Annotated in this window: 41 protein-coding genes and 1 pseudogene; 26 read left to right on the top strand and 16 right to left on the bottom strand. The window is 40.5% G+C overall.

Annotated features, from left to right (window positions below; translation table 11 throughout):
* Positions 1 to 203: 203 nt before the first annotated feature.
* From AC1DRQ_RS16385 to ubiE, 9 genes are all read right to left on the bottom strand, one after another.
* On the bottom strand, positions 204 to 725 hold the full coding sequence (locus AC1DRQ_RS16385; protein WP_477425723.1) for an ExbD/TolR family protein: 522 nt from the start codon (positions 723 to 725) through the stop codon (positions 204 to 206).
* A 123-nt stretch (positions 726 to 848) separates the two neighbouring features.
* Positions 849 to 1,634 carry a type IX secretion system protein PorG gene (gene porG / locus AC1DRQ_RS16380; protein WP_477425722.1) on the bottom strand — a complete coding sequence of 262 codons (786 nt, stop codon included), beginning with the start codon at positions 1,632 to 1,634 and terminating at the stop codon, positions 849 to 851.
* 9 nt (positions 1,635 to 1,643) lie between these two features.
* Positions 1,644 to 2,525 carry an NAD kinase gene (locus tag AC1DRQ_RS16375; RefSeq protein WP_429394567.1) on the bottom strand — a complete coding sequence of 294 codons (882 nt, stop codon included), beginning with the start codon at positions 2,523 to 2,525 and terminating at the stop codon, positions 1,644 to 1,646.
* A 115-nt stretch (positions 2,526 to 2,640) separates the two neighbouring features.
* Positions 2,641 to 3,303 (bottom strand): CBS domain-containing protein, encoded by a 663-nt coding sequence (locus tag AC1DRQ_RS16370; RefSeq protein ID WP_429394564.1) that lies wholly within the window; start codon positions 3,301 to 3,303, stop codon positions 2,641 to 2,643.
* Positions 3,304 to 3,307: 4 nt separating this feature from the next.
* Positions 3,308 to 4,081 (bottom strand): alpha/beta fold hydrolase, encoded by a 774-nt coding sequence (locus tag AC1DRQ_RS16365; RefSeq protein WP_477425721.1) that lies wholly within the window; start codon positions 4,079 to 4,081, stop codon positions 3,308 to 3,310.
* A gap of 245 nt (positions 4,082 to 4,326) precedes the next feature.
* Complete coding sequence (locus AC1DRQ_RS16360) at positions 4,327 to 4,776, bottom strand: GatB/YqeY domain-containing protein (protein ID WP_477425720.1); 450 nt, start codon at positions 4,774 to 4,776, stop codon at positions 4,327 to 4,329.
* Positions 4,777 to 4,928: 152 nt separating this feature from the next.
* Entirely contained in the window at positions 4,929 to 5,687 is a 759-nt protein-coding gene (locus tag AC1DRQ_RS16355; RefSeq protein WP_477425719.1) for an SDR family oxidoreductase, read from the bottom strand.
* 200 nt (positions 5,688 to 5,887) lie between these two features.
* On the bottom strand, positions 5,888 to 6,628 hold the full coding sequence (gene porT / locus AC1DRQ_RS16350; RefSeq protein WP_429394556.1) for a type IX secretion/gliding motility protein PorT/SprT: 741 nt from the start codon (positions 6,626 to 6,628) through the stop codon (positions 5,888 to 5,890).
* The gene (ubiE, locus tag AC1DRQ_RS16345) at positions 6,629 to 7,360 is read right to left on the bottom strand and encodes a bifunctional demethylmenaquinone methyltransferase/2-methoxy-6-polyprenyl-1,4-benzoquinol methylase UbiE (protein ID WP_429394554.1); all 732 of its coding nucleotides are present in this window, start codon (positions 7,358 to 7,360) and stop codon (positions 6,629 to 6,631) included.
* A gap of 212 nt (positions 7,361 to 7,572) precedes the next feature.
* On the opposite strand from ubiE, the gene AC1DRQ_RS16340 reads away from it, so the two are divergent.
* Genes AC1DRQ_RS16340 through AC1DRQ_RS16330 form a run of 3 tightly spaced genes read left to right on the top strand, consistent with a single transcriptional unit; the run spans position 7,573 to position 10,560 of the window.
* Positions 7,573 to 8,958 carry a Gfo/Idh/MocA family protein gene (locus tag AC1DRQ_RS16340; protein WP_429394551.1) on the top strand — a complete coding sequence of 462 codons (1,386 nt, stop codon included), beginning with the start codon at positions 7,573 to 7,575 and terminating at the stop codon, positions 8,956 to 8,958.
* A gap of 18 nt (positions 8,959 to 8,976) precedes the next feature.
* On the top strand, positions 8,977 to 9,711 hold the full coding sequence (locus AC1DRQ_RS16335; protein WP_477425718.1) for a 3-keto-disaccharide hydrolase: 735 nt from the start codon (positions 8,977 to 8,979) through the stop codon (positions 9,709 to 9,711).
* A gap of 12 nt (positions 9,712 to 9,723) precedes the next feature.
* Positions 9,724 to 10,560 carry a TlpA family protein disulfide reductase gene (locus AC1DRQ_RS16330; protein WP_477425717.1) on the top strand — a complete coding sequence of 279 codons (837 nt, stop codon included), beginning with the start codon at positions 9,724 to 9,726 and terminating at the stop codon, positions 10,558 to 10,560.
* A gap of 95 nt (positions 10,561 to 10,655) precedes the next feature.
* On the opposite strand, the gene AC1DRQ_RS16325 is transcribed toward AC1DRQ_RS16330, so the two are convergent.
* Entirely contained in the window at positions 10,656 to 11,144 is a 489-nt protein-coding gene (locus AC1DRQ_RS16325; RefSeq protein ID WP_477425716.1) for a VOC family protein, read from the bottom strand.
* A 147-nt stretch (positions 11,145 to 11,291) separates the two neighbouring features.
* Between AC1DRQ_RS16325 and yihA the strand changes: the two genes are divergently transcribed.
* The 7 genes from yihA to AC1DRQ_RS16290 all read left to right on the top strand — a co-directional run bounded on the left by yihA (position 11,292) and on the right by AC1DRQ_RS16290 (position 17,816).
* The gene (gene yihA / locus AC1DRQ_RS16320) at positions 11,292 to 11,915 is read left to right on the top strand and encodes a ribosome biogenesis GTP-binding protein YihA/YsxC (RefSeq protein WP_477425715.1); all 624 of its coding nucleotides are present in this window, start codon (positions 11,292 to 11,294) and stop codon (positions 11,913 to 11,915) included.
* 5 nt (positions 11,916 to 11,920) lie between these two features.
* Positions 11,921 to 12,781 (top strand): UbiA-like polyprenyltransferase, encoded by an 861-nt coding sequence (locus AC1DRQ_RS16315; protein WP_477425714.1) that lies wholly within the window; start codon positions 11,921 to 11,923, stop codon positions 12,779 to 12,781.
* A complete protein-coding gene (locus tag AC1DRQ_RS16310; protein ID WP_429394536.1) occupies positions 12,769 to 13,374 on the top strand; it encodes a Crp/Fnr family transcriptional regulator in 606 nt (201 codons plus the stop codon). The genes AC1DRQ_RS16315 and AC1DRQ_RS16310 overlap by 13 nt, the downstream gene beginning before the upstream one ends.
* A 200-nt stretch (positions 13,375 to 13,574) precedes the next feature.
* Entirely contained in the window at positions 13,575 to 14,504 is a 930-nt protein-coding gene (locus AC1DRQ_RS16305; RefSeq protein ID WP_477425713.1) for an NAD-dependent epimerase/dehydratase family protein, read from the top strand.
* Between the two features lie 138 nt (positions 14,505 to 14,642).
* The gene (locus AC1DRQ_RS16300) at positions 14,643 to 16,346 is read left to right on the top strand and encodes a M3 family oligoendopeptidase (RefSeq protein ID WP_477425712.1); all 1,704 of its coding nucleotides are present in this window, start codon (positions 14,643 to 14,645) and stop codon (positions 16,344 to 16,346) included.
* Positions 16,347 to 16,469: 123 nt separating this feature from the next.
* Positions 16,470 to 16,958, top strand: a complete 489-nt coding sequence (locus tag AC1DRQ_RS16295) for a glycosyl-4,4'-diaponeurosporenoate acyltransferase CrtO family protein (RefSeq protein ID WP_477425711.1) — start codon at positions 16,470 to 16,472, stop codon at positions 16,956 to 16,958.
* 195 nt (positions 16,959 to 17,153) lie between these two features.
* A complete protein-coding gene (locus AC1DRQ_RS16290; protein WP_477425710.1) occupies positions 17,154 to 17,816 on the top strand; it encodes a hypothetical protein in 663 nt (220 codons plus the stop codon).
* Positions 17,817 to 17,942: 126 nt separating this feature from the next.
* Here the strand turns inward: AC1DRQ_RS16290 and AC1DRQ_RS16285 are convergent, their stop codons facing one another.
* Positions 17,943 to 18,608, bottom strand: coding sequence for a phosphatase PAP2 family protein (locus AC1DRQ_RS16285; RefSeq protein ID WP_477425709.1), 666 nt, complete (start codon positions 18,606 to 18,608; stop codon positions 17,943 to 17,945).
* A 79-nt stretch (positions 18,609 to 18,687) separates the two neighbouring features.
* On the opposite strand from AC1DRQ_RS16285, the gene AC1DRQ_RS16280 reads away from it, so the two are divergent.
* Positions 18,688 to 20,622, top strand: a complete 1,935-nt coding sequence (locus tag AC1DRQ_RS16280) for an amino acid permease (RefSeq protein ID WP_477425708.1) — start codon at positions 18,688 to 18,690, stop codon at positions 20,620 to 20,622.
* A 9-nt stretch (positions 20,623 to 20,631) separates the two neighbouring features.
* The gene (locus AC1DRQ_RS16275; protein WP_477425707.1) at positions 20,632 to 21,045 is read left to right on the top strand and encodes a DUF5655 domain-containing protein; all 414 of its coding nucleotides are present in this window, start codon (positions 20,632 to 20,634) and stop codon (positions 21,043 to 21,045) included.
* Between the two features lie 134 nt (positions 21,046 to 21,179).
* Here AC1DRQ_RS16275 and AC1DRQ_RS16270 read toward each other — a convergent pair whose 3' ends face one another.
* Both AC1DRQ_RS16270 and AC1DRQ_RS16265 read right to left on the bottom strand, forming a co-directional pair.
* Entirely contained in the window at positions 21,180 to 21,800 is a 621-nt protein-coding gene (locus AC1DRQ_RS16270; protein ID WP_477425706.1) for a phosphatase PAP2 family protein, read from the bottom strand.
* A 218-nt stretch (positions 21,801 to 22,018) separates the two neighbouring features.
* Entirely contained in the window at positions 22,019 to 23,968 is a 1,950-nt protein-coding gene (locus AC1DRQ_RS16265) for a KUP/HAK/KT family potassium transporter (protein ID WP_477425705.1), read from the bottom strand.
* Between the two features lie 266 nt (positions 23,969 to 24,234).
* Between AC1DRQ_RS16265 and AC1DRQ_RS16260 the strand changes: the two genes are divergently transcribed.
* From AC1DRQ_RS16260 to AC1DRQ_RS16205, 12 genes are all read left to right on the top strand, one after another.
* On the top strand, positions 24,235 to 24,684 hold the full coding sequence (locus AC1DRQ_RS16260; RefSeq protein WP_477425704.1) for a T9SS type A sorting domain-containing protein: 450 nt from the start codon (positions 24,235 to 24,237) through the stop codon (positions 24,682 to 24,684).
* 93 nt (positions 24,685 to 24,777) lie between these two features.
* Positions 24,778 to 25,389 (top strand): fumarylacetoacetate hydrolase family protein, encoded by a 612-nt coding sequence (locus AC1DRQ_RS16255; protein WP_477425703.1) that lies wholly within the window; start codon positions 24,778 to 24,780, stop codon positions 25,387 to 25,389.
* A gap of 3 nt (positions 25,390 to 25,392) precedes the next feature.
* The gene (locus AC1DRQ_RS16250; protein WP_477425702.1) at positions 25,393 to 27,111 is read left to right on the top strand and encodes a M23 family metallopeptidase; all 1,719 of its coding nucleotides are present in this window, start codon (positions 25,393 to 25,395) and stop codon (positions 27,109 to 27,111) included.
* A 128-nt stretch (positions 27,112 to 27,239) separates the two neighbouring features.
* A complete protein-coding gene (bcp, locus tag AC1DRQ_RS16245) occupies positions 27,240 to 27,701 on the top strand; it encodes a thioredoxin-dependent thiol peroxidase (protein WP_429394506.1) in 462 nt (153 codons plus the stop codon).
* 53 nt (positions 27,702 to 27,754) lie between these two features.
* On the top strand, positions 27,755 to 28,600 hold the full coding sequence (locus tag AC1DRQ_RS16240; protein WP_477425701.1) for a transketolase: 846 nt from the start codon (positions 27,755 to 27,757) through the stop codon (positions 28,598 to 28,600).
* A 112-nt stretch (positions 28,601 to 28,712) separates the two neighbouring features.
* Positions 28,713 to 29,687: a transketolase family protein gene (locus AC1DRQ_RS16235; protein ID WP_429394501.1), complete on the top strand. Its 975-nt coding sequence runs from the start codon at positions 28,713 to 28,715 to the stop codon at positions 29,685 to 29,687.
* A 16-nt stretch (positions 29,688 to 29,703) separates the two neighbouring features.
* Positions 29,704 to 30,258, top strand: a complete 555-nt coding sequence (locus tag AC1DRQ_RS16230) for an RNA polymerase sigma factor (protein ID WP_429394500.1) — start codon at positions 29,704 to 29,706, stop codon at positions 30,256 to 30,258.
* A gap of 49 nt (positions 30,259 to 30,307) precedes the next feature.
* Positions 30,308 to 31,243, top strand: a complete 936-nt coding sequence (locus AC1DRQ_RS16225; protein WP_477425700.1) for a hypothetical protein — start codon at positions 30,308 to 30,310, stop codon at positions 31,241 to 31,243.
* 12 nt (positions 31,244 to 31,255) lie between these two features.
* Positions 31,256 to 31,747 carry a hypothetical protein gene (locus tag AC1DRQ_RS16220; protein ID WP_477425699.1) on the top strand — a complete coding sequence of 164 codons (492 nt, stop codon included), beginning with the start codon at positions 31,256 to 31,258 and terminating at the stop codon, positions 31,745 to 31,747.
* 159 nt (positions 31,748 to 31,906) lie between these two features.
* The gene (locus tag AC1DRQ_RS16215) at positions 31,907 to 33,097 is read left to right on the top strand and encodes an aspartate aminotransferase family protein (RefSeq protein ID WP_477425698.1); all 1,191 of its coding nucleotides are present in this window, start codon (positions 31,907 to 31,909) and stop codon (positions 33,095 to 33,097) included.
* A 252-nt stretch (positions 33,098 to 33,349) separates the two neighbouring features.
* Positions 33,350 to 35,629, top strand: coding sequence for a glycosyltransferase family 4 protein (locus tag AC1DRQ_RS16210; protein WP_477425697.1), 2,280 nt, complete (start codon positions 33,350 to 33,352; stop codon positions 35,627 to 35,629).
* Positions 35,630 to 36,643 carry a glycosyltransferase family 4 protein gene (locus AC1DRQ_RS16205; RefSeq protein WP_477425696.1) on the top strand — a complete coding sequence of 338 codons (1,014 nt, stop codon included), beginning with the start codon at positions 35,630 to 35,632 and terminating at the stop codon, positions 36,641 to 36,643.
* A gap of 93 nt (positions 36,644 to 36,736) precedes the next feature.
* Here the strand turns inward: AC1DRQ_RS16205 and AC1DRQ_RS16200 are convergent, their stop codons facing one another.
* Both AC1DRQ_RS16200 and AC1DRQ_RS16195 read right to left on the bottom strand, forming a co-directional pair.
* Positions 36,737 to 37,141 carry a hypothetical protein gene (locus tag AC1DRQ_RS16200; RefSeq protein ID WP_429394489.1) on the bottom strand — a complete coding sequence of 135 codons (405 nt, stop codon included), beginning with the start codon at positions 37,139 to 37,141 and terminating at the stop codon, positions 36,737 to 36,739.
* Positions 37,142 to 37,479: 338 nt separating this feature from the next.
* A complete protein-coding gene (locus tag AC1DRQ_RS16195; RefSeq protein ID WP_429394486.1) occupies positions 37,480 to 38,991 on the bottom strand; it encodes a glycoside hydrolase family 130 protein in 1,512 nt (503 codons plus the stop codon).
* 160 nt (positions 38,992 to 39,151) lie between these two features.
* On the opposite strand from AC1DRQ_RS16195, the gene AC1DRQ_RS16190 reads away from it, so the two are divergent.
* Together AC1DRQ_RS16190 and AC1DRQ_RS16185 are read left to right on the top strand one after the other, a co-directional pair.
* A complete protein-coding gene (locus AC1DRQ_RS16190) occupies positions 39,152 to 39,829 on the top strand; it encodes a response regulator transcription factor (RefSeq protein WP_429394484.1) in 678 nt (225 codons plus the stop codon).
* Positions 39,830 to 39,845: 16 nt separating this feature from the next.
* Positions 39,846 to 41,162: a sensor histidine kinase gene (locus AC1DRQ_RS16185; protein WP_477425695.1), complete on the top strand. Its 1,317-nt coding sequence runs from the start codon at positions 39,846 to 39,848 to the stop codon at positions 41,160 to 41,162.
* A 106-nt stretch (positions 41,163 to 41,268) separates the two neighbouring features.
* Here the strand turns inward: AC1DRQ_RS16185 and AC1DRQ_RS16180 are convergent.
* A pseudogene (locus AC1DRQ_RS16180) lies at positions 41,269 to 41,695 on the bottom strand (DUF58 domain-containing protein); the annotation flags it as partial.

The following is a 41,695-nucleotide window of genomic DNA, read 5'->3' as shown; positions in this document are numbered from 1 at the left end:
TTTTTAGTATGCTTCACGAAAAGAAAATGTTATTATAAATAATGCAGCAAAATGCTGTAAAAAGCACTTAAATGTCATTTTATTTATGATTTATTCCATTTATTTAAATCTGAAAATAAAAAGCCGGATATCAAAAATCATCTGATGATCATGATATCCGGCTTTTAAACCTGCGTATTTTAAGCTATAAAAAGCGCGGTAATTTAATAAGCTCCTTTTTGTTTCAAAGCATCAGTATCATGCCCATCAATATCAACAATGGCATAGGTTTGCATGTTGGTTATGTTAAGCTCATCTAAAACATTAACCAGATCCTTATACACAGCATGAGCAGATGGTTTTACCACCACTATCATACTTTTACCGGTTTTATCATGCACCATTTTACTGGTTTCGAACAATGCCTTCCTGATCCCATCTTTATTAAGCCCTGTGATGGTGGGTGCAATAATTGGATTTTTCAGCTCGCCCAGGTACCACATTACCTGGCTGTTTTTACCCAGGCATATTGTAAAGCTACGGCTTGCAGGTACCGGGCCACCTTCGGGGCCAACCGGCATGGCCACATCCATAGCCTTTGATTTTGATAATGTGGTGGTGAGCATAAAAAAGGTGATCAGCAGGAAAGCCAGATCAACCATTGCGGTAAGGTCAACACGCACGTTCATTTTTTTTCGTCCGCGAGTACCGCCTGCCTTYTGGGGAGAAGAATTTAATTCGGCCATGATCTTAAAGTTTAAGGTTAAAAAACACTAACAATATTAAATACTGTTAAATATGAATTAAACGAAAATTTAATTTCATTATTATCAATAAAACAAAATATAATTTTGTTTTATTGATGGACACTAATAATAACAGCTCTGTGTAACAAACGTATAAGAAAGTGTAAATCCTATAAAAAAATAGGTATCGCGTGGTTTAAAATCCCCGCGTTGTGAACCTGGTTGGCCAATATATGTGCCGGTTACTTCGCCCGAACGATCTGCGAGGGCTCTGGAAAGATTGTTTGGAAGGTTGTTTGGATTAGCATATACACCACTTACGTCATCAAGATAATCTGTAAAAGTGTATCTGTAGCCAATATCGGCTGCAGCCGTCCACTTACTATTAAAATTATACTTTATGCCCACACCATAAGGAATCACCACTGTACTTTTGCCGTATGCCTTTTGCTGCCCCTCGGTTCCTAAGGCTCTTAAGCTATATGATTGTCCCTGGTAATTGGTGCGCGGCGTATAGGCCGTTAAACCAACACCGGTATATATGTAAGGTGTATATTTGTTAGGACCTGCATCAGGTATATATTTCATAAAATTGAACTCGCCAATAAGGCTCACTTCTTTCAGGGGATCATTAAAGCTTAAATTGCGATCACGAAATTGCTGACTGCTTGACTTACTATCATCGGCACTGATCTTGCCATAAGTAAAATTTAATTTTGCTGATAAATAGCCGTCGAAATTACGCTTCACAAATAAGCCGCCCGATACACCGCTTATCTTAACCGGATTGTTAGGGTTAAGGTCGCCTATATAACCCGCACCACCTACAGCACCGCCAACCTCCCAGGTTTGGGCCTGCAAATGATAGGAAACAAATAATAAAAGTATTAGTGCTGTAAATTTGGGCATTAAGCAAAATTAGTAATTACGGGCATCCAAGCCCCATAATAATTTGTTTCTCAACGTGGTTAAATAACTTTCATTATTTAAACGTATCAAATTGAGCTGAAAATCGGCTTTTTGAACGTGAAATTTCACGGTCTCGTCCAAAACGGCTACCCTCGAATCGCATGATACCAGGTAGTTTGCACTGCGGCTCTCCACCTCAAAACAAAGTTTGCTGCTATCGGGCAATATTATTGGCCGTACATTTAAGTTATGCGGCGACACTGGTGTAACTACTATGCTGTTTGACTGTGGGAAAATAATAGGTCCGCCGCAACTTAAGGAATAAGCTGTTGACCCGGTTGACGTAGATATAATGATACCATCGCCCCAGTAAGAGTTTAAAAATTCATCATTTAAAAACACGTGGGTTATGATCATGGCGGCATCATCGCGCTTATGGATAGTTACATCATTAAGGGCAAAGTTATCATCGCCAAAAATTTTCATTGATGAATCAATAGTAAGCAACTCACGGCAATCAAGGGTAAACTCCTTGTTAACTACTGCATGTATGGCAGCAGTAATATCGCTCTTATTTATGCTGGCTAAAAAACCAAGACGGCCAAAATTAATACCAATTACAGGTATACCCGAGTCGCGAATAACGGTTACCATATCAAGCAGCGTACCATCGCCACCCAGTGTTAAAAAAAGATCAATAAAACCCTTTAATGAATCGGTGCTTTGAAGTACGCTATATTTTATGGTGCTTATTTTATCCTGCAGATATTCATTGAGTTGATGATGAACATATATTTCGGCACCATGATGCGCCAGATTATCAAATACCTGCTGGATGTATGGAATTACAGATGGATCATTAAACGGCCTGCCGTAAACTGCTATCTTCATGGGTTAGTTCGTTGGTTCACTTGTTCATCAGTTCATTGGGCCATTATCATAATAAGTCCTGTAATATATTATAACATTACCAATGAACTAATGAGCCACTGAACTCATGAACCATTTATAAATTAAGATAGTTCATGAGCGAATCGTAACGATCTTTTGCATTATCATTATGATCTGTATTATTAAAAGTAGCTTTTATATCGTATTCGTAACGCAAAAAAGTAGCAATTATAGCCGAAATATCCTGCTTGTTTACTTTAAGGGTTACTTCCATCCTGGTAGAATCAGGAAAAGTTTGAACATATGAACTAAGGATCTGGGCATTATCTGACTCAACAATTTGTGCCATATGCGCCAGCGAATTATTTTTATTATTGATCTCCAGTACAATGATACCGCCGGGTTGTGCCACTGAGGTGATCTTTGCAAAATATTCAGTTATGGCATTAATGGAGATGATGCCAAGATAATTCTTTTTTACATTGAGCACCGGAACTATGGTAAGCTGGCGCTCATAAAACATACGTATAACATCATATATATGCTGATCTTCGAGCACATAAGGGTTTACCAATGACAAGGCCAGGGCTCCAACAGCTGTCTGGTAATCACTTTCACCAATCAGGTCGTCTTCGGCCACCAAACCTAAAAACTGCTCCTCATTTACGATAGGCAAATGCCTGAGGCGAAACTCAATCATGCGGTCTAACACCTTCTGTATAGTATCAGAAGTATGTACCGGCGGAATTGCATCAGCTATCAGTTCAATCGCAACCATAATGTTAAACTCCTATTTTATTTCCTATTTTTTCCAAAAATTCTGTTAACAGCTTGTTAAACTCTACGGGGCGTTCCATCATTGGCGCATGCCCGCATTGATCTATCCAGTGCAATTCAGAATCGGGCAAAAGTTCATTAAACTCCAAAGCCACTTCGGGCGGTGTTATTTTATCATTCCGGCCCCATATTAAAGATACAGGAATCTGTATTTTATGCAGATCCTTTTTCATATTATGCCGTATAGCCGATTTTGCCATAGCCAATAACCTGATTACACTGTGCCTGTCATTTATTAACTTATATACGTCATTAACCAGCTCATCGGTTGCCACTACGGGATCATAAAAAGTATATTGTACCTTTTCCCTTACAAAATCAATGCTTTCGCGCCTCGGGAACGATCCCCCGAACGCATTTTCATATAAACCAGAGCTACCGGTTAATACCATGGCCCTAATATTTTCGGGATGCGCCAAAACATAAATCAATGCCACATGCCCACCCAGTGAGTTACCCAGTACTGTTATATTGCTTAGCTGTTTAAACTTTATAAATTTATGTACAAATTTTGAAAGACTCTTTACTCCCGTAGTTAAAAGAGGCATATCATAAATTGGCAGTATAGGTATTATTACACGATACTTTGATTTAAACTCGTCAACAACAGCATCCCAATTGCTTAATGAGCCCATTAAACCATGTAACAGTAACAGCACCTCACCTTCGCCCTCATCGATGTAACTAAAACCGTTTTCCTCTTTAAGCACGAAATCCATATAAAATCTTAATATTAATTTTTCAACTTTGTTATACCGAAATTAAATTCAGTATAAATTCTACTATTCCGCCATAAAATTAGTTTATTACGGACGAGTTACAACAATTATAGCAATAAATTTAACAATGTTTTATTTAAATACAGAGTATATATTATTAACGATCACGGTTTCATAAGTTTGTTTTTTATAAAACCAGAAAGCTGTTATCCAATTATTTAATAAACCACCTGGTTAAATTAAGCTTAGCCCAATAATTGCCTTACAACTTCTGATATAGTTCTTCCGTCGGCCTTACCTGCAAGCTCTTTATTGGCTGTACCCATTACTTTCCCCATGTCCTGCACAGAAGTAGCCCCCACCCTGCTAATGAGTTCCTGAAGGTACCCTTCAATTTCAAAGCGGGTCATTTGCTGCGGTAAATAAGGTTCGATCACCTGCATTTCTTCCATCTCAATTTCGTAAAGATCTTCGCGGTTTTGTGTTCTGTAGATATCTGCCGATTCTTTACGTTGTTTAATCAGTTTTTGAAGCACTTTAGTTTCGGCCTCAACAGTAAGCTCATCTGCAGCTCCTTTTTCGGTTTTAGCTAAAAGCAAGGCCGATTTTATAGCGCGAAGCCCTCTTAATCTGTCGGCTTGCTTGGCCAGCATAGCCAGTTTTATATCCTGGTCTATTTGAGTGATTAGTGACATTTATTTAATTTGTGAATTAGTGAGTTATTGAATTAGTGAATTTTTAAATATGCAAATTTCAGACGTGCAAATGTGCGGATTATAATTATTGAATTACTGATTTAGTAATTGAAGCCCATTTTCAAATCCTCAAATTATCAAACCTCTGCACATTATTTTCTGAATATCGTACCTGCATTGGCCTGTGCGGTTGGCATTATCACCAGGTCGTTAATATTTACATGGGCCGGCCGCGATGCAACAAACCATATTGTTTCGGCAATATCAAGAGCAGCAAGAGGTTCAAAACCTTCATACACTTTCTTAGCTCTTTCTTTATCCCCCTTAAAACGCACTTCCGAAAACTCTGTTTCAACTGCACCGGGATGCACAGCGGTAACCTTTATGCCATGCGGTAGCAAATCAATACGCATACCTTTATTTAATGCATCAACCGCGTGCTTGGTTGCGCAGTACACATTACCATTGGCATAAACTTCCTTACCGGCTATTGAGCCCAGGTTTACAATATGCCCATGACCATTATCTATCATCCAGTTTGATACTACCCGGCTTACATAAAGTAACCCTTTAACATTGGTATCAATCATGGTGTCCCAATCATCATAACTACCTTTTTGTATGGGGTCAAGTCCCTGGCTTAAACCGGCATTGTTAATCAGCACATTTACCTTTTTCCATTTGGCAGGCAAACCTTCCAGGTTTTCCATTACCTGCTCGCCGTTGCGCACATCAAATGATGATACCGCTACCTCAACATTATATTTATCATTTAAGTGAGCAGCCAGTTTTTCCAAACGGTCCAGCCTGCGGCCGGTTAATATTAAATTATATCCTTCACGGGCAAATACATTGGCGCAAGCCTCGCCGATGCCGGCTGTTGCACCTGTAATTAAAGCAATTTTAGTCATGGTATGTAGATAACTATTGCAGCGAAATTATGTTTTTTAGTTTAAATTAATGTCGTTTAACGGTAATGATACCTTTGGGAGGTAGATAGTGTTCTATAAATTTGTCATGCTGAACGTAGTGAAGCATCTATTCGCCAACATGCAAAGCCGGGACCAGATCCTTCGTTCCTCAGGATGACAAAATGAATAAAAAGATACTACTACTCAAAAAACAAACTAAACATAATAGTATGCAACGAAAGCTTGCTGATAGGGGCCGAGAAGGGATGGTTTTCAGGAACCAGCACATTACCAAATGAGTTGGATATTTTAATCTCGGGCGAAAGTTTAAAAAACTCAAAATAAATATCACAACCCAGGCCGGCTTCGTAAGAACCATATCCGCTTACATTTTTAACCAATTTATCCAGCATATCCGAATTGAGGTCATTTTTCTTTGAGCCAATAACATGCGAATATTTAACCCCTCCTAAAATATAGGCCCTGAAATCGCCTATCCTGTCTGACTTTATTTTAAGGGATAAAGGCACATCAACCGTTGTTGTTTGCACCTGTTTTGTTACGTTTGGATCCTGATCAGGGTTTACGTAGGTGTAAGTTAAGTTACGATCTGCAAAAACAAGTGAGGGGGTAAAACGCGCCTCCAGGTGTTCTGTTAAGCGATAACGGGTTATAAAACCAACAGAAAAACCAGGCGAGCCTTTTGAGCTGATGCTGTTTAGCTGACCGGTAAGCGGTAAACCGGTTTGTGGATCGGAAAATGGGGTACGCCAGTCGGGCTTTTTTACAATTTTAAAATCATTGCTTACATAACCAAAGCTAAACCCAAAGCTCAAGTCTTGCAGATCAGCACCACCGCCCCATGCCGGTACCCGTTGAGCAAACAATAAATTGCTGCAAAACATCGGTATAAATACTATAAGGTACCGTTTTAAACTCATTTATTTAATGCCTGTATATATAGAACAAATGCCAAACGCCAATGGCCGGTGCTTGGTATTTTTAAAGCCTACCTTATCCATCAGGGCCACAAAGCTTTCCCCATCAGGAAAAGCAGCTACCGACTCAGGCAGATAGGTATATGCCCTTGCATCTTTACTGAACAGCTTACCTATGCCTGGTGTTATGTAATTGAAATAAAAATTATATAACTGCTTAATCGGGAATACCCGCGGCTTAGAAAACTCCAGTATCACCGCTTTGCCACCAGGCTTTAATACTCTCTGTATATCGGCCAGGCCCGTTTCCAGGTGTTCAAAATTACGCACGCCATAAGCAACGGTAACAGCATCAAATTCATCAGCTTCAAAGGGTAATTTTTCTGAATCACCTAATTTTACCTCAAATTTATCGCTAAGGTTACGTTTTTGGATCTTCTGCTCGGCAATGTCCAGCATCCCGCGTGAAATATCTACGCCTATTATTTTTTCGGGCTTAAGTGCTTTTAAAGCTTCAAACGCAAAATCGCCGGTACCGGTAGCCACATCAAGTATCAGTTTGGGCTTATCCTTTTTTAATTCGTTGATAGCTTTTTTACGCCAGATGATATCGATCCCCAATGATAAAAAGTGGTTCAGGAAATCATAGGTTTTTGATATATTGTTGAACATATCGGCCACCTGCTCTTTTTTGGTAGCCTGCTGATCGTGGTAGGGAGTTATTGTTTTGCTCATTTTTATAGTGATGGCAAAGATAGTGATTGTATGTTGATTGAGTTTATTTGCTTGTATTAAGTTGCAGGGGTTGTGTAAATGTTAAGTCAATTCACTAATTTTAAAAACCAATTAGTTTAAAAACCAGTGCAGCGGGCTCATCCCAAAAGATGACCGGGGTTATCAGTTCTCTTTATTATTAATTATTGTTACCAAATTCATTATCTCAATCTATGAAAGAAAAAGAAGAGTCGTCACGCCGCAGTTTTATCAAAAAATTAGCCACTACCACCGCGGCGGTAGCCGCAGGCAGCAGTTTATTAGCAGCCGAAAACCATGTTAAACCATTTTCTATACTAAAAAGGCCGCCAGGCTACGGTTTAAACGACCAGATCAACATTGCCCTTATTGGCGCTGGAGGCATGGGTAATAATGATACTGATGTTGCCCTCAAAATTCCAGGAGTAAAACTGGTTGCAGTGTGTGATCTGTACGATGGCAGGTTGAAAGATGCTAAAACCAAATTTGGCGCCGATATTTTTACCACCCGTGTTTATAAAGAGATCCTGAACCGCAAAGATATTGACGCCGTTATTATTGGCACACCCGATCACTGGCACCAGCAAATTTCTGTTGACGCCATGCATGCGGGCAAGCACGTGTATTGCGAAAAACCAATGGTTCACGCTATAGGCGAGGGTCCTGCTGTAATAAAGGCACAAAAAGAAACAGGTAAAATTTTCCAGGTAGGCAGCCAGGGTGTATCATCATTGGGTAATGAGAAAGCACAGGAGTTATTAAAAAGCGGGGCTATTGGCGAACTTAATTATGCCGAAGGCTTTTGGGCCCGCCGCGAACCATTGGAAGTTTGGCAATACCCTATTCCCGAGGATGCATCACCACAAACAGTCGACTGGGAAACCTATATCAGCAATACCAAAAAACGCGATTTTGATGCAAAACGCTTTTTCCGCTGGCGCAACTATACCGATTATGGCACAGGCATGGCCGGCGACCTTTTTGTGCACCTGTTCTCGAGCCTGCACTTTATTACCGGCTCTATGGGGCCCAACAAAATTTACGCAGCAGGCGGCCTGCGTTTTTGGAACGATGGCCGAGAAGTGCCTGATGTACTGTTAGGTACTTTTGATTATGGTAAAACACAGGTTCACCCTGCCTTTAACCTATCATTAAGGTGCAATTTTGTTGATGGCACCAGCGGCACTACTTACCTGAAATTGGTGGGCAGCGAAGGATCAATGGACATTACATGGGACAAGGTGACGCTGAAAAGGAATAAAACCTTTGCGTCCGACGATCCTTTTTACCTGGATAAGCTAAAAAAAGCAGGCAGTGGTTATGCCGAACGTAAAAAAATGGTACCGCCTGAAGAGATTACCTATGATGCAGAAAAAGGTTACTTAGGCGGCCCTTATGACCACATGAATAACTTTTTTAACGCCATAAGGAATAATGGTAAGGTAACCGAGGATGCTATTTTCGGCTATCGGGCTGCCGCCCCTGCCCTGCTGTGTAATGACAGTTATTATAATAACAGCCCTATGTTTTGGGATCCTGAAAAAATGCAGGTAGCAAAAAATAAATTAAGCTCTAAATAAATACATCTGCTAAATAATATGAAACAACAACTAAAAAAGATCGGTTTGGTATTGGCTGCAGCTGGCCTGGTTTGTGTACAAACTTCGGGTATCCCGGCAAATGATCCTGTACCTGTAAAAAAAGCTGCTGCAAAAGGCAGTTGGGTAAGTTTGTTTGATGGTAAAAGCCTGAAAGGCTGGCATGGCTTCAACAAAAAAGGACCGGTAAAAAACTGGACCATTGTTAATGGCGCGCTGGTTTGCTTAGGTGCAGCCCAGGGCGATACCGGCGGTGATATTGTTACCGATAAATCATACGCCAACTTTGAGCTTACCTGGCAATGGAAAATTGATAAAGGCAGTAATAGCGGTGTGTTATATCATATAGTTGAAGACGCTAAATACCCTGCAACTTATGAAACAGGCCCCGAATATCAGATCATAGATGACAATGGCTGGCCCGAAAAATTGGAAGAATGGCAAAAAACCGGTTGTGATTATGCCATGTACCTGCCCAACAATAAAAAGAAAATAATGCCTGTGGGCCAATGGAATACCAGCAAAATTATTTTTAACAACGGGCATGTGGAGCACTGGTTAAACGGCGCTAAAATTGTTGAATTTACAGCCTGGAACGCGGATTGGAAAAAGAAAAAGGCCGAAGGCAAATGGAAAGACCACCCGGATTATGGCAACGCAAAAACAGGTCTGATAGCCTTGCAGGATCATGGTCATAAGGCCTATTTTAAGGATATCAAGATAAGGGAGCTATAGTTCTTGAGCATAATGATAAAGTCAAAAAACTTTTGGTTGGGTGTTATACTGCTTGCATGTATTCCTATCCTAATATTGGATATCAGCCTGCATTACATGTCATGGCAAAAAGAAGTCAGGGAGCAATTGATATACGCTGTTCAGAATGTTTATAATTTCAGCAAAGAACAGAAAGCTGAAATACTGGACAAAGCTTTTGAAAATAACAAAGTTTTAACATGGCTGATAGCCATAAAATCAGTGCTTTGCCTTGTTTTTTTATTTGTGGGTATTTACCTGTTAAGACTTTATGTTAAAAAGGAAAAGCCACCTGTTTTTAAACCAGTAATGACAGGTATAAGTCTTGGAATAGCTTTTTTGGCAATAAAATTTTTGTGGACCTTAGAAATGAACAATGCACCCGGTGCCAGATTTTTAACTATCAATGCTAATGAAACTTCATTTCAAAGCATTGTCAGTAATAATTTTAAAGGTAAGGTAGTGTATGCTGATTTTTGGGGAACAACCTGTGGGCCCTGTCTTGCTGAATTTGCCAATTTCACCCATCCCCTAAAAGCTAAGTATAAATCAAATAATAACATTGCTTATCTATACATATCGCGCGGGAACAGGTACATATGGAAACAGCAGATCGAAAAGTACCAGGTGGATGGTTATCATCTTTTCTTAGAAGATAAAGAATATGATAATCTGTATCATAACGCGCTGAATAATGATACTGCTACTGTGCTGATGCCCCATTATTTAATAGTTGATAAGGGCGGAAAGGTAGCCGTTAAAGACGCCAGAAGTCCATCGGATAAAGATTTACTGTTTGCTCAACTAAATAAATATTTGGATGAACGTTAAATAAATATTGTCGAAGCAAAATAAAAATAGGCGCAATAGCGCCTATTTTTATTTTGTTTTAGCTGAGTTTATAGAAGTAAACTTGGTTCAAACAATTAGTCCAGTAATCCTAACAACCCCTCAATATCCAACCGCCTTGTGTACATAGTCAGTTCGCCGGCTTCATCTTTTGGCCAAAGTTCTTTAGGCCTGTCCCAGTACAGTTCAACACCATTTTGGTCAGGGTCATTCAGATATATCGCTTCTGATACACCATGATCTGAGGCCCCCGTGATCTGGTATTTTGCATCTATCAACCGTTGCAGGGCTACTGCCAGGTCTTTGCGTTCTGGATATAAAATAGCGGTATGGAATAAACCGGGTGCATATTCAGGTGCGGGTGGCGCGCCTTTACTTTGCCAGGTATTTAATCCTATATGATGGTGATAACCACCCGCTGATATAAATGCAGCCTGATCGCCATACATCACCATTTTTTCAAAACCCAGTAAACCACAGTAAAAATCAAGCGAACGCTGCAGATCGCTCACCTTTAAATGTACGTGGCCTATACGCGTTTGGGCAGGTATTTTATATTCATTCATTATATTATATGTTTAAACATCAAATTTACTTATAATTGCATTTACAATTGTTTAAGCATTGTAAAACAAGTTCGCGTAAATATGTAACACAAACCTAATCAACTTTAACAGCCATAAACCCATAACTAAAAATATTACCTTTGCAGCATGATTGTTAAATCGGCCGAATTTATTTGCAGCAATACCCAGATCTCAAAACTACCGCCACCAATAAAAGCGGAGTATGCTTTTATTGGGCGTTCAAACGTGGGCAAATCATCTCTTATTAATATGCTTACGGCAAAAAAGGGATTGGCTAAAACATCGCAAACACCGGGTAAAACACAGCTTATTAATCATTTTTACATTAATGATAGCTGGTATATTGTTGATTTACCGGGTTATGGCTATGCAAGGGCATCAAAAACAAATAAAGCCAACTGGAGCAAATTTATCCACAGTTATCTGGATAAACGCGAAAGCCTGCAATGTGTAATGGTATTGATTGATAGCCGCCTTGAACCGCAAAAGATAGATCTGGAGTTTTGCAACTGGCTTGGAGAAAAAGGATTATCATTCGTGCTGATATTTACCAAGGCTGATAAGCAATCCTCAGTAAAAACCGATCAAAATATAGCTAAATTTAAGAAAGCCCTGCTGGCCACTTTTGAGGAAGCGCCACACTATTTTGTAACCTCATCAGAAACACAACTGGGCCGCGAAGAGATACTGGCTTTTATTGACAATATAAATAAGGATTTTGTAGTGCCCTTTTATCAACCAAGAGATTAATATCAATGAAAAAATATCTTTCATTAGTAACGTTTACCCATACCATCTTTGCCATGCCATTTGCCTTTATCGGCTTTTTTCTGGCAGTTACCACCACGCAGCACCGGTTCGACTGGCAAAAACTGGTTTTAATGATATTATGCATGGTATTTGCCCGTAACTCGGCCATGGCATTTAATCGCTATCTGGACAGGGATATTGACGCGCAAAACCCGCGCACCAAACAGCGCGACATCCCATCGGGCCGTATCAGCGCCCCGGCGGCTTTAACCTTTACATTAATTAACTGCGCGCTGTTTATTGTAGCTACCTGGTTCATAAATCCATTATGCTTTTATCTGTCGCCGGTTGCATTGTTTGTTGTGTTGGGCTACAGCGCGACCAAACGTTTTACGGCGCTTTGCCATTTGGTTTTGGGCCTGGGCCTGTCATTGGCTCCTATTGGTGCTTATTTGGTAGTAACCGGCGCTTTCGCCTTAACACCTTTATTTTTCTCGCTTTCGGTTTTATGCTGGGTAAGCGGCTTTGATATTATTTACGCCCTGCAGGATGAGGATTTTGACCGCGATAAAAACCTGCATTCCATTCCTGCTTATATGGGTAAAGTAAATGCTTTAAGATTATCTACCTTTTTACATGTGTTATCGGCACTATTCATCATGATGCCTGTGTTTTTTACGCATTCTCAATTCGGCATTTTATATTATGCGGGTATATTATTCTTCTGTGCCATGCTTATTTACCAGCACCTGCTGGTAAAGCCAAACGACCTGAGCCGGGTAAATTTTGCTTTTATGACCACCAACGGTATTGCCAGCGTGGTATTTGCCGTATTGTTTTTGTTGGACAGGGTATGGATACACTAACCGCACTCAATAAATTCAGAGAACACGCGGAATCATTTGTTCCGCTTAATGAAGCGGAATGGCAGGCTTTGGTACCCCTGCTGGAAATAAGTACCCTCAAAAAAAAGAAGAACTTTGCCGAGCCGGGTAAAGTATGTAATCATATAGCGCTTATTGTACAAGGATCTGTCAGGTTTTTTCATATAAAAGATGGTGAAGAAATTACAGGTTACTTCTGTTTCGAAAATGAATTTACAAGCTCGTATAAAAGTTTCTTAACCCGCCAGCCATCTATTAATTACATACAAGCCCTTGAAGATGCTCAATTTGTTAGCCTGAGCTATAACAGTATGCAAAAGGCTTATGCCGATAAACTAATAGGTTATAAAATGGAGCGTTTAGGCAGGCTGATAGCCGAACATTACCTGATCTGTTACGAAGACCGTGTAACCTCATTTGTAACCCAAACTCCCGAAGAACGTTACAATAAACTACTGGAAACCGGCGGCGAAATTTTACAGCGCATCCCGCAACATTACATTGCCAATTTTTTAGGGATAACCCCCGTTTCGCTATCACGCATCCGTCGCAGGATCATGAAGATAAGCGCATAGGATAGAAATTCTAAAAAGTTTGTCACTCTGAGAAACGAAGAGTCTATTATGGAATATGCTCTGCTCAGAATGACAGGTTATTACTTGTTCTAAATCCCAAATCGAACATCCGAATTCCGAAATCCGTTTTTCTTATCTTTTGTTAACGTTTTGACTTACAAAGCCCTCCTACCTTTGTTATACACAAAACAAGAAAACATATGCATACTATATTTGGAGCCGGCGGCCCGGTGGCCAGCGCCCTCACACAGGAATTAATAAACGCTAATCAAACCGTTCGTTTAGTTAGCCGCAAGCCTGTACAAACAACGGCAGCCAATGTAACCTGGCAAAAAGCCGATCTGTTAAATTACGACGAAGTTTTATCCGCAGCCAAGGGGTCAACAGTAATTTATCTTGTTGCCGGGCTGGTTTATGATGCTGCCATATGGAAGCAGCAGTGGCCTGTAATTATGAAAAATGTAATAAACGTAACCAAAGCAACCGGTGCAAGGCTGATATTTTTTGATAATGTTTACATGTACGGCCTGGTTAACGGCGCCATGACCGAAAATACGCCTTATAAACCCAGCAGCGTTAAAGGCGAGATCCGCGCGGGTATTGCCAGCATGCTGATGGATGAAGTAAAAGCTGGAAACATTCGTGCTACTATTGCCCGGGCCCCTGATTTTTATGGCACCGACTCCACCAACAGCTTTATAGATATGATGGTGCTAAGCAACTACGCTAAAAAGAAACCGGCCCAATGGATTGGGGATCCTGATAAAAAACATAATTATATATACATTCCTGATGCCGGTAAGGCCGTGTTCCTGCTTGGTCAAAATCTCGATAGTGATAATCAGATATGGCACCTGCCCACAGCTCCGGCCATAACTGGCAGGCAGTTTCTTGATATCGCTGCAAACGCATATCAGATCAAACCAAAATACATGCGTGTTCGTAAATTCATGCTCTGGATTTTTGGCCTGTTCAAGAAAGTGATCATGGGCACTGTAGAAATGTATTACCAGTTTGATCATGATTATATTTTTGACAGCAGCAAATTTGAAAAGGCCTTCAACTTTAAACCAACCAGTTATGTGGATGGACTAAAGCACATGTCGCAAACTTTTTATAAACCGATTTAGTTGGTTTAGTCCATAAATGGGAAAAGTCCGGGAGATGTAATTTTACAATTTTCGGGCTTTTTCACTTTTATTTATTTGCACATCTGCATCCATAATCTGCACATTTGCATATATGCACATCTGCACATTAAACAAATTATGATCCACAAAAAAACAAGAACATATATCCCGGCTACGCTTGATATTAAATGGGAAAACCTGGAACCAATTTACAAAGAACTGCTTAACCGCTCCATTAACTCAGTTGAAGAGCTGGAAAAATGGCTGCATGACAAAAGCGAACTGGAAGCCGCTTTAGAAGAAGACTTTGCCTGGCGTTACATCCGCATGACCTGCGACACCACCAGCGAAGAGCTATTGCAAAACTTCCAATATTTTGCTACCGAAATTGAGCCTAAAATTGCTCCTTATGGCAACGAGCTTAATAAAAAGCTGGTAGCCAGTAAATGGGTTGATAAGCTGGATGGTAAAAAATACTTCATCTTTTTGCGTGCCGTTAAAAAAGCCCTCGAACTATTCAGGGAAGAGAACATCCCGGTACAAACTGAGATACAGGTTGAACAACAAAAATACCAGTCAATCACCGGCGCTATGTCGGTTCATATTGATGATAAGGAGTTTACGTTAGAACAAGCTTCTGTATTTTTAAAAGGCACCGATCGCGCCAAACGTCAGGAAGTTTGGGAAAAGATAACAGCCCGCCGCCTACAGGATAAAGATCAGCTTGATGAGCTTTTTGATCATTTACGCAAATTAAGGCATACCGTTGCCCTGAATGCCAAGTTTGAAAACTTCAGGGATTATATGTTCCAGGCATTAGGTCGTTTTGATTATACCCCGCAGGACTGTTACGCCTTTCACGAGGCTATTGAAAAAGAAATAGTACCCATACTACATGAACAGGCCGAAGAACGTAAAAAGGCACTTAGCCTGCCTGTGTTAAAACCATGGGATATGGATGTTGATATATCAGGTAAACCGGCCTTAAAGCCTTTTAACAATGGTAACGAACTGATAGAAAAATCCATCCAGTGTTTCAGCAATATAAACCGCTATTTAGGTGAGCGTTTGGAGATCATGAAGGATAACAACCTTTTTGATGTGGAGAGCCGCAAAGGTAAAGCGCCTGGCGGATATAACTATCCCTTGTCAGAAACCGGTGCTCCCTTTATTTTCATGAACTCGGCCAATACCTTCCGCGACCTTACCACTATGGTACACGAAGGCGGCCACGCGGTGCATACTTTTTTAACTGCCGACCTGGAGCTGAACGATTTTAAACATTGCCCATCAGAAGTCGCGGAGCTGGCCTCTATGTCGATGGAGTTGATATCGATGGATAACTGGGATGTATTTTTTGATAATGAAGAAGACCTGAAACGTGCCAAACGCGACCAGCTATTTGATGTATTAAAAACCCTGCCCTGGGTAGCTGTGGTCGATCAGTTTCAGCATTGGATATATACCAACCCCAACCATACTGACGAAGATCGTAAAACAGCCTGGATGGAAATTTACGAACCATTTGGGGCCGGCTTTGTTGATTGGAGCGAACATCCTGACGCCGAAGCCAACCTGTGGCAAAAACAATTGCATATTTTTGAGGTTCCGTTTTATTACATAGAGTATGGTATGGCCCAGTTAGGCGCCATAGCCGTATGGAAAAACTACAAAGAAAACCCGGAGAAAGGTCTGCGGCAGTACCTTGATGCATTAAAGCTTGGCTACACCAAAACCATTAAAGAAATTTACGAAACAGCGGGTATCAAGTTTGATTTCAGCGCCGCTTATGTGAAAGAACTGGCCGAGTTTGTAAAAGCCGAAATGGATAAAATAGGATAACGATTTTCTTATATACGTAAGATTATAAATTGACAGGGCGTCATGCAAAACAAGTTCGGCATGATGTCCTTTTAATCCCCCGCTTTCTGTATTCTCGCAGACAGTCATTAAAAAGCAAAGGTTATGAACCAGGCAGTAAACTTCTTTTGGACCATACTCTGCTTTATCCCGGTTATTGCTTACTGGTTTGCTGCCAACTCTTTATTATGGTGCTTTATTTTTATTGGCATTAGTGTAGTAAGCCAATTTCTTCCTGTCAGTCAAATGCAATTAAGCCGCAACCCCAGATTTTATGAAAACTTTGGTGTTAAGTTCGTACGTAAATTTGTGCAAAATGGCGAATTCATAAACCGCCTGATCAGGAAGGCTAAACCCAATTACCGGATAATTAAAAGCAAAGCTAACGCGGTGCAATACATGAAAACTATTATGATGTATGAACGATATCACTTCATATGCTTTGTTTTCTTCTCGTTAACCGCTATATATGCGTTAATAACCAGTCATTATACGCTTTCGGTGCTCATACTTATCGCTAATATCATCTATAATATTTACCCTATTTTGCTGCAGCAATACAACAGGGCAAGGGTATCAAAACTGATGAAATAAAAACGCTCTTGATATTATTTATTGCTGGGTAGCATTAACTTAAGAGATATCACTCCTTACCTCGCGATAACAGATTTTTTTAACGCTCATTTTTAAAGCTCCAATATATCTGATTATCAATACCATACTCCGGAATTAAAATTCACTATAAACTAATTTTTAAAACTAATTGCTCTTTCACAGGTTTAAATATCTATGAAAAAGATCATTTTAAGTTTAACTTTTATATTATTTACCGTTACAGCCTTTAGTCAAAAACTTAAGCCGGTAAAGATTGATAGTCTTGTTACTGTTTCGCTACCGCCAAATTTCCAGAAGAAAGATACTTTAGGTCAGCAAATATATTCCGGGAATGGCGCTTTTGGGTTTATGATAGTCCTACGCGCTCAAAATCCGGCCAACAATACACCCCTAAACAAAGAAAAAGACCTCAACAAAGTACTGCAAACCTATATTGATGGCATTCAGAAACAATCAGGTGAGGGTAGCGTAATGAACCCGCGCGATACCATCATTGGTAAACTGGAAGCTAAAGTATTTACTTTAAGAGTTGATAAAACCGGCTCAACGGGTGAACCTGTACAACTAAGACAATTTATATTGCTTTACACGCAGGAAGCTACTTACACCTTTCAATATTATTATGAAGAACAACGTAAAGATTTGGTTAAAGATGAGTTAAAGATGTTTACAAGCTCTATTAAACTGGCGCCTGATTTGAAACGGAATGACCAGTATGTTTCTAACGCCAAGGGTTTATCAACACCRGTCAAAATTGGCATTTATGGCGGCGGACCACTCATCATACTCATTATAATATTTGCAATGATCCGTAGAAAAAAGAAACAAGCGGCTTAATTCCTATTTTAATCGTCATGCCGAACTCGTTTCGGCATCCCACTTGCAAGGTTGTACAACATGGCGGTCAACTTGTCCTGAGAGATCCTGAAACAAGTTCAGGATGACTTGACAACTTAATTATAATTATTTTTTGAGGGTACTTATTAACCCCGTGTTCCATTTGCCGGTATGTATAAATTGTTTACTATCAAGCCAGCTTAACCAGAACACGGTGGTTATAACCCCTATCACTGATCCAGCCATTACATCCTCAAAAAAATGCTGGCTCAAATACATTCTTGAATAACCTACTAAAATGGCGATTAATAAGGCTGGTATCCCCCAGCCTTTATTTTTGCATAAATAAGTAATTACCACAGCCGCCGAAAATGCGGTAACAGAGTGCCCGGATGGGAAACTATGCACACTCCATACCTGAACATCTTTAACAAAGTGTATTTCACTAAGCCGGTGACTAAAATATAACCTGGGGCGCGGTGCGTCAAAAATTCGTTTTAATATTTGAGCCGTTATACTGGTTACAGCAAAACCTGAAACCAGCAGTAAAGCCTTGCGGTAACTGAATAAAGCTATTATAGCCGATAAAATAACTACGGTTAGCCCTTCGCCAACATCGGTAATATAAGGCATAATGGCGTCGGCCCATGAACTGTTTAGTCTATTTACAGCAAAGTATATGGTTTCGCGGCTGTAAAGCAATTTAACAATTAAACATGCGCACAACACGATCAGATAAAGGATAAAGAACGGCCTGATCCTGTACAAAACATCTTTTATCCCTATCTTCATGGTGCAAAATAAGCATATACTTATTCAATGCAAAAAAATGATTATGTTTGAATTGAGTTAGATTAATTAATTAAATTGAATGTCGAAAAGTATATTTCGTAAGAAATCTGTAGCAAAAATATTACATGATGTTGAATGTGGATTTAGTGATAGTGAACACCCGGGCACAGCATCATCGCAACTCAAAAAAGAACTAAATGTTAAAGACCTGACACTGATGGGCATTGCTGCCGTTGTAGGTGCAGGCATATTTTCAACCATCGGCGAAGCTTCATTTCACGGCGGACCAGCAGTTTCCCTTTTATTTGTAGTTACAGCAATAACCTGCGGGTTTTCGGCCCTTTGCTATGCCGAGTTTGCCTCGCGCATACCTGTTGCGGGCAGTGCCTACACCTATGCTTATGCCTCATTTGGTGAGTTAATTGCCTGGATAATAGGTTGGGATCTTTTAATGGAATACGCTATAGGTAACATTGCTGTGGCCATTTCATGGAGCGAATATTTTGTTAACCTGCTCGAGGGCTTCAATATCCATCTGCCCAAATACCTGAGCATGGACTATGTTTCGGCCTTAAGGGGCCATGAGCAGGTACAAGCCGCTGGCGGCCAGTTAGCCGAAATCAGCGACAGGGTAAAGGCAGCAGCACTGGCCTGGAATACCGCGCCGGGTATTGGCAATTTTAAACTGATAGCCAACCTGCCTGCTTTGGGTATCGTATTTATCATCACCTATCTTGTTTATATAGGCATCCGCGAAACAAAAAAGGCAACTAACGCCATGGTTATTTTAAAGGTAGTAATTGTTATAGCGGTTATTATTATTGGCTTTTTTTACGTAACACCTGCCAACTGGCACCCCTTTATGCCTAATGGCTTTAGCGGGGTAATGAAGGGAGTATCAGGTGTATTTTTTGCTTATATAGGTTTTGATGCCATATCAACCACTGCCGAAGAATGCGAAAAACCACAAAGGGACCTGCCACGCGGTATGATTTATTCATTGATCATTTGTACTGTGCTTTATATACTGATAGCCCTGGTGCTTACCGGTATGGTAAGCTATAAAGACCTTCAGGTTGGCGATCCGCTTGCGTTTGTATTTGCCAAAGTAGGGCTGCATAATATAAGCTATATCATTTCTATCAGCGCGGTTATTGCCACGGCAAGTGTTTTATTGATATTTCAGTTAGGGCAGCCKCGTATCTGGATGAGTATGAGCCGCGATGGCTTGCTGCCAAAAGCATTTTCACGTATTCACCCTAAATTTCACACACCGGCATTTGCTACCGTTGTTACCGGCTTTGTGGTGGCCATACCTGCATTATTCATGAACCTTACCGAGGTTACCGACCTAACCAGCATAGGCACCTTGTTTGCATTTGTACTGGTATGCGGTGGTGTACTTTTACTCCCGCGTGAGGCTGCACAAGCTGGTCGTTTCCATTTACCATACGTTAACGGGAAAATAATTGTGCCCCTGATAACGCTCATCATTTTAGGTTCATGCGTTTACTTTAAGCCGGCTCCGCAGGTTGAAATGATGCAGTTTAAAAAGATAAAAGACAAATCGGTAATAATTGACGGATTGGATGCCGCGGATAATGTGGCTTTGTTAAGTACTTGCAACGCGCTGTACGGCAAGCAAACCACAATCAAACCTGATGCTATAACCCAATATTTCAAGGATCTGGAGGAAGATAAATTTAACACGGCACTAAGAGCTACCCCCACCATCAACGATGCTAAAAAGTACACTTTAGGCATTTATGGCTTTCTTTACAACTTCCCCAATTATCTTTTCTTTATCCTGATCATCGTTATTAGTATTTATAGTTTTATCAAAAACTTTTCGCTGATCCCGGTACTGGGTTTAATGAGCTGTTTTTACCTGATGACCGAGCTTGGGTATACCAATTGGTTAAGGTTTTTAATATGGCTGGTTATAGGCCTGGTTATTTACTTTAGCTACAGCTATAAAAATAGTGTACTGGGCCGGGAGGCAAAAACTGCTTAATAGTGTATCATGTGGATATGCCCGATATGTGACCGCGAATTTGCAATTACCAATCAGGTTCACTCCTGCCGTGAGCGTAACCTGGGCGATTTTTTGCAAGGAAAATCAGCACATACGGTTGAATTATTTGATCATTTTATCACTGAATATCTGGAGATAGCGCCCATAAAAGTATATCCAACAAAAAGCATGATAGCGCTGGGAGCAAGGGTAAATTTTGCCTATGTTACCCAATTAGGTAAAAATTTTATTGATGTGGTATTTCCCTTTAATGAAATTTATGACGATAACCTTTGCTTCACCAAAATAAAGACCGTACCCGGCACCAACGATCATAACCATTACTTCAGGATGTATCTTAAAGAAGATCTTAATGACGAAGTTAAAAAGTATATGAAAATGGCTTACGAAAAAGGGAAATAATCACCTAAGAACTGTCATGCTGAACGCAGTGAAGCATCTAATTGCCAACATGCAAATATTAGGAGTCGCATGTGATGCGCCTCTACGTTCTAATTGTAGAGACACATCACATGTGTCTCCCTGCTTTAAATGATCTATTCCGGATAAGTTTTATGCTTTTTTTTACCCGTAAGCCACTGTTGCGCCTTCCAGGTTAAATAGGCCGAACCTGCGCCTACAACAGCTCCACCCAAAACATCACTGGGGTAATGCACCCCAAGGTACATGCGTGAATATCCTACCGCGCCAGCATATAAAAACGAAGGAGCAATTACATACCATTTAGGCACAGCCAAACTTAATGAAGTGGCGGCCGCAAAGGCAAATGATGTATGTCCTGACGGGAATGACGGATCGGTTGGGCCTGGGGATTCTTTAAGGGTTATATCACCGGGATGGGCAATATATGGACGCGTACGGTTAAATACTTTTTTTAAAATATAAGTTGAACCACCAGCAACGATCAGCGAGGCCCCTGCCTGTAAACCGTTTATTTTAAGATCATCATCATGATTTATGAAGCCGGCTATGAGTAAACCCGCGGGTACCGCGGCATCAATATAAATGGCTTTTTTGGTAATAAATCTCCAGGTTTTATCAGCACCCGGACTAACAGGCCCGTTGATACCTTTCAGAATATCGAGGTCGGGTCCCTGGGCAAACAGACTTGTAGTAAAAAGTAATGCCCAAAAAGTTAATTGAATTTTTTTCTTCACAGCGCTTATTTCCAAACGCGGTAAAGATCAAAAAACATTCTGTAGTAATACTGTATTAATATTGGCTTAACAAAAGAAAATTATCACGAAGGGCATAAAGTAAAAGCCTTACAAAGTTTAAAACTTCGTAAGGCTCTATAGTAACGCTCTAAATCATATGCAGGGCTATGAATAGATCCTTCGCTACAGCTCAGGATGACAATATTAATGATGAGCTTTTAATTTACCCGGTGTATCTCTATGGCTTCAGGAATAGATAGCATCAGCGGAACCTTTTCAACAGTAACAAAGCTCAGATCGAGGCCAAAACCACGCTCTTCTGATAAACTTACTTTTTTAAGCTGTACATAAAAATCCATAATGAACCGCTCGTAGAACGACAGGCTATGTGAGCGCGATAATACTTTTTCAATCACCACAAACCTAAAATCGCCAACTATCTTGTGCTTGTTTAATGATTTATAATGACTGGTAATATCAACCTCGCCCCTTTTCACCAGGTCCTCAACTACTTTTCTAAACAACAGATTTATTTGCTGCTCAACCCTAAACCCTAATTTAAAATCGATCCTGATCACCTTGTTTGGCACCAACGATTCAACTTCATATTCACGTTTGTAAGGCTCATCAACCACATCAACGTGTACCAGCCAATATACATCAGCACGTTTAGGTTGTTTTTGCAGTATGGAATAAACTATTTTCGATTCAATTTCGGAATTAAAATTAGCGCTTGTTAAATAAACCAGCTGCGAGGCGTATTTAGGTACAGTTTCATCAGCACTTAGCTCTTTTAAAATATCAAAGTAATCATCAATGGCAACAAACTTCACATAGCGGTTTCTGATCTTACGGGCGGTATGCCATGTCCACATTACGGTGAACAACAAAAAGCCTATTGATAAAGTAAACCAGCCGCCATGCACAAATTTAACCAGGTTACCTGCAAGGAAAGTGCCCTCAATGATGAGGTAAATAATTAAAAATGCAGTGATGATATAGGTGGGTACTTTTTTACGCTTCAAAAATTTGGAGACCAGTATGGTGGTCATGAGCATGGCCACCGTTATACTTAACCCATAGGCCGCCTCCATCTTCTCTGAATGGCGGAATATGAGCACCACGCCTAAACAGCCCGCCCAAAGTATCCAGTTAACGCTGGGTACATACAACTGTCCTTTTTGCTCTGATGGATAATTGATACGTACTTTTGGCCATAGGTTTAACCTAACCGCTTCGGCAATAAGTGTAAATGACCCTGATATAAGCGCCTGGCTTGCTATTACAGCAGCTACCGTGGCAATACCTATACCAAATATCAGGAACCACCCCGGCATGATCTTATAAAAAGGGTTATTAATGTTCAGATTGATAATACTGCCATTGCGCTGCAATAACCAAACTGCCTGCCCCAGGTAATTTAATATCAAACAGCTTTTAACGTATATCCAGCTGATGCGGATGTTATCCTTACCGCAATGGCCCAGGTCAGAGTATAAAGCTTCGGCTCCGGTGGTACATAAAAATACCGCGCCCAGTATAATAAATGCACTGCCGCTTGAACTGGAACTCAGCAATTCATAAGCGTAATAAGGATTTAAAGCCCTTACAATACCCGGTGAAAGTATAATATAACTTATACCCAGTACCCCCATCATGGTAAACCATATAAACATAATAGGTCCAAAAGCCTTACCTACCAGCGAAGTTCCAAACTGCTGAATAATAAAGAGAACGGTTATAATAGCCATTACAATCTTCACAGTGGGCAAATGTGGATAATAGGTTTGCAAACCCTCAATGGCTGATGATATGGTGATAGGCGGGGTAATTATACCATCGGCAAGCAAGGCGCATCCTCCTACAACAGCAGGCACAATAAGCCATTTTGCCTTACGGCGCACTAACGAGAATAGCGAAAAAATACCACCTTCACCTTTGTTATCAGCTCGTAAGGTAATTACTACATATTTTAAAGTGGTTTGTAGTGTAAGTGTCCAGAAGATTAAGGATACTCCTCCTAATATTAATGTTTCAGAAATCCTTTGCTGGCCAACTATAGCCTTAAATACGTATAGTGGGGAGGTACCAATATCACCGTAAATTATTCCTAAACTGATAAGCAGGCCGGCAGCCGACAGTTTTTGCAGATCTTTATGGTTTGACACTTTTATATTTTAAAAGCTGCAAAAATATTAAATTTTTTGGTTAAACTTAAATAATCATTAAACGTATAACTGAAAAAGGAGTCTAAACTGTAAAACAGACAGATTTTGTTAAAATTTGTTAAAAAGTTTTAGAAAGACATCATTTTTTTAATAGATGAGGGCTTTATTTATACTTTTGTAAGCGAGACTAAAAAATGAGGCGAAACATTACTTATTCTTTTATTTACACTTATACGTGGTTCATACTAATTGCGATGGTAATTTTTATGAACTTTGCCTTTGCGTCTGAAATTAAAACTCATCACTCAAAAAACGATACTACCTATCTGCGTGTTTCAAAGGGTAAATCTACAAAACCGTCTTATTTAAAAAATGGCTTGCATTTGGTACTGCCACCATTAAAGCCTGCGGTAACATCAAGCGTAAAGGTAAGTGTGTCTCACCCCGAAGACAAATTACTTAATGACGTGCAACTGTACCCTAACCCGGTTACCGATCAAATCAATTTAAAATACTCTATATCACGCAATACCAATGTCACCATTAAAATAATGGATGTATTGGGTAATGATATTACCACTTTGTTTTCGCAAAGGGTTGACTCCGGCGATCATAACATCAACTACCCCATCAACAACAAATTGAGCCGCGGCTTTTATTTTGTACGGGTGGTAGCTGGTACCGAATCGGTTATAAAACGCATCTCGGTACTATAACTCCATTTACTTTAGTAAAAATGCTTTGACAGTTTACATCTGTTTAAACAAACCAAGCTATTTTTTTAGCTTTGGCGTTTATAGCTGTAACTTATGAAGATAATTGCCATTGGCCGCAACTATGCCGAGCACGCCAAAGAATTAAATAACCCGGTACCAGCCATTCCGGTTATTTTTATGAAACCCGAAACTGCCATAATAAAGGACAATAAGCCTTTTTATCATCCTGACTTTTCGGACGACGTACATCATGAAATTGAGATCGTATTAAAAATAAGTAAGGAGGGTAAACACGTAAATGAAAAATTTGCCGCTGGTTATTATGATGAAATCGCTTTAGGCATTGATTTTACCGCCCGCGATATTCAAAGCCGCCATAAAGAAAAGGGCCTGCCCTGGGAACTGGCCAAAGCCTTTGATGGCTCGGCGCCCATAAGCACTTTTGTGCCTAAGGCTAAGTTTGCTGCCATTTATGACCTGAATTTCAAGCTGGATATTAATGGCGAAACCCGGCAAAAAGGCAATACACGCGACCTGCTGTTCTCATTCGAAAACATTATCGCGTTTGTTTCACAATACATCACCCTAAAAAAGGGCGATCTTATATTCACCGGTACTCCTCCCGGAGTATCTAAAGTAAAGGTTGGCGACAGGCTGGAAGGATATCTGGAGGATGAAAAATTGCTCGACTTTTACGTTAAATAAAATATGATTAAAAAACATTTGATTATAGCCGCGTTATGCCTGGGCTTTAGCTGGGGCATACGTGCGCAAACTACCATACAAAGCAGGCCCTACCCACAAAATTACTTCCGCTATCCGCTTGACCTGCCACCAAGCACAGCAGGTTCATTCGGCGAGCTCAGGCCCCAGCATTTTCATTCCGGGCTCGATTTTAAGACAAACCAGCGGACGGGTTACCCGGTACATGCTGCCGCCGATGGTTATATATCAAGGGTAAGGGTACAGTTTGGCGGTTTTGGCCGGGCCATTTATATCACCCATCCCAATGGTTATACAACAGTTTACGGGCACCTGCAAAGCTTTACACCGGCTGTTGCAGCTATAATAAAAGCCTACCAGTATGAGCACCAAACCTACGAGGCTGATTTTAAACTGACGCCCGCACAAGTACCTGTTCTTAAAGACGAAGTAGTAGCCATATCCGGCAATGCAGGGGCATCGGCAGGGCCACATGTGCACTTCGAGATCAGGGATACACAAACCGAGGAAACCATTAACCCGCAGCTGTTTGGCCTAACCATACCCGACAGGGTGTCGCCTACCATTACCTCAATAGGCATTTATCACCTCAACGGCAGCCCTTTCAGTGAAAAAACGCCGAAGGAATTTTTAGCGGTTACCGGCGCTGCAGGTACAGGCAATTATCACCTCATCAAACCGCAGGTATTGCATTTAAGCGGGTACATCGGTTTCGGTATCAACACTACTGATATGAACAGCGTTTCGGCCAATCATAACGGCATTTATTCGGTGGAGTTAAAGCTTGACGGCCAAACCGTATACACCTTTTCGGTTGAACGTTTCGCATTCGATCAAACCCATGCCATCAACGCTTATATTGATTACCCTACTTTCACCTCATCGCGCAGGTGGATGCAAAAATGCTTTATACTGCCGGGTAGTCACATATCGCTTTATCCGCAATCCATCAACCGGGGTATCATTACTTTTGATGATAATGCCCTGCACGAAGTAGAGTACGTGGTGAAAGATGCGGCCGGCAATACTTCAACTGTTAAACTAAAGGTACAATCAGAAAAGTTTATTCCTGTTGTCAATAAAATAGCAGGTACTTTATTCCATTACGACCAAAAAAGTGAGTTCAGTACTGATAAGGTAAAAGTGATCATTATGCCAGGCAATTTGTATGATGACCTTGATTTCACTTACTCCATATCACCAAAACCAGCATCTGGTTTCTCGCAGGTGCACCATATCCACAATAAGCTTACCCCTATCCATGATAGTTATGATCTTTGGATAAAACCCGATGTAGATTTGGGTAATTATGCCGATAAGGCGGTAATTGTAAGTACCACAGGCGGCTGCCAGGGCGGCTATTACCAGGATGGCTACGTAAAATCAAAAGTGAGCAGCTTCGGCGAATTTTTTATTAAGATAGATACCCTGCCACCGGTCATCCGTCCGTTAAATATCCATAACGGCAGCAACATGACCGCGTTTAAAAGCATTAACTTGCGTATGGGCGATAACCTGTCGGGCATTAAAAGCTATATAGGCACTATCGACAATAAATGGGTTTTAATGGAGTGGGATTATAAAAGTAAAATACTAAGTTATACCTTTAACGGCGAAATTGCTCCCGGCAAGCACGTATTTAAGCTAACCGTTGGCGATAACAAAAACAATTTTTCGGAATTTAAGGCTGATTTTTATAGGTAGTATCAAGTAGTTAGTATCAAGTATCAAGATTTTTTTACTAATCCTAAGTACCGCGTTTAAGAAGTCATGATACTTGATACTAACTACTTGATACTAAACACGCTACTTGATACTAAAACAATAAAACTATGGCAACATTACAAGAAGGCGATAAAGCCCCTGATTTTACAGCAAAGGATCAAAATGGAAAAACCGTTTCCCTTACTGATTATAAAGGTAAAAATGTGATCCTTTATTTTTATCCAAAGGACGATACCCCGGGCTGCACAGCTGAGTCATGCAGTTTCAGGGACAATTATCAATCTTTACTAAGCAAAGGTTTCGAGGTAATTGGTGTAAGTACCGATGATGAAAAATCGCACAAAAAATTTGAGACCAAATATAGCCTGCCTTTTACCCTGATAGCTGATAACGACCACAACATTGTAGAAGCTTACGGCGTTTGGGCCGAAAAAAACAATTATGGCAAAAAGTATATGGGTACCGTTCGCACTACTTTTATTATTGATGGCAATGGGGTGATCAGTCATATCGTTAAAAAGGTTGATACCCAAAATTCATCACAACAGATACTTGATCTTGTAAAATAAGTGTTAAAAACACAATAATAATTTCTACTTTAGTAGTTTCCTAAATTTTATTAATGAAAGCAGATATTCAAGAATTAGAAAAAAACGCGTCACAGATCAGGCGCGACATTGTACGTATGGTACATGGCTGCCAGTCGGGCCATCCGGGTGGTTCATTAGGTTGTACTGAATTTTTTACCGCTCTTTATTTTTCGGTAATGAACCACGATCCAAAGTTTAATATGGATGCCGTGGGCGAGGATATCTTCTTTTTATCAAACGGACACATTTCGCCGGTATTTTACAGTACACTGGCACACGCCGGGTATTTTGACAAGGCCGAGCTGGCCACTTTCCGCAAGCTTAACTCGCGTTTACAAGGCCACCCAACTACACATGAGCATTTGCCGGGAATCCGCATTGCATCAGGTTCGTTGGGTCAGGGACTTTCGGTAGCTATTGGCGCCGCACTGGCTAAAAAGCTTAATGGCGATAAATCATTGGTATTTACCCTGCATGGCGACGGTGAATTACAGGAAGGACAAATATGGGAGGCCGCTATGTTTGCGCCGCACAACCGTGTTGATAACCTGATATCAACCATTGACGTAAACGGTCAGCAGATTGACGGACCAACCAAACTGGTTTTATCATTAGGCGACCTTCATGCTAAATGGGAAGCTTTTGGCTGGGATGTGCTGGAAATGAATGGCAATGACATGGCCGATGTGGTAAAAACCCTTGAACAGGCCAAAAGCCATACAGGTCAGAGCAAACCAATCATGATATTGATGCATACTGAAATGGGCTATGGTGTTGATTTTATGGCAGGCAGCCACAAATGGCATGGTATTGCACCAAACGACGAGCAGCTACAACTGGCCCTCGGTCAGCTGGAAGAAACACTGGGAGATTATTGAGCCCCCTACCCCCTGAAGGGGGAGTAAAAATAAACGACCGTTAATAAACAACCATTAATCACAATTAAATAAAAAGCCCTCTCCTTCAGGAGAGGGTTGGGTGAGGCCTCTCATGAAGAAATATACTTACACAGATAAAAAAGATACCCGCTCGGGTTTTGGCGCCGGGCTGCTGGAAGCCGGCAGAAAAAATGACCAGGTGGTTGCGCTTTGTGCCGACCTTATTGGCTCATTAAAAATGAATGATTTTATAAAGGAATTTCCCGAACGCTTTGTGCAGGTGGGTATTGCCGAGGCAAATATGATGTGTATTGCCGCCGGCATGACCATTGGCGGTAAAATTCCTTTTACCGGTACTTTTGCTAATTTTTCAACCGGCAGGGTTTATGACCAGATCCGCCAGTCGATAGCTTATTCAAACAAAAACGTAAAGATCTGTGCTTCGCACGCTGGTTTAACCCTGGGCGAAGACGGCGCTACCCACCAGATTCTGGAAGATATAGGCTTAATGAAAATGCTGCCCGGAATGACCGTGATAAACACCTGCGATTATAACCAGACAAAAGCCGCTACAATAGCCATTGCCGAGTATGAAGGCCCCGTTTATCTGCGTTTTGGCAGGCCGGTTGTTCCTATTTTTACAGATCCTGATCAAAAATTTGAGATTGGTAAAGCATGGATGGTGAATGAAGGCGCAGATGTGAGTATATTTGCCACCGGTCATTTGGTTTGGCAGGCTATACTTGCCGGCGAAATGTTAGCTGAAGAAGGTATTGATGCCGAAATCATTAACATACACACCATAAAACCGTTGGATGCTGAGGCCGTTTTAAAGTCGGTAGCTAAAACTGGTTGTGTGGTTACAGCCGAAGAGCATAACCGTTTGGGTGGTTTGGGCGATAGCATTGCACAGGTGCTGGCAACCCATACACCTGCCCCACAGGAGTACATTGCTGTTAATGACAGTTTTGGCGAAAGCGGGACACCTGAGCAGTTAATGACCAAATATGGCCTTGATGCCGCGCATATTGTACTTGCCGCAAAAAAGGTAATGCAAAGAAAACAAAATGCGGTATTTAGCATTTAACTATAAAAATTAAAAAATGTCGTTGCAGGTTGAAGATTCAGAGATTTTAAGCAAGTTCCAGGACGAAAAAACACGTAACGAAGCGTTTAACCTGTTATTGAAAAAATACCAGCAAAAAATTTACTGGCACATACGCCGTATGGTTATTGACCATGATGATGCGGACGATCTGGTGCAGGACGTTTTTATTAAGGTTTGGAAAAACCTGCTGGGTTTTAGAAATGATGCGCAGCTATATACCTGGATGTACAGGATAGCATCTAATGAATGCATTACTTTTTTGAACAAGAAAAAGCAAAAAAACAATGTTTCGCTGGATGATGTAGCTTATGAACTGGCCGATACACTGGCCGATTCGAGCTACTTTAATGGCGACCAGGCACAGCGCAAACTACAGGAGGCCCTGATAACCCTGCCCGAAAAACAGCGTTTGGTATTCAATATGAAGTATTATGATGATATGAAGTATGAAGAAATATCGCAGGTTTTGGGTACCAGCGTGGGTGCTTTAAAGGCATCTTTTCACTTGGCAGTCAAAAAGATAGAGGCTTTTTTGCTATCTAAAGATTAATTTTAATTTACATTAAACCTTTTAGCACTATGTTCATCTATAGTTATGTATGAAAAGCGAAATGGACAATAGGGAGTGGCTGGATGATTATGAATCACTGAAACGGATCAATGCAAATAATCCGTTCACAGTGCCGTCTGACTATTTCAACGAATTAGCGCAGCACATAACATCACGCATAAGGCTGGAAGAGCTAAAAGGCTCATCCGGTGGGTTTACCATTCCTGAAAACTACTTTGAACAATTAAGCAGCAACATACAGAGCCGTATACGTATTGAAGAGGCTGTGAATACGGAAAACACAGGTTTTACCGTACCAGAAAATTATTTTGATGAGCTTGGCAGCAACATCCAAAGCAGGGTAGCCATTGAGGGCGCATTAAACCCGGAGCATCAGGGTTTTGATGTGCCTGAAAATTACTTTGAAGAGCTTGGTAACAACATCCAAAGCAGGATTGCCATTGAACAGTATATAAGCAACGAAACAGAAGACTTCACCGTTCCTGAAAATTATTTTGAGGAATTGAGTAATAATATCCAAAGCAGAATAGGTATTGAGCAGCATGTTGATATTGGGGCCGAAGATTTTACTGTTCCCGCGCGTTATTTTGAACAGTTAAACCAAAATATTTTAAATAAAACTGTTAACCAGGATGCGGCTAAGATTGTTACCATGCCGGTTGCTGTTAAAAAGAAAGGTATGGTGCGCAGGCTTTTTGTATCCCATACCTTCAGGTATGCTACAGCAGCTTGCTTTGCCCTGATATTAGGTATTGGCGTTGTTATAAAAAGTGCAGATGCCCCGGTAAAGCACGACCAATCATTTTTACATCAACAGCTTTCAACCATACCTGTAGACGAAATTAAGAGTTACCTGCAATTGCACATGGATGCAGGCGATACCCGTACCCTGATGGACGGCGGGCAGCAAATTAATAGTGAAAGTTTGGATGAAGATCTGTCAGATTATATAGATACTAATTAACGATACATTTTAATGAGTAAATTGATCAGGCATATTTTTATTGTATTATTTATTGTGGCAGCGGGCTATGAGTCTTTTGCACAGGTATCAAATCAACTGGTGCCTGGTCAACGAACTGCGCCCAATGCAAACACCCAAAAAAAGGGCGCTATGGGCAAAAGGCTTGAAGCGGCCCGTAACAGGTTTATCAGCAAACAATTAGACCTTACAGACCAGGAATCGACTAAATTTTGGCCTGTATATAGCCGTTACCAGCAGGAACTTACTGCGGTAAGGATCTTAAAACGTTTAAATAACTCCAGCTCGGCCACCAACGGCACTGAACAGATAGATAAAGAAATTTATTACGAAAGTCAGTTGGTAGCCATACGCAAACGCTATAAAGACGCCTTCCTGAAAATACTCCCTCCCGAAAAAGTGAGCGAGCTCTATAAAAGTGAGCGCGAATTTAACGACGAACTCATTAAACAACTCAGCGAACGCAGCGAAAGGGCAGGGAATTAAGTCTTTAGTCTTTAGTCTTTAGTCTTTAGTCTTTAGTCTTTAGTGACAATTGTTATTGACCTTACTTGTTTGATTTCCGGTTCAATTTATATTCCTGCATTAAAGCTTATCTTTGCCGTTAATAACTCAGGACTTCGAACTAAAAACTTACAACTTAAAATGCCTACCCTTCGTCAGCTTTTTTTGGCAAATAACGCGCAAACTACCAACTTCCCGCTTTTACTGGAGTTTGAACATGCCGAGGGTATTTATATGTACGATKCCGCTGGCAAAGCGTATACCGACCTCATATCGGGCATTGGGGTAAGCAGTCTTGGGCACGGCAATCCTTATGTTATAGCTGCCATTAAACAGCAGGTTGATAAATATATGCACCTGATGGTTTATGGCGAATATGTACAAACACCGCAAGTTCGTTTTGCCGAAAAACTAATTGCTATGCTTCCTGAAAACCTGCAGTCGGTATATTTTACCAATTCAGGCGCCGAGGCGGTTGAAGGAGCTTTGAAGCTGGCCAAACGTTTCACAGGCAGGCAACAAGTTGTGGCTTGCTATAACTCCTACCATGGCAGTACGCAGGGAGCGCTCAGTGTAATGGGCAATGAGGAATTTAAACAGGCCTACCGCCCGCTATTACCGGGTGTCAGTTTTATCCGGTTTAATGAAATTGAAGATCTGCCTCTGATCACAGAGCAAACTGCCTGTGTTATTATAGAGACCATACAGGGCGAAGCCGGTATTCGTGTGCCCGATGCAGCTTATATGCAGGCCTTACGCCAACGTTGTAATGAAACAGGCACATTACTCATACTGGATGAGATACAGGCCGCCTTTGGCCGTACAGGCAAGCTGTTTGCCTTTGAACACTTTGAGATAGTGCCCGATATATTATTATTGGCCAAGGCCCTGGGCGGGGGGATGCCTGTAGGCGCTTTCATTTCATCAAACATCATCATGGGCGCCCTGAAAGAAAATCCTATTTTAGGCCATATCACTACTTTTGGCGGTCACCCGGTATGCTGTGCCGCGGGCCTGGCCGCTTTGGAAGTATTATTAAATGAGAATTTAACAGCAGGCGTAGCCGAAAAGGAATTAATTTTTCGTAAATTGCTTGCACACCCGGCTATAAAGGAAGTTAGGGGCAAAGGATTGATGCTGGCTATTGAGTTGGAAAGCTTTGATCTGAATAAAAAAATAATTGACCGCTGCATTGAACATGGTGTTATAACCGATTGGTTTTTACATTGCAGTAATTCCATGCGTATTGCTCCTCCCCTCATCATTAGTTCAGATGAAATTGAAAAAGCGTGCAATGTTATTGTCGAAGCTATTGATTACTACACTGCCTGATATTTACAGGCGTCTACCTAATACGGGTAACTTTTAAGTTACTTTATTGATTAATACCACATAATATTTAGTTTGAGTTAAATTGGTATAGTTTATGCATTTATATGCATGTAACTATATAAATGTGCTGTAAAGGCATCTTCTCTTTCAAAACAGATCACTTTCTGCTCTTTTTTATAGTCACTTTCAAACAAGTAGCTAAATATTCTTATTTATATCTACAACCATACATTTTTAATATTTCTACCAAATATGAAAATAGCATATATATCAACTTACCCTCCCCGCGAATGTGGTTTGGCCACCTTCAATCAAAATTTGATGCGCGCTATTAATGCAAACTTCCCAGAAAGGGCTTCGCTTGCGCATGGTGGCTTTGTGGTTGCATTAAACGATTCTGAAGATTTGCATGAGTATGAATATCCAGATGAGGTAAAATATGTTATCCGTCAGGATCATCAGAAAAGTTATATCAAGGCGGCTAACTACATTAATACCAGTAATGCAGATGTTTGCATTATGGAGCATGAGTTTGGTATATATGGTGGCGAAAGTGGTATATACATATTACCATTAATAAACCGGCTCGAAAAGCCATTAATTTCTATACTGCATACTATATTAAAGGATCCAAGCTATGTGCAGCGCATCATTATCCGTGAAATTGCTGATCAATCATCAAAGATAATTGTAATGAGTAAACGGGCTGTTGAGTTCTTAACTACTATTTATGATATCCCTGCCGAAAAGATCCAGATCATAGAACATGGCGTTCCTGATGTAGAAGCAGCGGTCGAAAATCCTGTTAACAGCTTGTCTTCATTTAAAAACCACCGGGTTTTATTAACCTTTGGCTTGTTAAGTCGTAATAAAGGTTTAGAAACGGTTATAAAAGCATTGCCCAGAATTGTTCAAAAACATCCCGATGTGATGTATGTGATATTGGGCAACACACATCCCGGAGTAATAAAAAGCTCGGGTGAGGAATATCGGGATCATTTAAAATCCCTTGCAGCTCAGCTTGGCGTATCAGCCAATCTGTCGTTCATTAATAAATTCGTTTCGGAAGAAGAACTGGTAAATTACCTTACCGCTACCGAAATATATGTAACACCCTATTTGAACGAAGCGCAAATAACCAGCGGTACACTCTCATACGCTGTAGGTGCCGGAGCTGCTGTAGTATCAACACCATACTGGCATGCTACTGAGCTGCTGGCAGACAAACGAGGCAGACTTTTTGATTTCAAAAATTCTGAAGCCCTTGCCGATACAGTGATTGAACTGCTTGACCAGGATCGCGTATTAGAAGAGCTTAAACAAAACGCCTATCAATATGGCCTGAATTTACGCTGGCCGGTTGTAGGCGCCGAATATATAAAGGCAGCCCAGGAAGCTGTGGTCAGCTATGATTTTAGCGATAAGATACTAAAAAACAGCATTGTTGATCCTGAAATACTGCCCAAGTTTAGCTTAGCCCATGTATTGCGCTTAACCGATGATACTGGTATTGTACAACATGCCAAATATGGGATCCCCAACTTAAAAGAAGGGTATTGTCTTGATGATAATGCAAGGGCGCTCATTATGGCTTTGATGGCCTACCAGCGCAGCAAAAGCAAAGAAGCTTTTGAGCTGTTGCCTATATACCTGAGCTACATTCACTATATGCAAACCGATGATGGTAATTTCCGTAACTTTTTGAGCTTTGACAGACGCTACCTGGATGAGGTAGGTTCGGAAGATTCATTTGGGCGTACCATTTGGGCCCTGGGGCATTTGATTGGTTGCGCGGCAAGTAACTCCTACCGGGAGTTTGCGATAGAAATATTTCACAAGTCGGTACCCCATTTTACCAAACTGGAACATTTGAGGGGTATGGCTAATACCATTATAGGCATTAGTTTATACCTGCAGGTATACCCCTCTGACGAAGGAATGGTTAAAATATTGACACAACTTACCCAGCCATTGATAGATGCGTATGAAAATACTCAATCAGAAGATTGGCAATGGTTTGAAGAAAAAATGACTTATGATAATGCGATACTTCCTTTAGCGCTATTACACTCCTGTGAAATTACCGGGAACGAAAATGCCAAAAGGATAGCCCTGAACACCATGGCATTTTTAGATAAATTAACCCTATCAAACGGATATTTGAGTCCGGTTGGTAATGATGGCTGGTATTATCGCGGTGGCACTTTCCCAACGTTTGATCAGCAGGCTATTGAAACCATGGCTATGGTACTGATGCATTTTCAGGCTTACCAAATATTCAGGATACCGCAATATGTGGAGAAAATGTTTCTGAGCTATAAGTGGTTCCTGGGCGAAAACACGCTGCGGGCTCCTTTGTATGATCATGAAACAAAGGGTTGCTGTGATGGCTTGCTGCCCAGCGGTATTAACCGTAACCAGGGCGCCGAAAGTACTTTAGCGTACCTGATATCGCATTTAACTGTGTTAAAAGCCTTTGAACTGGAATACGAATACAATAAGTACGGCAAACAGAAAATGGAGATCTGCTAAATGAAGGTAGCTGTATTAGCTCCTGTTGCCTGGCGCACACCGCCCAGGCATTACGGACCATGGGAGCAAATAGCATCTAACATTGCCGAAGGTTTAATAAAATCAGGTATCGAAGTAACGCTTTTTGCTACAGGCGACTCTATAACCGCCGGTAAACTCGACGCTGTTTGTGCAACAGGTTATGAGGAAGACCGCAGCCAGGATGCCAAAATATTGGAATGCCTGCATATCAGCAACCTGATGGAAAAAGCTGATCAGTTTGATATCATTCATAATAATTTTGATTTTTTGCCGCTTACTTATTCCAAGCTGATTAAAACGCCCATGATTACTACCATACATGGTTTTTCATCGCCCAGGATAATTCCGGTATACAAAAAGTATAATTATACAGGCTATTACGTATCCATCAGTAACGCCGACCGCAGCCCAGAACTTAAATACCTGGCAACAGTATACAATGGTTTAGATACTACAGATTTTGAGTTTTACCCAAACCCGGAAGATTATCTGCTATACTTTGGTCGCATCCACCCAGACAAAGGCACGGCCGAAGCAATCCAGATCGCCAAAAAAAGCAAACGCAAGTTGCTCATAGCAGGCATCATCCAGGACGAAAACTATTACCGCGAAAAAGTTGAACCGCAATTATCGGCAGATATTGAATATGTAGGGCACGCCGGGCCCGATAAGAGAAAGGAATTATTAGGCAATGCTTATGCATTATTACATCCCATAAGTTTTAACGAGCCTTTTGGCATGAGCGTAGCAGAAGCCATGCTTTGTGGCACCCCGGTTATCGCTTTTAATAAAGGATCAATGCCGGAGTTGATAAAACATAGCCAGACAGGCTTTTTGGTTGATACTGTTGATGAAGCGTCTGATGCCGTTAGCCGGCTGGATCAAATAAGCCGTAAAGATTGTTTTAATTGGGCAAATTCGCAGTTTTCATGCGATAAGATGGCAAAGAATTATTTGGAGTTGTATAAGAAGATATTGGGTAAGCTTGCCTGAGGAAATGAAAACCTATAGGCATAGGACTGTAGTGCCTTAAAATATTACCTACTTTAAAGATCTTGTGGTTTTAGGTTTTCTGCATTAAGTTTATTAACCTGCATCCCTTATCAACTCATCCTTTACCCCGGAAGAATCCATTGATTCCGGCTGATGAGTATAATCATTTAATGGCCTTACGTTATTGTCGCCAAGTAAGGGATAAGTATTTTCTACTGTTTCATCCGGCTCGTGCTTAGGAATTTCATTTTCATGCGCGTATTTGTAGCCTAATCTTTTGTTTTCTTCTTCAATAAAAACAAACAGATCGCCCAGGCACGAATAAACCGATTGCAGAAACTTATAGTTGATTGAGGTAAGGCATTTACCTGAATCGTCAGAACCTTTTCCTGGTTCGCAAAAATTAAGTTTGGTAATAATACCATTAATCAGCTCAACTTCAAATTTGCCCTCATTATGCCATGTTAAGCTGTTTTTTATTTCTCTAAAATGATCCATTGCTGTATAAATTTTTTGTCATATATTAAACTGTAACACTCACTACACTAATTAAATATACACTTATTGTATCAATTTATTATATCAATGGATATGCCAATTTCATGTTTTACAAAAAAAAATTCACTAATCATCGCATTAAATCGCAGCAGCCATTTTTACTCAGGCACCGCCATAAACGGGGTTGCAAATTTGAATAATGAGTTTATTATTTAGGACGGTTTATTATATAGGGAAAGCACAGTAAAGACTTACGAAATTTTAAAAATTTCGTAAGTCTTTATACGCATAAAACAAACACATCAGCGATAGCAGATGAGTCAAATCCTATTCCTGTTTCATGCTTTTTGCTTTGAGTCTTTAGCTTTAGGCTTGATCATCTCCTCGCTCACATCCTCTTTGAATTTTTTAAGCAGCTCATCCAGGCAAACTTCCGCAAATGCTGTTGATGAATCAGATACACCGTAAGGGATAATAAGCTTGTTATTATGCACTATTGCCCCGCAGGAATAAAGTACATTGGGTACATAACCCTCGCGCTCATCGCTGTTAGGGATCAGGAGGGGCTCACGCAGGCGTCCAATCTCTATGGCAGGATCATCAAGCTTTAACAAACTTGCGCCCAGTACATAGCGCCGCATAGGCCCTACGCCGTGTGTTATCACTATCCAGCCATCTTTTGTTTCAATGGGCGAACCGCAATTCCCTATCTGAATAAACTCCCATGAAAATTTGGGTTGCTGCAACAGTATGGGTTTTTCCCAGATGTTTATTTTATCAGAGTACATGATATAATTGTTGCAGCCATCAATGCGTGATATCATTACATACCTGCCATTTACTTTACGGGGAAACAGCGCCAGATTTTTGTTTTGAGCGCCTGCACCATAAAGCGGCATTATTTTAAAATTATAAAAATCGGTTGTCTGTAATAGCTTAGGCATAATGAGCGAGCCATCATAGGCAGTGTAAGTGGCATAATACACATAACTTCCATCCTCATTAATAAACTTCACAAAGCGTGCATCCTCAATACCCTTACGTTCGTATTCAGATATAGGGAATATTACACGGTCAGAAATATCGGTATCCAATGAAAAAACAATTTCGTAGTAAGAATCGGCCAGCCACAGCACTTTATCGTATTCAAGCCGCTTCATATCGTTTTCCTGCAGCCTTTGCGATTCAAGGATAATGCGGCGCAGGTTTGCATATTCAAAATGATGATCGAGCTTTGATTCCAGTTCGCTTATTACATCAATACTGATCTGGGTGATGGCGGCTTTATCAAAAAACAGCTTTTTGTTATAAACCGCGTTGCGTACAATTTCGGCCTCATCAATATAACTTCCCGATGGCTGGATAGTGATGTTATTAAACTTATCGATAAGCGCCCGGCGAAAAGTAATGGACGAAATATGCCCCTCGCCTACTGCCCTGAAACTGATGATCACCCGCTTTTGCCCGTCTTCCATTTCGGTTTGATCGGGGTCCTCCACTATTGAGGGGTTAAAAAAAGCAGCCGATTCTATAGAATATTCGTGGGTAAAATAAGAGCCTATTAATAATTTACGGTAAACCGTGAGGGTATCATAATCAATATTTAACTCCTGAAACAGCGGCTTAAGCTTACTGCAATGCCGGTTTAAAACCCGGGTAATGTTACGGTGCCGTTTTGAATACTCCTGCAACAGCGGCGAAACAATACCAAAAGCCACTTCTTCGCTGATGTTCATTACGCGTTCAATCACTTCTTTAGCACGATCATTCCCATTAAAAAAGAATCTTGCAATAACACGTTTGGGATCTGGGTTAACTCTTATGGGTTTACGTTCAATGGAAAGTCTCATATTAAAAGTTAGCGTTTATTTTGTAACAGCATTTAGCTCAAATTGATTTGGGTAATTTTACAAACCTTTTAGTTAAGTTGATTAACATTTAAAACATATATTTTATTATATACATTTAATGTTTTATTTATAAGTTTCAGCTTTCGTAAATTGCAAGCCTATGAATGTATTAATTGTTGAAGACGAAAAAGGCTTAGCCCTTGAAGTTGATGAATTTTTAAGCCATGAAGGTTTTACGGTTGAACACGCACGTACCAAAAAATCGGCCGAGGAGAAAATATTTGTAAACAACTACGATTTTATACTGCTTGATCTGGGCTTGCCCGATGGCGACGGTTTTGACCTTTTAAAAATGCTGAAAGGCCTTGATAAACGTGAAGACGCTGTAATTATACTAACAGCACGCGGGGCGGTTGATGACCGGGTTATGGGCCTTGAGCAAGGTGCAGACGATTACCTGGCCAAGCCGTTTTCATTAAATGAGCTTTTAGCACGTATGCATGCCATAACACGCCGCAAACACCGGCTGGAGAGTAATGATATTAATATAAAAGGCCTGCTGGTTAACATACAAAACCGTACCGTAATGTATAACGATGAGCGTATTAATCTCACCAAAAAGGAGTTTGAGATATTTAACTACCTGGTATTAAATAAAAACCGGGTAATTTCACGTACCAATTTAACCGAGCATGTATGGGGCGATGTACTGGAAATTAACTCCGACTCGAACTTTGTTGATGTGCATGTTAAAAACCTGCGCAAAAAGCTATCGCAATATATTCCGATTGATTGGTTTGAAACTGTACGGAGCATTGGCTACCGCATTAATATTTAAACTACATCATTAACAAATGAAACTACAGGTAAAACTGGCCCTATATAATACTTTAACCAAAGTGGCCATTATTTTATTTACCGGCTTGCTCATATTACTATCTATTGAAAAGATATCATACAACCATATTGAATTGCGGTTGGAAAATGCTCAAAAGGAAATTTTAAGGAGCTTTCCATCAAAGGAGATCAATAACTACCTGGTTAACGGGAAAGTTTATATCGATTATAACATTTTAAAGACGGAGTTTATAACCATACAGCCCGTAAAATACCAGCCAAAGGAATCCAAAGCCGTTACTTTCTCTTCGGAGGTACGTACTTTTGAAAGAAATGCAGAAAATTATCGCGTCCTTTCACACAAGTTTAATTTTAATAACCACACTTACCGGCTTGAAATTGGCGAGGCCATTGAATCTGTTGAGGAGCTAAAATCAATTATTAAAAGATTTACTTTACTGGTGTTGTTTATTGCCCTTGCGCTTACACTGGTTAGCGACCTGGTATTCACCAAGTTTTTGCTCGCACCTTTTTATAAAATAATAGACCGTAAACTAATCAAAGTGAACGATCCGATGAACTTTGATTATGAAAAAATTAAAACCACCACCCAGGATTTTGAACTGCTTGACGATAGCATAAGCAAGCTTATGAAAAAAATATCGAACCTTTTTATTCTGGAAAAACAGTTTATTGCCAATGTATCACATGAGCTGCTTACCCCTATATCCATCATCAGTTCAAGGCTCGAAAATATTTTATTGCAGGAAGAACTTAGCGAAGGCAGTGAGAATAAAATGCATGCTTCGCTTAAAACCTTAAACCGCCTAAAGTCCATCATCAACAGTTTATTGCTGATATCAAAAGTGGAGAACAACCAGTTTGATAAAGCTGATGTGGTTATGATAGCCGGTGTTATTAAAGAAATACATGAAGAGCTGGAAGACCGCATGGATGAAAAACAGCTAAAATTCACCAACCATCTTAAATATATTTACTCCATAGAAGGCAACCGGCCTCTTATGCATACCCTGTTGTTCAATATTATCAACAACTCCATAAAATACAACCATCCTACCGGTACTATTACCATTAGCGATGAACTTACGGAGGATAATTACTCGATCATTATTGCCGACACTGGTGCCGGCATGGACCAAAAGCAAATAGAAAACGCTTTTAACCGCTTTGAAAAGTTTGATACTGACGAAAAAGAAAGTTACGGCTTAGGTTTGGCCATAGTAAAAAGTATTACCGCTTTTCATGATATTAAAGTTCAAATAAACTCGGTTAAAAGCAAGGGGACTGCCGTAAAGTTGATATTTAACCACTAAACTTAACTTCACAAAATCTTCATTCTTACTTTATTACTTTGTTCCAAGTTTTAGTAAGTGTTACCCCTGTTAAAAAAGGCTATTTGTAAAGAATAGCCTTTTTTGTTTATATCATTTTATTCCTTTTTACCAGGTAGGCCTTTAATATGTTATGGTATCCTTCGTGTATGTCGGCATCAATAAGGTCAATGTGGTATTGAGCGCATTTTAATTCCAGCTCATGACGGTATGCTGCTAATGATGCACGGTAAGCATCACGCACCTTGCCTGGATGTACCTTTATTTCGGCCCCACTCTCTATATCAACAAAGTGATGGGGGCGATTATCAAAATTAAAATCAAGCTCTTTTTGTTTATCATGAACATTAAAGATGATCACCTCGTGCTTATTAAATTTTAAATGTTGTATAGCTGCAAAAAGTGATTGCAATTTATCGGCATTCAGGTTATTCTCCAGCATATCACTAAAAATAACAACCATAGACCGCTGGTGAATTTCCTGGGCAATATGATGCAGTACATCTGTTATGATG

It is taken from the genome of Mucilaginibacter sp. P4_E8 (assembly GCF_056401495.1).
Note: the sequence above shows the minus strand (reverse complement) of the source record. Positions and strands in the feature narration are given on the sequence as shown.

Coding starts and splice junctions, on each gene's coding strand:
- porG (WP_477425722.1), bottom strand. CDS start 1,634: ATGCCCAAATTTACAGCACTAATACTTTTATTATTTGTTTCCTATCAT.
- AC1DRQ_RS16375 (WP_429394567.1), bottom strand. CDS start 2,525: ATGAAGATAGCAGTTTACGGCAGGCCGTTTAATGATCCATCTGTAATT.
- AC1DRQ_RS16370 (WP_429394564.1), bottom strand. CDS start 3,303: ATGGTTGCGATTGAACTGATAGCTGATGCAATTCCGCCGGTACATACT.
- AC1DRQ_RS16365 (WP_477425721.1), bottom strand. CDS start 4,081: ATGGATTTCGTGCTTAAAGAGGAAAACGGTTTTAGTTACATCGATGAG.
- AC1DRQ_RS16360 (WP_477425720.1), bottom strand. CDS start 4,776: ATGTCACTAATCACTCAAATAGACCAGGATATAAAACTGGCTATGCTG.
- AC1DRQ_RS16355 (WP_477425719.1), bottom strand. CDS start 5,687: ATGACTAAAATTGCTTTAATTACAGGTGCAACAGCCGGCATCGGCGAG.
- porT (WP_429394556.1), bottom strand. CDS start 6,628: ATGAGTTTAAAACGGTACCTTATAGTATTTATACCGATGTTTTGCAGC.
- ubiE (WP_429394554.1), bottom strand. CDS start 7,360: ATGAGCAAAACAATAACTCCCTACCACGATCAGCAGGCTACCAAAAAA.
- AC1DRQ_RS16340 (WP_429394551.1), top strand. CDS start 7,573: ATGAAAGAAAAAGAAGAGTCGTCACGCCGCAGTTTTATCAAAAAATTA.
- AC1DRQ_RS16335 (WP_477425718.1), top strand. CDS start 8,977: ATGAAACAACAACTAAAAAAGATCGGTTTGGTATTGGCTGCAGCTGGC.
- AC1DRQ_RS16330 (WP_477425717.1), top strand. CDS start 9,724: ATGATAAAGTCAAAAAACTTTTGGTTGGGTGTTATACTGCTTGCATGT.
- AC1DRQ_RS16325 (WP_477425716.1), bottom strand. CDS start 11,144: ATGAATGAATATAAAATACCTGCCCAAACGCGTATAGGCCACGTACAT.
- yihA (WP_477425715.1), top strand. CDS start 11,292: ATGATTGTTAAATCGGCCGAATTTATTTGCAGCAATACCCAGATCTCA.
- AC1DRQ_RS16315 (WP_477425714.1), top strand. CDS start 11,921: ATGAAAAAATATCTTTCATTAGTAACGTTTACCCATACCATCTTTGCC.
- AC1DRQ_RS16310 (WP_429394536.1), top strand. CDS start 12,769: ATGGATACACTAACCGCACTCAATAAATTCAGAGAACACGCGGAATCA.
- AC1DRQ_RS16305 (WP_477425713.1), top strand. CDS start 13,575: ATGCATACTATATTTGGAGCCGGCGGCCCGGTGGCCAGCGCCCTCACA.
- AC1DRQ_RS16300 (WP_477425712.1), top strand. CDS start 14,643: ATGATCCACAAAAAAACAAGAACATATATCCCGGCTACGCTTGATATT.
- AC1DRQ_RS16295 (WP_477425711.1), top strand. CDS start 16,470: ATGAACCAGGCAGTAAACTTCTTTTGGACCATACTCTGCTTTATCCCG.
- AC1DRQ_RS16285 (WP_477425709.1), bottom strand. CDS start 18,608: ATGAAGATAGGGATAAAAGATGTTTTGTACAGGATCAGGCCGTTCTTT.
- AC1DRQ_RS16275 (WP_477425707.1), top strand. CDS start 20,632: ATGTGGATATGCCCGATATGTGACCGCGAATTTGCAATTACCAATCAG.
- AC1DRQ_RS16260 (WP_477425704.1), top strand. CDS start 24,235: ATGAACTTTGCCTTTGCGTCTGAAATTAAAACTCATCACTCAAAAAAC.
- AC1DRQ_RS16255 (WP_477425703.1), top strand. CDS start 24,778: ATGAAGATAATTGCCATTGGCCGCAACTATGCCGAGCACGCCAAAGAA.
- AC1DRQ_RS16250 (WP_477425702.1), top strand. CDS start 25,393: ATGATTAAAAAACATTTGATTATAGCCGCGTTATGCCTGGGCTTTAGC.
- bcp (WP_429394506.1), top strand. CDS start 27,240: ATGGCAACATTACAAGAAGGCGATAAAGCCCCTGATTTTACAGCAAAG.
- AC1DRQ_RS16240 (WP_477425701.1), top strand. CDS start 27,755: ATGAAAGCAGATATTCAAGAATTAGAAAAAAACGCGTCACAGATCAGG.
- AC1DRQ_RS16235 (WP_429394501.1), top strand. CDS start 28,713: ATGAAGAAATATACTTACACAGATAAAAAAGATACCCGCTCGGGTTTT.
- AC1DRQ_RS16230 (WP_429394500.1), top strand. CDS start 29,704: ATGTCGTTGCAGGTTGAAGATTCAGAGATTTTAAGCAAGTTCCAGGAC.
- AC1DRQ_RS16225 (WP_477425700.1), top strand. CDS start 30,308: ATGAAAAGCGAAATGGACAATAGGGAGTGGCTGGATGATTATGAATCA.
- AC1DRQ_RS16220 (WP_477425699.1), top strand. CDS start 31,256: ATGAGTAAATTGATCAGGCATATTTTTATTGTATTATTTATTGTGGCA.
- AC1DRQ_RS16210 (WP_477425697.1), top strand. CDS start 33,350: ATGAAAATAGCATATATATCAACTTACCCTCCCCGCGAATGTGGTTTG.
- AC1DRQ_RS16205 (WP_477425696.1), top strand. CDS start 35,630: ATGAAGGTAGCTGTATTAGCTCCTGTTGCCTGGCGCACACCGCCCAGG.
- AC1DRQ_RS16200 (WP_429394489.1), bottom strand. CDS start 37,141: ATGGATCATTTTAGAGAAATAAAAAACAGCTTAACATGGCATAATGAG.
- AC1DRQ_RS16195 (WP_429394486.1), bottom strand. CDS start 38,991: ATGAGACTTTCCATTGAACGTAAACCCATAAGAGTTAACCCAGATCCC.
- AC1DRQ_RS16190 (WP_429394484.1), top strand. CDS start 39,152: ATGAATGTATTAATTGTTGAAGACGAAAAAGGCTTAGCCCTTGAAGTT.
- AC1DRQ_RS16185 (WP_477425695.1), top strand. CDS start 39,846: ATGAAACTACAGGTAAAACTGGCCCTATATAATACTTTAACCAAAGTG.